The following is a 57671-nucleotide window of genomic DNA, read 5'->3' as shown; positions in this document are numbered from 1 at the left end:
TAGCGGGGCTGGCCGTTGGTCGCCGTCCAGTCCGGATTGGCGAAGGTCCGGTTTCCGTTGTACCAGGACCGGGGTACGCCATCGATCCCGTCGATCTGCGAATGTTCGACACTGAGCAGGATATGGCCGCGGCCGCCGGCGAACTTGGCGCCGGCGCCGAGCGAGACCGTGTAATTCTTCCTGTCGCCATAGGTGGTGACGCCGCCCTGCACCCTGCCCTTAACGCCGGTGAATTCCTTGTCGAGCACGAAGTTGACCACGCCGGCGTCGGCGTCCGAACCCCAGGCCGCGGAGGCACCGCCGGTCACGATGTCCACACGCTTGATGAAGGCGTTGGGAATGACGTTGATGTCGACGATCGATCCGTTGATGGTGGCGGCAGGCAGGCGGCGCCCTTCCAGCAGGACCAGGGTGCGGCTGGTGCCCAGGTTGCGCAGGTCGAGCGAATTGACGCCCGTGGCACCCGAAGCGGTGGTCCCTGTGTTCTGCGCCGGGGAGTTGCCGGGGGTCACCGCCGGCAGCAGGGTGACATAATCGGCGATATTTTCAGGCGCTCGCCGGGCGATTTCCTCCTCGCTCAGCACCGTCGTGGGCGTGGGCGCGTCATAGCCGTCGCGAACGATGCGCGTTCCGGTGACCTGGATATCGGTCGTGATGTCCCCCGCGTCGGACCGCTGGTCGGACATGCCGCCCAATATGGCGACCCCGCCGCCGAAGGACCGGACGGTCAGCCCCGTATCCGCCAGCAGCCGGTCGAGCGCCTCGCGCGTGTCGAGGGTGCCCTGCACCGCCTTGGTGGTCCGTCCGTCGGTGTCGCGGCCGGCGACGATGACGCGAATGCCCGCCTGGCGCGCGAACTCCCGGACCCCGCTCGACGCCGCCTGGGCGGGGATATCGAAACTGCGGGTTTGGGCCTGCGCCACGGCGGGCAGCACTATCGCCCCCGCAATGGCCGCCATGGAGGAAAGAGATGAACGATATTTGAAATTCATTGGGAAAGCCCCTCTGTTTGATGCTCTCAAACCTATTGACGGGCTGGATTTTTATTTCGGTCACCCCGAATAAATTAATCATTCAAGGCATTTTTACTTCTTTTTTATTACAATTATGCCGTTCCCATGCTCGACCTTGCCTCCCGACAGGACCGCGGCGGCCTGCGCGAACTGCTCGATGTCGCTGGCGCCGAACAGGCCGACGATCCTGGTGTCGCCGATCGCAGGATCGGCGATGATGATCTTGGTGCTGTTGACGCGGTTGAACCGGGCCACGGCCGATTTGATCGGCACATTGTCGAACGAGATCTGGGCCAGTTCGGGCGGCGGCAGGGACGGCACGCCCTTCGTTCCGGGCGCGGGCAATTGCACCGGCCCCAGATCGAGGGTCACGGCGTCCCCCGCATGGAGCAGGACCGCCTGTTCACGCTCATCGCGCGACCACACCAGCACGCTGCCCTCCGTCACCTTGACGGTCCCGCCGGTCAGGCCGACACGGCTGACCGAATAGACGGTCCCGGTCGCCTGCGCATAGACATCGCCGGATCGTACCACAAAGGGGCGCGACTTGTCCTTCGCGACCTTGAAACGCGCTTCCCCGTTCAGCAGGGTGATCCGGCGAAAATTGCCGGACAGCGTGACTTCCAGCTTCGCGCCATGGCGCAGGGTCGCGACCGATCCGTCCTTGAGTGTTACCACCTGTTCGCCGGCGCCATCCTGAACGGCCCGCCCGAACGGCAGGGGAACCGGCACGCCCACCATGACGGCCGCCGCGACCGACGCGGCGAGCGCTGCGCCGGCTGCAAAGCCCCTTGCCCCCCAGCGGAAAAATCCGCGCTGCAAAGGCCCGGGCACGTCCGCGTTTGCCCCATGCGCGGCATCATTGTCGTTGTCGCCATTCGACGAAGGAGAAGGCCCAGTCGCCTCATGGGCATCAACCACTGCCTCTTCCATGACATGCAGGGCGGCACGAACGCGCGCGAAGGCGCCGCGATGACGCGAATCCTCCGCGAGCCAGGCTTCCAGCTCGGCGTGGCTTTCCGGCGACAGCTCACCATAGGCTGCCTCTACCGCCCAATGGGCAGCCTGGTCGTCGATGCTGTTAGAGGAACCGGGGGGTGCCAATGGCTTCCGCCTTCTGTTCTACGGTCTCTTGCCCGTCGCCATGTGCCTGCGCGTCCTGGGCCGCGATTGCCTTCAGCACCTTTTGCACGCCGCGCACCAGATGATTTCGTATGACATCCTCGCTCACTCCCAGGCGCTGGGCCGCCTCTCTTTGTGACACGCCTTCTATCCGTCGCAGCTCGATGGCCTGGCGGCAGGTGTCGGACAATTCGGCGAGCAGCCCGTTTACGCGCTTCAGATCTTGGTCCGCCGCCACCGCCCGATCTGCCAATGGCTCCCTGTCCATGACGTTCAGCCATTCGTTTTCGGTCATGGACGTGAAACTAATTATGCCCGAGCGACGCATGATGTCGGTCGCGACCGCATGGGCGGTGCGATGGAAATAAGCTGCGGGATTGCGGATATGATCGACGGAGGCCAGGCTGGCGATGCGGCAATAGGCTTCCTGGATCACGTCGTTGGGATCGACCACATTGCGCCAGCGACGCGAAAGCCAGCTGCGCACGGCGCCTTCATGGGGCAGAACTTCCCTGCCGATCCATGCGGAAATGATGTCGTGCCCATCCCCCATGCGCCGTCAGCCGTTCGCGATCCTCTGGATTTGCCGCCAGCCGAATCGGCGCAGGCAAGGATGGCTCCCAAAAGACCCTGCACGTGAAAGATTGATGACAATTTCCGCAACCGGCCGTTCCTAGCGTTCAGCCCCGGGCGCCTGGATCGGCGTTAGCTGCTACTATTGGTCCATCCGTTCGATCGATTATACCCGAGTCGAGCGAGCAGCGCGTCCGCAATCGTTGCGAGGTTTGCGACGCTCATCGCAGACCGTCAGCAGGAAAGAGAGGCAATTGAGCCATCGGCTCGACAATTCGCAGGCCATTTGAAACAATCTCAAGATGCGGCGCTAAGCTGACGATCAGTGCAGGTCCGCGGCCGACAAATTCGACATCGTTAAGCCGTTCGAGGCTGCAAAGCCCTGCCGCCATAACGAGCCAGCGATCCCGCGCATGGAAGGCATGGCTCCGCAGTTGCTCTTGCAATGAAGAGAAGGCCGCTCGATGGCCCTCGAGCTCGACATGCAAATGCGAGCGGATCGCTCCAGCGAGCCTGAGCAGAAGCAGAGTTCGCCATGAAAAACGAGCCTGCGTTCCCTTTCCGCACGCCGGAACATCAGGTTGAATGAGGCCCTGACGACCAGTCCACTCGCGGATCTGGTCAGCCGAAAGATCGGTGAGCGTCTGCGCCTCTCTCGATCCTACCAGACGCATGGCCCTAACCCCACTGATTGGGCGCCCGCCCGACTGCTCCACGGAATGGGTGTCACACCCATCCAGGCGCGTAAGGTTCGAGACACTATCAAGGCGACCGGCGACGCCCCAGAATGTGCCGATCCGTCTAGACCCGAGTTTACCAGCGCCAGCACATAGACGCGATCATAGGCGGAAGAGAGGGTCTCGGCATAGCCGTGGTCCCAGGTCTTGTGGACGGAGAGGTCGATTGTCTGCACGCGGTCGTCGCGATCCCAACGGATGGTGGCGATCGGCCCGTCGAGCTTCTCGACGGTTCCACGCTCGGCATTCTTCAGGTGCAGGTCCTTGTTGACGAGCCGCCATTGGATGCGGTCGCCCTGCGCAAGATCGCGCTCCTCGCGATTGAAGACGTTGATCTGGCGGGGACGGCCAAGACGCGGGTCCCACCGGATGATCCGACCGTTCTCATCGCTCACCGAGCCGAGCGTTTCCAGCGTCATTTGGCGGCGCGATATCGCCCACTCATCATTCTGCTCCAGCATCAGCGCGCCGACGAGGCGGATCACGGCGGCATCGTTGGGGAAGAGGCCGAGGGCATCGCGTGAATCCCGCGGGACACGACCCGGGCTGACGTTGAGGAATGCTGTATCGCAGTCCGTCGAATGCGAGAAATTAACACCCCCACTTTGTGATGATCCATCATTCCAAGCCTGCATAGCCACCCTCTAAAAGGTGGCAGCAAAAATAAGGGAGGGGAAATTGCGTTACCGATTGCTCATCGCCATTTGCGGGATATGCGTGTCGCACGTTGCACTGGCTCAGGCCGACATATCACCGACCCAGCCAGCCGGTGAACCGGCCGCCAGAACAGGGAGACCCTCGCAAGACCTGTCTTCGCAAGACCTCGGCGAAATCATCGTTACGGCGTCGCGCCGGAGCGACACCGTTCGGAAAACGCCCATCGCCGTGTCCGCCTATGCCGGGCAGAAGCTCGAGGCCGCCCAGACGAAGAGCCTCAACGACCTAGTCGGGCCAAGCCCCAACATCCAGATCGGCAACAGCTACAATTCGTCGAACATCACAATCCGCGGCATCGGCAACCAGCAGATCAACGCAGGCCAGGATTCGGGCGTCGCGATCCATTCCGACGGGGTCTATATCGGCCAGCCGTCACTGACCCTCGCGACCTTCCTCGATCTGGCGCGCGTGGAAATTCTTCGCGGGCCGCAGGGCACGCTGTTCGGACGTAACGCCACCGGTGGCGTCATCAACGTGGTTCCGAACGAGCCGACCGCTGAGACCCATTATGGCTTTGACCTGACAGCGGGCGTCGATCCAGCCCTGTTCCAGATCTCAGGCTTCATCAACGGCGCGCTCAACGATTCAGGGACGCTGAGCGGCCGCGTCGCGGCGCAGCAGACTTATAATCGCGGCTTCACGCGCAATCTCCTCCCCAACGGCCCCAACCGCCTGGACGACGCGAAGAACCAGTCGATCCGCGGCCAGATCAAGTGGGAGCCATCGGACTCTTTCAATGCGCGGGTTCTGGTTGAATATGCCAACGACGATTCCAACGGACCGGCGACTTTCCTGGAGGGAACCCCCGATCCGACCATTCCGCTGCCGTCGATCCTAGTCGGACAGTCGCGCGGCGATGTCGGCGATCGGGAAGTGTTCGCGAACATCAACTATCGCAAGGTTCATGCCTTCAACGCGAACCTGACCCTAACAGCGCGGTGACGAAGTCGGTTTTCAGCCGGGTCTGTCAGCGCCTTCAGGGGTAAAAACGATGAGGAGCATGGCCCTTTCTCCGTCGAACTCGGCGACGAGGGCGATGACGAGCGCAACATCGGTCTGAACTACGAACAAGAATGCCTTGGATGCGCCCCTGGCGCCCCTCGGAGTGCCGCAACCGAACAGGGCGCGCATGAGAATGCCAAGATTGAACCCGGCGACGTGGATCAAATAACGCTTGTGAACATTCTCGCGCCCGCGCAGCCACGCGCGGCGCATGCCGCCGCGATCCAGGACGTGGGCAAAGCTACGCTCGACCATCTCACCACGCTTGCGCATCGCCTTGCGTCCGACGGCGGATTTCAGGCGAGACCGATTGGCGTAGACGGCCTTCTGGGCAGCCTCGTCGCCGTGCCAGCGCAGATATCCATTCGGCGGTGCCGGCTCGGCGATGCGCGTCTTCCAGATGTCGCCGTCGAGACCCTTGAGGAGCTCGCGCGAATGATAGCCTTTATCGGTCACAAGATCGCAGGGATCCCCGGACGTCGGCGCCAGGCCAATGTCGGCGAGGTTGCGTGCTGCCGTCTCCAGCGTGGCGTCGAGCGTTGTCGTGTCGCCCTTGTCGGCCGGGTGGATCGGCGCTGCCACGATAACACCCGTGTCGAGATCGACCGCGTGTTCGGGCTTGTAGGCCAGACGCGTCGAGCCGTTCTTCATCCGCGCGACCTTCGCGTCGGGATCGGTCTTGCTCGCCCAGTCCGCATTCGACAGCTTCTTGCCCTTGCGTTTGCGATCGAGCCGGACAAGGTCGTCGATCGTCGGCGTGTCGATGCCGCTCTCTTGCGCCATGCGCACCAGCATCTCGCGGTAGGTCTCGCCATTGTCACGCCGCACGATGGTACGCAGCGCGGCGTTCGCCTCCATGGTCGAGCCATCGACGCCGATCCGCTCGCCTTTCACCAGATCGTGCCCGGCGACGAGGGCCAGTACCCAGCCGAAGATCTGGTCATGTACCTCGTGCGGCAGGCGGCTCCGCGTCTTCGACAACCAGCTATGATCAGGGACCTTGTCGCGGCTCGACAGTCGCAGGAACTCCCGCAGCGACAGCGAATCCGAACAGCGCCAGACAATCCCGCGTTCGCTGTCGATGCCCTCGAAATAGCCGATCAGCAGCATGCGGAAATAGCGGCCCGGCGGCAGCGACGGGGCTCCCATCCGCGGCGCATAATAGGGCTTGCACGTCTTCTCGACAAAGCCATCGAAGCCCGCCTCGGCCAGCAGCTTCTGGAGCTTGTCGTAGAAAACATGCCCCGGTGAACGCGGTATCTCCGCCCACGTCACGATCAAATCGGACTGGACCTCGCTATCACGCCCCATCGCCATCGCCGCTAACCCGCCAGACAATCCCACTGCCGCACTGAATCAGCCACCGCCGACTTCGTCAACGGCCTGCTAAACTGGGCGCTCGGCGGCGGGAATCTGAAGGCGCTCCTTTCCTATGCCGACTCCAAGCTGCTCAACGTATCGGATGGCGACGGGACGGCGGCGGAGGACACCTATGCGTCCTTCAAGAATACGGCGCGCCAGACCTACAACGAACTCATCTACACCTCCGACAACTCCAAGCCGTTCACCTATCTGTTGGGTGTCAATTACTTCCGCGAGCATCTGGAACAGGCGATCGAGGTGCCCATTGCCGAAGCGCCTCTGGGCGGGGGCGTCACGCTCTACAACATCACCGTATTCGGCGGCGCGGTTCCGCTCATCACCACATCCTATGCTGCGTTCGGGCGCGCCCAATATGCGTTCACGCGCGATTTCAAGCTGTTTGCCGGCCTGCGCTACACCCGCGACAAGAAGTCGATCGTTCAGTATAACAACTTCATCAATGGCGGCGCGCTTCAGTCGTCCACTTCGAAATGGGATCGGCTGACCTACGAACTGGGCGCGTCCTATGCATTCAGCCCCACGCTCGACGGCTATCTCAAATATTCGACCGGCTTCAAGGGCGGCGGCTATTCAGCGGGCACGCTGGCGCCTTCCTTCCGTCCGGAGACCAACGCCAACTATGAGGCGGGGTTGAAGGGCAATTTCTTCAACCGTGCGCTGCAGGCCAATCTTGCCACCTTCTACATGAAATATGACGACCTGCAGGTGAACCAGATCGTCGGCGTCTCCTCCTCCGTCACCAACGCGGCCAAGGCGACGGTCTATGGCGTCGAACTGGAAACCTCCCTGCGCCTCGCCGATGCGCTGCGCATCGAATGGTCGGGCGCCTATCTGAATACGTCGTTCGACCGGTTCCAGACGGCAGACTCTTCCCGCCCCACGACGTGCGATCCGGGCACCGGGGTAGGCAATGTCCCCTGTTCGATCGACCTGTCGGGCAATGCTTTGCCGCAATCGCCCAAATATACGAGCAGCCTGGGCGGCTATTATGACATTCCGACCTCAACGGGGAAGGTCACGCTGGGCGCCCGCTACGACTGGAAATCGCGCGTATATTTCACCGAGTTCAACCTGCCCATTTCCTCGCAGAAATCGGTAGGCAAGCTCAACCTGTTCCTGAATTATGAAAGCGACAACGGCCGCCTGACGGGCAGCCTCTTCGTCAAGAATGTGACCAACGAACAGGTGAAGGGCAACGTGATCGTCGTGTCTTCCATCATCGGCTCGCTTGCGCTCGGCCAGTATCAGCCGGGCCGCCAGGTGGGCATGTCGGTGGGCTATCATTTCTAATCGGACCCGCAAGTCCGATCAGAATGAACAACGGGAAATTCTGGTCGGCGAAGTGCGCTTTGCCGGCCGGAATGCCTCCGCTGGAGGCGATGACGCGAAAGCGGCCGATCCGGTGCCGGGGCGGATCGACCGGACAATGAACAACTTTCTGGAGTTCTCCTGTTTATGCCGTCCTCTGACCAGGCTGCCGTTCCGCAGGACGTGGTGATCCATTATGACGTTCCCTGCACGCTGAGCGACGGGACAGTGCTCCGCGCCGATGTGGCGCGGCCGGCGGGGGAAGGACGATGGCCGGTCATTCTCGCACGCACGCCTTATGGCAAAGCCGTGGCGCCGGGGTTCACGACCGACCTGACGCACGGCGCCCGGCACGGGTATGTCACCATCATCCAGGACGTGCGGGGTCGCGGGACATCGGATGGCAAGGCCGATTTCCAACCATGGGTCGACGAGGGACGGGACGGCGCGGAGGTGGTGGAATGGGCGGCCGCCCTCCCCTATTCCAACGGCAGGGTCTATATGAGCGGCCCTTCCTATCTGGGGTTCGTGCAATGGGCGGCAGCGGCCGAGCAGCCGCCCTCCCTGCAGGCGATCAACCCCATCGTGCCGGTGGGCCACTTCAACCGCTCCTTCATCTATTGCAGCGGCGTCTTCGAGCTGGAGCTGAACGGCTACTGGTGGACCATGCTGGGCGTCGAAGAGCTCATGCGCCGCGACTGGGACTCCCCCGAGGCCCGGACCGAGGCCATCGCGCGCGCGGGCGCGTTGCTCGAAGCCCTGGCGCGGGACGGCGGCTACAACCATCTCCCGCTCAACCGTTTCGAGCCGGTGAAGCACAGCGCGCAGGGCGCGCAGCTTTTCGCGCTGCTAAAGAATGGCATCGACGATCCGTCCATGAAGGCCAGCGCCCGGGCGAACGAGTACGAGAATATCACCGTTCCCGCGCTGATCGTGGCCGGATGGTATGACATCTTCATCCGCGGTTCGATCGACCAGTTCGTCGGCCTCCGTTCAAGGGCGCGCAGCGACGGCGCGCGGACGAAAAGCCGGTTGATCGTCGGCCCCTGGGCGCATCATCCGCAGAGCAAGATGACGGGCGAACAGATATTGCCCGGTTCCGCCGCGATCCAAGCGCTTAACCCGGCTTATTCATCGGGCTCAGTCAGCAGGGTTGGCGGGAGTGGTGTAAGCGATTGCTTTGATGTAGGAAAATGGGTGTCTAGACCAGTCCTGCAGCGAGGCAATTTATGCCACGGGCCACACCCGCCGGGAGCGATGATAGCGCGCCGGGATTTTCGTTTCCAGCGATCGGGCGCAAGAAGATCACAGCCGCGTTCGACGGAGGTCGGCTCACCTCGGATGGCGGTGTTCTGCTGCTGGCACAGGCCGAGCGCGCGATGGGGCTTTGCCGGCGGCTTGCGGCTTGCATTGCCGATCCGCGGGACCCTGTGCGGGTGATCCATCGCCTTGATGACATCCTGCGTGCCCGGGTGTTCGCGATCGCCTGCGGCTATGAAGACGCCGATGATCTCGACGCTCTGCGCGACGATCCGGGCTTCCGTCTGGCGCTGGGCAAGCTGCCGGGATCGGGCGCGGGGCTGGCCAGCCAACCGACGATGAGCCGGTGGGAAAATGCGCCGACCACACGCGAACTGGCCAGGATGATGGCCGCGATGATCGACATCTACTGCACCAGCTACCCCGCCGCGCCGGCGGCGGTGACGCTGGATATCGATGACACCTGTGACGTTGTTCATGGCTATCAGCAGCTCTCCTTCTGGAACGGGCATCATGGCGAGCGCTGCTTCCTGCCGATCCATGTCTACGACACTGCCACCGGCCGACCGGTGGCGATGCTGCTGCGCACCGGCAAGACACCGTCGGGCGCCGAAGCTGCCGGCCACATCCGGCGCCTGGTGCGCCATCTGCGCCGGCACTGGCCCGAAACGCACATCACCATCCGCGGCGACGGGCACTATGGCCGGCCCGAGGTCATGGCCTTCTGCGAGGCGGCCGGCGTCGACTACGTGTTCGGCCTGCCGACCAACGCCGCGCTGCGTGCTGATCCCGAAATCGTCGCTGCCGCCGATGCCTGCGCGGTTAAGCGGGCTCAGCGCCAATATCCGGTCCTGCGCAACTATGCCGAGACCCGCTACGGCGCGAAGAGCTGGAAGTGCCAGCGCCGCGTCGTCGCCCGGATCGAGGCCAGCACGCTGGGCATGGACATCCGCTATGTCGTCACCTCGCTGGCCGAAGGTTCGGCTGAGCATATCTACGACACCCTCTACTGCGCGCGCGGCAACGCCGAGAACCTGATCAAGCGCCACAAGACCCAGCTTGCCAGCGATCGTACCTCGTGCCGCTCAGCCAATGCCAACCAGATGCGCCTCATCCTGCACACCGCCGCCTACTGGCTCGTGTGGCGCATCCAGCAGGAAATCCCGAAGGCTGCCGCGCTCGCCACCGCCGAGTTCGCAACGCTGCGCCTGCGGTTGCTCAAGGTCGCCGCCCGCGTCATCGAAACCGCTACGCGCATCCGCGTCGCCTTCGCGTCAGCCTGTCCCGATGCCAGCCTGTTCAGAACCATTGCCACCGGCCTCCGGCCGGCACCCACATAACCAGCGCGGCAGTGCCGCCCAAAGCCCGAGCCCTCGTCCTTCAACCTCGAAAAGCCCATCGATCCTGACGCGGTGAAAAAAACCGCCGGAGGAGCTTGCTCTGATCACCCGACGACCGACAAACCATGCTCGCACGAACCCGGAGCGGAGGCCTCATGAATAGTGCGGGTTAATCCCTTCGGCCATATGGGCCTTGCCGCCCGCTATTTTTCCGCGCTGGACGAAGGCGAGGAGGCAGCGCCGGTCAAGATCTGGATCATGGGCGCGAACAGGTGGCGCGACGAACAGGAATGGCCGATAGCGCGCACCGTCGTCACGCCTTGGTATCTGTCGAGCGGCGGCCAGGCCAATACGAGCGAGGGCGATGGCGTCCTGTCACCGCAACAGGGCAGTGGCGGACCACCCGACGCCTTCGTCTACGACCCGGCAAATCCCGTGCCCACGCGCGGCGGCGCGGTGTTCGGCGTAAGCTGCGTTCCGGGCGGCAGCGACCAGAATCTGATAGAGAAGCGCGATGACATATTGGTCTATACATCCGATATTCTGGAAGAGGAGATCGAAGTCACCGGAACGCCCTTTGTCGAACTGTGGGTGAAGACCGATGTGGTCGACACCGATTTCGTCGCCCGACTGGTGGACGTGCATCCGGACGGCACGGCGCGCCTCATCACCGACGGCATCATCCGCGCCCGCTATCGCGACGATCCCGACGACCTCACCCGGCAGGCGGAACCGCTGGAACCCGGCAAGCCCTATCTGCTGCGCATCGAACTTCTGCCGACGAGCAACCTGTTCAAGGCGGGGCATCAGCTGCAACTGGACGTCACCAGCAGTTGCTTCCCTCGCTGGGCGAGAAACCTCAACATCTGGGATGAATGGGGCGGCACATTGGCGGACGCGAAGGTCGCGCATCAGCAGGTGCTTCATGACGAAGCACATCCGTCCCGAATCCTGCTGCCGATCATCCCGGCGGCAAGCTGAGCGGCACGCCCGCCTGACCCTGCCTTCAGGCGGCGCTCGCGATGCGGATCAGAAGAGAGACGCCAGCCGCTCCTTCGTGATCGATTTCGCCTCCGCGACGATGCGGTCGATGAGTTCCCTGACGGTCGGGACGTCGTCGATCAGCCCGGCGACCATGCCGCAACTCCAGGCTCCCGCATCGACATCCCCGTCGACCATGATCCGGTAGTAGACGCCGGCGACCTGCTCGGCGATATCCTCGAATCGGATGCGGTCGCCCAGCGCCCGTTCCGTGTCGATAATTTGATCCACCGCCGGGTTGCGCAGCACGCGTTCGGTGTTCCTGAGCGGCCGCATGATGAGGCGCGTGTCGCGTTCTCCCGCCGCGACGATCGCCTGCTTCACGCGCTCATGCACCGGGGCCTCCTGCGTCGCCACGAAACGCGTGCCCAGATTGATGCCGTCCGCGCCCAGTGCGAGGGCCGCGACGAGCGACTTGCCGTCCGCCATCCCGCCGGACGCGATGAAGGGGACGGAAAGCGCCTTCGCCGCCAGCGGCAGCAGAATGAGGCCCGGCACGTCATCCTCGCCGGGATGCCCACCGCATTCGAAGCCGTCGACGCTGACCGCGTCGCACCCGATGTCCTGGGCTTTCAGCGCATGGCGGATCGAGGTGCATTTGTGGATGACCTTGACGCCCGCCGCCTTGAGCGCCGGCAGATGCTCAACGGGATTGTTTCCTGCGGTTTCGACGACCGGGATGCCCTTCTCGCAGATCACCCGCAGATAGCCCGGATAGTCCGGCGCGTTCACAACTGGCAGGAAGGTGAGGTTAACGCCAAATGGCTTGTCGGTCATGGCGCGGCACCGGTCGATTTCCGCCGCCAGATCGGCCGGCGTCCGCTGCGTCAGCGCCGTCAATATGCCAAGGCCGCCAGCTTCCGAAACAGCCGCCGCCAATTCGGCCTTGCCGACAAAATGCATGCCGCCCTGAACGATGGGAAATTGAATGCCGAATAATTGCGTGATGCGTGTCTGCATGGGGATTCCCTGAAAACGTCTTGACGGGTGATAATCAGGCCTGTGTCGAGCCGCCATGACCCTAACGCGCAACCGTCCGGTCGCAATTTGGGCAGGAGAGGGCGAGAGGCGGACGCCTGCATCGTCCGCTCATTCCACGGCATTACCCCGCTCGGCCGCCACGGCTCGCCGATAGGCCGGGCGCGCTTCGAGCCGGCGGAAATATTCAGTCGCGGCCGGAGGGAGATCATCGCCAAGGCCCAGCGCCTCCGCGAACTTGATGGCATAGCCGACCGATATATCGGCTGCGGTGAAACGACCACCGCACGCATGGTCCCGCCCGCGCATCATGCCCATCGCCGCTTCCAGACGCTTGAGGAACCAGCGCCGATAATCCTCAGCCACTTGGGGGTTGCGGCGCTCCGGCGGCTCGAGCATTGTATATCGGAAATATCGCGTCTGTGGAAAGGTGAGCGTCGCCTCCCCCATGTGCAGGAAGTTGAGATAGTCGGCATAGGCAAGGTCGGATGGCGCGACCGACAGCCCGGCTTCCCAATGCGTGTCGGCCAGATATTGCGCGATGGCGGAGGATTCGCTCATCGCCGCGCCATTCACGATCATGTATGGGATAGTGCCCAGCGGATTGATCTCCAGATAATCGGGCGCGCGAAACCGGGGCGGGAATGGCAGCATGTGCAACCTATATTCCGCGCCCAGTTCTTCCAGCATCCAGAGCGCACGAAACGACCGTGCCCCCTCGCAATGATAGAGTTGGATCACGGCCCCTCCCCTGCTCAGAGCAATACGTCGGCCGCCGCCAGAGCGTCCAGCCGATCCTCTCCATAACCCAATATTCCGCGCAGCACGCGGTCATTGTTCCGGCCATAGGGCGGCGCGCAAACATCATAGTGCGCCGGCGTTCGGGATAGCCGGAACGGCGCCGCCTCGATCATCGCCACGCCGGACAAGGGATGGGCGATGCGGACCAGATGCTCCCGCCCCCGCATCTGTGGAACGGCATCCATCCCATAAATGGACTGGACCCGATGGGCAGGAATACCGCACTGGCGCAGGCTCTCCTCCAGCCATTGTACATCCCGGCTCGCCGTCCACTCCTCGACAATCGCCTCCACCTCCTCGAGATGCTCTCGACGCGCTTGCACGGTGGCAAAGCGCTGGTCCCGCTCCAGACCCTCGCCGCCCATCAATCCAGCGAGATCGCGCCATTGCCCGTCATTCTCGACGGCCAGCGCGATCCATTGATCGTCTCCGGCCGCCCGGAATACGCCATGGGGCGCCATCAGCGCGTCGCGATTGCCCACCGCCCCCTGTATCTCTCCCGTCACCGAAAAGGCCGCGATCTGCGGCGCGAGAAACTGCACGCCCGCTTCGACCTGGGAAACCTCCAGATAGCACCCCTTCCCCGTGCGCCGCCGATAGTCGAGCGCCGCAAGCAGCACCGCCAGGCCGAAGCGGGGGGCCACGAAGTCGGTATAGGGTCCATAGGGGCCGACGAGTGGCCCGTCCGGCGCGCCCACGATATACTGGAACCCGGAAAGGGCGGCGCCATGGTTGCCATAGCCCGAGTAGCGGGCGTTGGGCCCATCCTGACCCGACAGCGAGGTGCTCACCATCACCAGTCCGGGGTTGATGGCGCGTAATTCTTCATAGGACAGGTTCCATTTCGCCATCTGCCCGGGGGTGAAGGACTCCACCAGGACATCCGCCCACCGGACGAGATCGCGAACCACATCCCGCGCTGCGTCCTTCGACAGATCGAGCGACAGCCCGAGCTTGCCGGCATTGCATGTCTCGAACAGCGCGGACTGCTGCACATCATATCGGCCGCCCGGAAACGGCCCCATGACGCGCGCCGTTTCAACCCGACGCGACGATTCGACCCGCACCACCGTCGCGCCAAAGTCCGCCAGCGTGCGCCCGATCAAGGGACCGGCCACCACCCAGGCAAGGTCGAGCACCTTGAGTTTCCCCAGCGGTCGCCCGATCGCATCGCCAGCCTCGGCGGAAGAAGGCGGCGACCGGCTCCCCGCCAGCCATTCGTCCCGGACCTCCGCATCATGTTCGCCCAGCCGGGGAGCGGGACGAGGCCACACAAATCCTTCAGGACAGCCACGGGCAAAGGCGCCCGGCATTCTGTAAGAGCCGAAAGGACCGTCAATCGTCTCGATGAAGCCTCGCGCTGCAAATTGGGCGCTCTCGGCCAGATCGGCCACCGTCAGGATAGGCGCGATGCGGACCCCGCGCTCGATCGCCACGCCCACCAACTCATCCTTGTGCCGCGCGGTGAGAAAGGATTGCACCCAGGCCCGAACCGCGTCGAGATCGGCCTCGCTCACCTCCCTGGAGATGATCTTCTCGTGAAGCCTGCTCCAGTCCCAGTCGCTGAATATGGGGTGGAACCAACCCTCGTCGCGCATCCACGTCATCAGCTTGTTGGACGCGGGACCGGCCGCCGGCCCGATGCCCAGATGCATCTCCGCCAGACCGTCCGACACCATCCACTTGGACTTGCGCGTGATCGATCCGCTGCCGCTCAAGTCCACGACATGCTCGTCCCCCGCCTTCCTGCGCGGCACGAAATCGGCATGCCCCACCCCTTCGGCGAGCACCGCGCCAAGCGTGCACTGCGGCAGCGTCTGGACAACCGCCAGATCGAGATGCTGCCCACGTCCTGTGCGGCTGCGATCGGTCAGGGCGATCAGCGCCGCGCTGACGGCGGTCGCCCCGGCATGGAGATAGGCTTGGGGAACACTGATGCGTAACGGCCGGTCGTCATGGCCGCGCGTCAGCCACAGCGGACCGCCCGCCGCCCAGAGGGTGATTTCACTATCCTGCCAATCATGCTTGGGACCTTCCAGCCCGAAGGGCGTGATCGAAACATGGACGAGATGCGGATGCCGTTCGGCCAGCGCCCCCGGATCGAGCCAGAAAGGCCGCCCTTCACGGGGCGTATAGGATTCGATCAAGATATCGGCCGATCGCAGCAGACGTTCCCATAACGCCCCATCCCCCTCGGGATCGGCGACGATGGAGCGCTTGCCCGCCGTATAGGTGGCCCAGAATAAGGATTGCTCGCCTTCCGGCCAGTCGGGCGCGAACGGCGGAAGCTGCCGGGCGATGTTCCCCCCTTCGGGTTCCACCTGCACCACGTCCGCGCCCATCTGCGCCAGCATATGCCCTGCAAGAAGCCCCCGATGATCGGTCAGGTCTATCACCCTGTAGGGCTTCAGAAAGCCCTCGCCATATCCTATCATATCCGGCAACGGTTTCTATCGGGCGAGTTCCTGAAGCCCGGCGACTTCCCTGCGGTGCTGTTCCGGGCCGGACGCAGGCACATGCTCGCCCGTCCGGTCGCCGATCCTGTCCATCTGCGACAGCAGCGCCGCCGCCATGTCCTCTTCCCCGATCAGATAAGCGCCGCTGGTCATCGTGATATGCGCCCGCGCGAAGCGCCCCGCACCCGCTAGAACGATGGCCCGGCTCGGCGCTTCTTCGGCTGAAAGCGCCACGACTGCGGGGGCGACCATGTCGCTGCCCAGCCGGGCAAGGTCGCCACTGTCATAGAGGCCGCTGGTCATACCGGTCGCCGCGCTGGGTGCGAGGCAATTCACATGGATACCGTATCGCTCCCCCTCGATCGCGAGCGTCTGCATCAGGCCGACCAGCGCCATCTTGGCCGCGCTGTAATTCGCCTGGCCGAAATTGCCGTACAGGCCCGACGAGGATGTGGTGAAGACGATCCGGCCATAGCCCCGTTCGCGCATCAAGTTCCAGACCGCGTGGGTACAATGGACCGATCCCATCAGGTTCACGTCGATCACCGCCCGGAAGTCCGCAATGGTCGATTTGGCAAAAGTGCGGTCGCGCAGGATGCCGGCATTGTTGACGAGGATGTCGACCTGCCCCCACTGCGCCACGATCGCGTCGACCATCGCGGTCACGCTGTCGGAATCAGCGACATTGGCCGGGCAGGCGATGGCCTGTCCGCCGGCGGCGACGATGTCCTGCGCCACCGCTTCCGCATCCTTTTGGGACAGGTCGTTCACCGCGACCATGGCACCGTGCCGGGCCAGCGCGAGCGCATGGGCGCGGCCCAGCCCCTGACCGGCGCCGGTCACCAGAGCGACATGGCCGGAAAGCGAGATGAGGGGGGCTGTCATGGGGTCATCCTTTCGATGGCTGCCTCCGCTGCCGGCGGAAGGCGAAGGGGCCACGCCGGTCAAGGCCGCGCGCCTTCGGTGTTGAGACGAATGAGCGGCTTCCCCGAGAAGCCGCCGGTGAAAAGATCCTGAATGGCCTGCGGAACGCTCTCCAGCCCGTCCCTGACTTCCTGCCAGGGACGAACGGTGCCGTTCGCGATCCAGGCGGACATCCGCTCGCGAAACCCGCCCAGCAGGTCGGCGCGATCGGAATAGGGCAGATAGCCCTGGACGTGGATACGCTGCGTCACGATGCGGTTGAGGTGGTGCATCATGTCGGACGCGCGCTCCTGATTATAGCTGCCGATCATCCCGCTGATCGCGAACCGCGCGTTGGGGTTCGCGTTGGCCAGCGCGGCGTCGAGATGCTCGCCCCCCACATTGTCGAGATAGATGTCGATGCCCTGCGGCGCCACCGCAGCCAGCTTTTCCTCTAGCGAGCCTGGAGTTTTATAATCGATCACGGCATCCGCGCCGATCTCTTTCAACCGCTCGCCCTTGGCGCTGCCGCCGGCGGAACCGATGACTGTGAGGCCGATGGCCTTGCCGATCTGCACCGCCGTGCTCCCGACCGCACCCGCCGCCGCCGACACGAACAGCGTCTCTCCGGCCTTGGCTTTGGCTATCTCAAACAGCCCATAATAGGCCACGAAGCCTGTGGAACCCATGGCGTTGAGATAATGTTCGGGCGCGCCGGACGAAGGCAGTTTTTCAAAGGCGGTCGCCGGTCCCTGCCCATAGTCGCGCATACCGAACTGGTGAAGAACCCGGGCGCCCGGTGCGAAATCGGCGGAGCGCGACGCGATCACTTCGCCCACGGCCCAGCCCGGAATGGGATCGCCCAAACCATAGGGTGCCAGATAGCCGCGCGTCTGCGCCGACATCCGCACCCGCATGGCCGGCCCGACCGTCAGCCAGTCGTTCCGCACCCGGACCTCCCCTTCGGCAAGCGGCGCATCGTCGAAATCGCGCAGTTCGAAAAGGTCGCTGCCGGGCAGGCCTTTGGCCCGCCGCACGAGCGTCCACGCCCGATATGTGCTTGTCATGGCAAGGGGTTCTCCAGAACTTTAGGGACCGAACGCGATCCGCGCTCGGCATGAAGGCTCAATCCGGTCGCCATGCAGAAGCAGACGACCGAGCCATAGAAGGGCAGGTCCGAAGACGACAGCAGCAGACCCGCGGCGATGATCGGCCCGGTGGCGAGGCCGGCAAAACCCTGACCGGTCGGGGCGCGGGCATGCCGATGGTCGCTTCGCCGCTCATCACGCGCCGATCGTCACGATGACTTTGCCGACCGCCGACCGGCTCGCCAGCCGGGCGATCGCCTCGCCGCCGCGTTCGAGGGGGAAGATCTGGTCGATCTTCGGCGTGATCCGACCCGCCGTCCACCAGTCGATCAGTTGCAGGATGTTGCGCCGGTTATGGTCGGGCGCGCGCCTGGCGAAGCCGCCCCAGAAGATGCCGCGAATATCGCAGGATTTGAGCAGCGGCAGGTTGAGCGGGATCTTCGGTATCCCCGCCGGAAAGCCCACGACCAGATAACGCCCTTCCCAGGCAATGCAGCGCAGGGCCGGCTCGGCATAGTCGCCTCCCACGGGATCATAGATGACGTGCGCGCCCTCCGGTCCCACCCGTTCCTTGAACGCCAGCCCCAGCGCGCGCGCCTGCTCCTTGTCGAAGGGCGCACGGTCATAGACCATGACGTCGTCGGCCCCGGCGGTAAGGACCACCTCGGCCTTTTCCTCGCTGGATACGGCGGCCACAACCCGCGCGCCCATGACCTTGCCGATCTCGATCGCCGCCAGACCGACGCCGCCCGCTGCCCCGAGCACCAGCAGCGTCTCGCCCGCGGTCAGATTTCCGCGGTCGGCCAGAGCATGGATCGTGGTGGCATAGGTGAGCAGAAGCCCGGCAGCCGCGATGGGGTCCTGCCCTTCGGGTATCTTGAACGCGTCGGCCGCATCGAACACCGCATATTCGACCAGCCCGCCATTCGATTGCGCCAGGGTCGCTATCAGGCTGTCGCCCTTTCGCCAGCCGGTCACGCCCTCGCCCACCGCATCGACGACGCCCGAAACCTCAACCCCCGGCGCGAAAGGCCGCGGCGGCTTGAACTGATATTTGTCCTCGATCACCAGAACGTCGGGATAGTTGATGCCGCAGGCCAGCACGCGCACCCGCAACTGGCCCGGGCCGGGGTCCGGAACCGGAATGTCGGACAGCCTCAGGGACTCCGGGCCGCCCGGATCGACGGAAAGCAGGGCTTTCATCACAGGACCTCGAACAGGCCGGCGGCGCCCATACCGCCCCCGACGCACATCGTCACCACGACATAGCGCGCGCCGCGCTTCCTACCCTCGATCAGCGCGTGCGCGACCAGCCGAGCGCCCGACATGCCATAGGGATGGCCGATGGAGATCGCGCCACCGTTCACGTTCAGCCGGTCTTCCGGAATACCCAGCCTGTCCTGGCAATAGATCACCTGCACGGCGAAGGCTTCGTTGAGTTCCCAAAGGCCGATATCGTCCATGGTAAGGCCGAAGCGCTGGATCAGCTTGGGGATGGCGAACACCGGGCCGATGCCCATCTCGTCCGGCTCGGTGCCCGCAACCGCCATGCCGACATAGCGGCCCAGCGGGCGTAGCCCGCGCTCGGCGGCGAGGCTCGCATCCATGACGACGACAGCCGCCGCGCCATCGGATAGCTGGCTCGCATTGCCTGCGGTGACGGTGCCGCCCTCGACCACGGTCTTTAGCGCGGCCAGTCCTTCAGCCGTCGTTTCGGGACGAGCGCCCTCATCCTTGGTCAGCGTGATGCGCTGCGACGATACCACGCCGGTGGCCTTGTCACGCACCGTCATGGTCGCCTCGACGGGCACGATCTCGTCATCGAACGCGCCATTCTGCTGCGCGGCCGCCGTGCGCTGCTGCGACCGCAGGGCGTAGGCGTCCTGCCGCTCACGCCCGATGCCGTAACGCCGCGCGACGGTTTCGGCGGTTTGCAGCATGGGCATGAACATGTCCGGCACCATCGCCACCAGTTCGAGATCCTCATCGATCCTGAGCGCCTCGGTCTGCACCAGCGAAATGGATTCGACCCCGCCTGCGACGATCACCTTCATCCGGTCGACCATGATCTGCTTGGCCGCCGTGGCGATCGTCATCAGGCCCGAAGCGCATTGCCGGTCGAGCGACATGCCCGCGACCGTGACTGGCAGTCCGGCGCGCATCGCCGCGGTTCGTCCGATGGTCGACTGATAGCCCTGCTGCAACGACGCGCCCAGCAGCACATCGTCGATTTCGGCCGGATCGATTCCGGCGCGCGACACCGCCGCCCGGATCGCGTGGGCGGCCAGCGTCGGCGACGGTGTCGCGTTGAACGCTCCGCGATAGGCGCGCCCGATGGGGGTGCGCGCGGCTGACACGATGACGGCGTCCTGCATGTTCAATCTCCTAGGCAGACCTTTGCGGTCACACGAAAAACTGGGTTACCCACGTCGCCACGACGGCGGGCTTGTCCTGCCCCTCGATTTCGACGCAGATGTCCTGCGTCTGTTCGAAGTGGCGGGGATTCTTCTCTTTCACGCTTCTGAGCGTCGAAACCGAACGGATGCGGCTGCCGGCCTTCACGGGCGAAACGAACCGGACGCGGTCGAAGCCGTAATTCACGCCGATCTTGATGTCCGGTAACCGCGCAGCCGTGGTCTTTTCCTCCAGATGGGACAGCAACGACAGGACCAGAAAGCCATGCGCGATCGTGCCGCCGAAACGGGTCTCTCGCGCGCGCTCCGGATCGACATGGATATGCTGCCAGTCCATCGTCGCGTCCGCGAACCGGTTGATCATCGCCTGATCGACGGTCAGCCAATCCGAATGGTGCGTGACCCCCTTGTCAGCCTGCAAACGCGCCAGCACGTCGCTCATCTGGCCTTGGCCTGGTCGAGCGACCGGCCATCGCGCGCCGCCTTCGCCAGAAGGGGGGATAGCGAAAAGTCATCGCCGAGCCGATCGGCATAGCGCTCCAGATCGGCGACGATCTTGGTGAGGCCGACCTGCTCCGCCCAGAACATCGGTCCGCCGGTATGGCGCGGCCAGCCATAGCCGTAGATCCAGACGACATCGATGTCCGAAGCCCGCTGCGCGATCCCTTCGCTCAGGATCTTGGCCCCTTCATTGACCATGACGTGCATGGTGCGGACCATGATTTCCTCGTCAGAAATCGCGCGCGGCGTCACCCCGGCCTTGGCGCGGTAATCATCGATGATCCCGGTCGCGGCCGGGGACGGAAGAGGACGGCGCTTCTCGTCATAGTCGTAGAAACCGCCACCGGCCTTCTGCCCCCATCGGCCCAGGGCATTCAGCGCGTCGCGTAGGCTTTCGATACGGGTCGGATCGCGATGCCAGCCAATGTCGACGCCGGCGAGGTCGATCATCTGCAACGGCCCCATCGGCATGCCGAAGCCGACCGAGACACGGTCGATCTGGTCGGGCGTCGCGCCCTCCAGCAGCATCTCCATCGCGCCTTCCAGCCGGGGATCGAGCATCCGGTTGCCGATGAAGCCGAAGCATACACCCGACACGACCGGCACCTTGCCGATCTTGCGCGCGATCGCCATGCCGGTCGCCAGCACGTCCGACGCGGTCTTGTCACCGCGCACCACCTCCACCAGCTTCATGATATTGGCGGGCGAGAAGAAGTGCAGGCCTACCACGTCCTGAGGCCGTTTCGTCACCTCCGCAATCTCATCGACCGAGAGGTAGGATGTGTTGGATGCGAGGATCGCGCCGGGCTTGGCGATGCCGTCGAGCCGCGCGAAAATCTCCTTCTTCACGTCCATATTCTCATAGACCGCCTCGATGATGAGATCGCAGTCCGACAGGGCGCTGAAATCCAGCGTCGGCGTCAGCAGCGCCAGCGCGCCCTCGACCTGCGCGCCGGTCATGCGCCCCTTGGCGGCGGTCGCCTCATAATTTTTCCGCATCAGGCCCGTGCCGCGGTCGAGCGCTTCCTCCGCCATCTCCACGATGGTGACGGGAATGCCGGCGGATAGGAAATTCATCGAAATCCCGCCGCCCATCGTGCCCGCGCCGATCACGCCGACCTTCGCGACGGATCGCAGCGCGACATCCTTGGGTAACCCGTCGATCTTGGCGGCGGCGCGCTCGGCGAAGAAGGCATGGCGCAACGCCTTCGACTGCGCGCCGTCCATCAACCGATGGAAAAGGCTCCGCTCCTTCTCCTGCCCGTCGGCGAGCGACAGCGTCGTTGCCGCGCGAACCGCCTCGATACAGGCCTGGGGTGCATCCAGCCCCTTGATCTTGCGCGCATTCTGTTCCGCGAAGCGATCGAATTCGCCCCCGTCGAAGGACACCGCGCGTTCGCCGGTCGGGCGCGGCCTGTCGAGCTTTGCAGCATAGGCGATTGCATCCTCGACCAGCCTTTGCTCCGGCACGACCTTGTCCACCAGATCGATGTCCAGCGCCTTCGCGCCCGAAATCGGGCTGCCCAAAACGATCATATCGAGCGCGGCGGGAATGCCGACGAGGCGGGGGAGCCGCTGGGTGCCGCCGGCGCCCGGCAGCAGGCCCAGGGCGACTTCGGGCAGCCCCAGCTTCGCGCTCGCGGTCGCGACGCGATAATGCGCACCCAGCGCGACCTCCAGCCCGCCGCCGAGCGCGGAGCCGTGGATGGCGGCGACGACAGGCTTGGCGCTGGCTTCGATGGCGTCGATTACCACCGCAAGGCCCGGCTCTGCGAGCGGCTTGCCGAACTCGGTGATGTCGGCGCCCGCGCTGAACATCCGCCCCGCCCCATGGATCACGATGGCTGAAATGCCGTCATCGCTCTGGGCGGCTTCTATCGCCTGATAGATGCCGCGCCGCACATCTTCCGACAGAGCGTTGACGGGCGGATTACCGATCTGAATTGCGAGGATGGTGCCGTGGCGATGTGTCTCGATCATATTCTCTCTCTCAAAAAATGGTTTCGCCCAGAGCGCTGGGTCGGGCGAAGGGGTGAGACGTCGAAAGTCCTGCATCCACGACGAGAGCATGCCCGTTGACGTAGCTGGCCTCGTCCGACGCAAGAAAGGCGATGGCCCGCGCGATTTCGGCCGGATGCCCGCCGCGCCGGAGCGGATTGAGCTTGCCGATCGATCCTTCCCGCCCCTTGGCGCGCGCCTTGTCATACAGCTCTCTGGTCATGCCGCTTTCGATCAGGCCGGGGCAGACCGCGTTGACGCGGATGCCCGATCCGGCGAGCTGCTGGGCCGCGATCTGGACGAGGTTCACGACGCCCGCCTTCGACGCCGAATAGGCCGGGCCGCCTGCCCCCGCGCGCAACGCCGCGACTGAAGCGGTGCAGACGATGGCGCCGGCCCTGCCGCTATCGACCATGGTCTTCGCGCCATGCCGGACAGCCAAAAACGGACCGATCAGGTTGATACGCAGCACCTGCTCCCAGCTTTCGACGCTCTGGTCGAACAGCCCCGCTTCGCCCCCCGTCACGCCCGCATTGGCGCAGATGATATCGACACCGCCGAAGCGGCTCGTCGCCAGCGCAAACATCGCCAGCACATCCTCTTCGCGCCCGGCGTCGCCCTGCATGGTGACGATCGCGGCTTCCCCAGCAAAGCTCTCCGCCAGTGTCTGGCTGGTATCGAACGCGACCACCTGCGCGCCTTCTTGTGCGAAGAGGCGCGTTGTCGCAGCGCCGATGCCAGAGGCCGCGCCAGTAATCGCCACAACCTTGTTCTTGAAGCGCGCCATGCTTTACGCCACCGGAGCGATGGTCATGCCGCCGTCCACCACGATGGCCTGGCCAGTCACATAGGAAGAGGCGTCGGATGCGAGGAAAAGCGCCGCTCCCGCCATTTCTCCCGGCTCGCCGATGCGGCGCAGCGGGATCTGCTGGCTGAACGCGGTCTCCTTTGCGGGATCTTCCCACAGCGCCTTGGCGAAGTCGGTCCGCGTCACACCGGGCGAGATGGCGTTGACCCGTACCTTGTGGGGTCCGAATTCGACAGCCAGATTGCGGACCATGGCGAGATCGGCGGCCTTCGACAGATGATAGGTGCCGATCGTGTCCGAACCGATGTAAGCGCCGATCGACGAAACGATGACGATCGACCCCGATTTGCGCTCGATCATGGACGGCGCGACCAATTGCGCCAGCCAGTGGTTCGACAGGATGTTGTTTTCCAGGATTTTGCGGAACTGGTCGTCATTGATCCCCAGCGTCGGCCCGTAATAGGGGTTGGATGCCGCGTTGCAGATCAGGATGTCGATGGGACCGATCCGCTCCTGGGTGTTTCTGACTAGCGCTTCCAGCGCCACCTTGTTGGAAATGCTGGCCTCGATGGGGGTCGCGCGCCCTTCGCCATGACGCGCGTTGATGGCGGCCGCGACATCCTCGCAGGACGCCTGCTTGCGGCTGGATATGACGACGCGAGCACCCGCGTCGGCCAGAGCCTCAGCGATGGCGCGGCCGATGCCACGTGACGATCCGGTCACGATGGCTGTCTTGCCGGAGAGGTCAAACAGGTTGCTCATGCTTCGTTCCTGACTCTGTTGAGTGCCTGCGACGTCAAAGCCTTGCCGGGCCTATCGCCATGCCGCCGTCGATGAGCAGCGACTGCCCCGTCATGAAGGCGCTCGCTTCAGCCGCCAGATAGACTGCTGCGCCGGCCATTTCGCCCGGCACGCCAATGCGGCACAGGGGCGTGCGCTTCGTAACCTGCTCGGCGCCCGCCGGGTCTTCCCATAGCCGCTTCGCGAAATCCGTCTTCGTGATGCCAGGCGAGATGGCATTGACCCTGATGCTGTGCTTGCCGAGTTCCACGGCAAGGTTGCGAACCATCTGGAGGTCGGCGGCCTTCGACACATGATAGGTGCCAATCATGCCGGACCCAAGATAGGCGCCGAGCGATGCGACGATGATGATCGACCCCGCCTGCCGCTCGATCATGCCGGGCGCGACGAGCTGGACGAGCCACTGGTTGGACAGGATGTTGCCGTTGATAATCTTGTGGAATTCATCGTCCGGAATTTCGAGCGTCGGCCCATAATGCGAACTGACCGCCGCGTTGCAGACCAGAATATCGACCGGACCACACTGCGCTTCCGCTTCCGTGACCAGCGCCCGCAGATCGTCCTTCACCGAAATGTCCGCCGCGATCGCGGTGGCGCGCGTTTCGCCCATTTGCGCGTTTATCGCGGCGGCGGCCTCCTCGCACGCATCGAGATTGCGGCTGGATATGACCACCTGCGCCCCGGCGTCCGCCAGCGCCTCCGCGATAGCACGGCCGATGCCACGCGACGACCCGGTAACGATGGCGACCTTGCCGCTCAGGTCAAACAGCTTGTTCACATTTCTCTCCAGTCTTCATGGTTCGAGGGCGCCGGCCAGCCGGGCCTGTTCCCAGCCGAGCCGCGCCATCGGCACTAGCTTGGCAGCGGCCTTTTCCGCCTCAAGGCTTGAAGCGGTGCCGTCGATGATGCGTTTGCGGATGCCCTGCACAATCCCGACGATGCGGAAGAGATTGAAGGCGAAATACCAGTGCGGGCTGGCGATGCGCGGCCGGCCGCTCATTTCGCAGTAGAGGTCGGTAATCTCGTCCAGCGAGGGAATGCCCGCCGCCTCCAGATCGACATTGCCCAGCGCCGCAAGGCCGTCCGCCGGCATCAGCCAGTGCACCGCGAAATAGCTGAAATCCGCCAGCGGATCGCCGATCGTGCTCAATTCCCAGTCGATGACGGCCAGCACCTTGGGCTCGGACGGATCGAAGATCAGGTTGTCCAGCCGATAGTCGCCATGAATGATCGTCGATGCCGACTGCTCGGGCACGGTCCGGCCCAGCCACTCCATCAGCTTTTCGACTTCCGGCACGTCCTCGGTCTGCGAGGCGCGATATTGACGGCTCCAGCGCGCGACCTGCCGCTCGAAATAATTGCCCGGCCGCCCGTAATTCGCCAGCCCGACCTGCGCCGGATCGAACCGGTGCAGCCGCGCAAGCGTTTCCACCATCTCGACATAGATCGCCCGGCGCGCCCCCGGCGTTTCATCGGGCAGCGCGCCGTCCCACAGCGTCCGCCCCTTGATCCGCTCCATGACGTAAAAGGCCGATCCGATCACCGCATCGTCCTCGCACAGGGCGATGGGACGCGGCACGGGAAAGCCCTCGGGATGGAGCGCGCTCAGCAGCCGATATTCGCGGTCGACGGCGTGGGCGGAGGCCAGCAACGCGCCCGCAGGCTTGCGACGCAGCACATAATGCCGTGTCGCCGTGTCGAGCGCGAAGGTCGGGTTCGATTGGCCGCCCGCAAACTTGTCGAAGCTGATCGGCCCTTCGAAATCCGGGACATGAGCCTCCATCCAAGCCGTCAATTTGCCGACGTCGAAGCCACTATCGACAACCGCAGCCTCAACCATCGCGGTAATTCCCATCTGCCTTGGCGCAAAGAAAGGCGACCCCCGGCATCAGCGCGTCGCTCCGACATCGCCGCTCGACAGGCTGTCGCCGGCCACATCCCGATATTTCTTGAACTCCGCCCGCGCGATGGCACGCGCATGCACTTCGTCGGGGCCGTCCGCCAGCCGCAGCGTCCGGGTGTTGGCCCAGTCGAAGGCGAGGTCGAAATCGTCGCACACCCCCGCGCCGCCATGCGCCTGAATGGCATCGTCGAGGATCTGGCATGCCATCATGGGCGCCTGAACCTTCAGCATCGCGATCTCGACCTGCGCGCTCTTGTTGCCGGCCTGATCCATCATGTCCGCCGCCTTGAGGCAGAGCAGCCGCGTCATCTCGATGTCGATGCGCGCGCGCGCGATGCGTTGCTCCCACACCGATTGGCTCGCGATCGGCTTGCCGAAAGCCTGCCGCGACAGCAGGCGGCCCGCCATCGCCTCCAGCGCGTTCTCGGCGACGCCGATGGTACGCATGCAGTGATGGATGCGCCCCGGCCCGAGCCGCCCCTGCGCGATCTCGAAACCGCGCCCCTCGCCCAGCAGCATGTTGCTCGCCGGAACCCGCACATTGTCCAGCACCACTTCGCCATGCCCGTGCGGCGCATGGTCATAGCCATAGACGTTCAGCATGCGTTTGATCGTCACGCCCGGCGTATCCATCGGCACCAGGATCATGCTCTGCTGGCGATATTTGTCGGCGTCGGGATCGGTCTTGCCCATGACGACCGCCACCTTGCAGCGCGGATCACCGGTACCGGTCGACCACCATTTGCGCCCGTTGATGACATATTCGTCGCCCTCACGCCGGATCGACGTCTGGATATTGGTGGCGTCCGAGCTGGCGACGTCTGGTTCGGTCATCAGGAAGGCGGACCGGATTTCACCGTTCATCAGCGGGCGCAGCCATTGTTCCTTCTGCTCCAGCGTGCCGTAGCGGTGGAGTACTTCCATATTGCCGGTATCCGGTGCCGAGCAGTTGAACACCTCCGAACCCCAGAAGACGCGGCCCATCTCTTCGGCGCACAGCGCATATTCAAGGTTGGTGAGTTGCTCGCCCTCAAACACGAAGCTGTTGTCGACATGCTCCTGGCCCGAATGCGGGGGCATGAAGAGGTTCCACAGGCCCTGCTCGCGCGCCAGCGGCTTCAGATCCTCGATGACCTGCATCACCTTCCAGCGGGGTTCCGCCGCCACTTCAGCTTCAAAGTCGCCCAAGCGGGACCTGACGTTGGTCTGGATGAACGCGCGCACGCGATCGCGAAAGGAAGTCTGGCGGGCGGTAAGTGTGAAATCCATCGTTCATTCCTCAAATAAAATTATCTCGCACCAGAACCTCAGTCCTGCATCGCGTCGGAGAGAAGCAACGCCCGCACGTCATTTTTCATGACCTTGCCATTGGCGTTGCGCGGCAAAGGTTCATGGTGAAAGCGGATCACCACCGGGATTTTGAACGCCGCCAGCCGCTCGCGAAGCCAGAGCTTCAGCGCATCTTCGCTGACCTCATGCCCCTCGGCGATCAGGCACATCGCACCGGGTTCCTCGCCCAGCCTGTCATGCGGCAGGGCGACCACCGCCGCGTCCGTGACCGCAGGATGGCTGAACAGCGCGTTTTCAACCTCAACGGCATAGATATTCTCGCCCCCGCGGATGATGACATCCTTGCTGCGGCCGACGATGGTGCAAAAGCCTTCCTCGTCCAGCCGCGCCAGATCACCGGTTCGCAGCCAGCCGTCGCCGAAAGTCGCTCCGGTGGCTTCGGGATTCTGCCAATATCCCATCACGACCTGCGGTCCCTGAACGCATAATTCCCCGATCTCGCCGATAGGAAGTGGCTCGCCCGCCTCGTTGACCACGCGCAGATCATCGACCGGCAGCGGCGGTCCGCAACTGTCGGGCCTGCTGAGATAATCTTCCGCGCTGTGCCCCGTGATCGTGCCCGACGTTTCCGTCATGCCCCAGCCATTATAGGGAACGGCCGACAGTTCGCGCTCAATTAGGAAAGGCAGGTCCGGCGCGGCCGGCGCCCCGCCATAGGGCACATAATTGAGCGAACTGAGATCGAACCGGCTCCTCTCCGGGGAATCGATCAACTGCCACGCGATGGTCGGGACGCCGCCCGCCGACGTGATCCGCTCCCGCTCGATCAGCCCCATCGCTTCGACCGCGTTCCACTTGTGCATCAGCACTACCTTACCCCCGCAGGCGAAGGCGGACATCAGCAGCGCGGCACAGCCGGTTACGTGGAACAGCGGGATCGTCATCAGCGTGACCGAAGGCGTCGGCTCGCTGACCGGCTCGCCACGCCGCAATGCGCCGCGCTGTGCGATGAAGTCGATCGCCACCAGACCCGAGAGCATGTTGCGGTGCGTACCCAGTGCGCCCTTGGGCCGCCCCGTCGTTCCGCTGGTATAGAAGATCGTCAGCGGATCGTCGGGCTTCATATCCACATCCGGCAGCGGCCGGTTGGGCAATCGGCCATAGTCCGCCACGACACCGATGACGGATTCGAGTGAAGCGATACCGGAGCGCGACGACCGCGAGACGATGATTTTCAGGCGATCGGCGAATTCCGGATCGCCGTTCATGACGCGTTCGAAGCGTTCATCGTCGCAGATAAGGACAGTGGAGCCGGACTGCTCCAGCGCGTAAGCGAGTTCCTCGCCCGTCCACCATGCATTGAGCGGCACGGCGATAGCCCCACACACCGTCGCCGCGAAGAGCGCCACCGGCCATTCGGGCACGTTCCGCATCGCGATCGCGACGCGATCCCCCTGCTTCACACCCTCGCGGACGAGATGATCCGCCAGTGTCGCAACCGCGCGGAACCAGCCCTCATAAGTGACGCGCTCGTCATTTAGGACAAGGAACTCCCGCGCGCCATGCTTGGCCCGCACCTGCTTCGCCAGTTCGGCAACATTGGCAGGAAGGCTTGCCCATGTCCGCAATTCTCGGCCGTTGATGACTTCCTTGCGGATTTCAAAGCGCGAGCCCGGAACACAGAGCTGTGCTTCCGCTTCCTTGAGCGACATGGCGGGCCAGGATTTAGTCATTCTGCGCTCCCACGCTTGCAAGTTTATCGGCCGGAACTGCCTCGACACCTTCCAGAAACGCGGCGATTTCATCCACTGCGCGACCCGCTGCCGACAGTTCCTGGGGAAAGAGGTGGAAGGCGTGCGGCAAATGCGGCCAGATGCTCAGATGAACCGTCACCCCCAGCCGCCACAGCGCGGCGGCGAAGGCGACGTCCTGATCGCGCAGATATTCGTCGGACGACGCCTGAATGATCGTCGGCGGAAATCGCTCAAGGACATCCGAATCGGCTGCGGCAGGCGAAACCAGGGGATTGTCCACTGTCGTAACGCCCTGAAGATATAGCTCTGCAATCCTTGTCTGCGTCGTTGGCTCGCATGTCGGGTCGTCGGAACCCGGCGGCATCTGGTCGGGCGGCCGGAAATCGACGACGCCGGACAATAGAGCCAGCGCATCGGGCAGCCGGGCGCTGCGCGAAATAATATCGATCACGAGCGCTGCGGAGAGGTTGCCGCCCGCGCTATCGCCCATCAGGGCGACGGAGGCGGCCGCCAACGGCCCGGCCCGCCCGTTGGAACATGCGTAGTCATAAGCGCGCGCGGCATCCTCAAGACCCGCCGGAAACGGATGTTCGGGTGCAAGGCGATAATTCGGCGCGAACACCGCGCGTCCGGTCCTTCGCGCGATGAGATCAATCAGATGGCGGTGCGTGTCCACCGACCCGGCGAACCAGCCGCCGCCATGGATATAGACGATGTGGTGGCCCGGCTCCGCCTGCGGCGGCACGAACCACTCGCCCGAACAGGTGCCGAGATCGACCGGCGTCGTGCCGCATCCGAATTCGCGCTCTGCACCTGTCAGGCAATAATTGTCCATAACGTAGCGCATCGCGACTTCAAGATCGTCCGTCTCATCCGAGCGCGCGATCAAGCCCGCTATATGGTCTTTGACTATTCGGGCCTGCGCCACGCTCGGATGTTCGGTCAGCATCGCTTTTCTGTCGTTTCTTTCTAGAAATGATATCCGAACGATGCGCCGATCTGCCGTGGCGGCTGATACTGGCTGAGCGCGAGCGACCCGATCAGCGCGGACACCACGATCACGTTCGATTTGACCTGTTCGTTGGTGACGTTCTTCGCGAACAGGCTCGCCGTGATCCGCCGGTCTTCGCTCTCATAGTTGAGCGACAGGTTGAGCTTGCCCACCGCCGCCTGCGACGAGACGGGGATGTTGAACTCGCTGAAATAGAGCCGCGACTTCCAGTCATATCGAGCGCCCAGCGTGACCTTGCCCGATGAGATCGGCACTTCATAATAGCCGCCGGCGCTGACGCTGTATCGGGGGGCCTGCGGCAGGGTGTTGCCATCCAGGTCGAACCGCCGCGTACCGTCAGGATCGACCGTCCCCAGATTGGGGCGCGCTGGATCGCCAGTGCGGAAACGGTCGAAGGTCGCGTGGAGATAGGCGCCCGACACCTCGAACCGCAGGGCCTCGACCGGCCGGATGACGGTTTCGGCTTCGATGCCGTAGATGGTCGCCTTCGCGGCGTTCACGACCTGCGTGGACGCGCCGTTAATCTGGTTCACCTGAAGATTGTCATATTTCATGTGGAACGCGGCGATATTCGCCTGCAATCCCCGGTCGAAGAACCAGCCTTTCAGGCCCGCCTCAAGATTGGTGTTCTTTTCCGGATCGAAGGCCGGGGCGAGACCGCCGGCGGAAAAGCCGCCGCCCTTATAGCCGGTGGCATATTTCAGATAGGCATCGAGGGTCGTGTTGAAGGCGTAGGACGCGCCGACTTCATAGGTGAGCTGACTGGAAGACGTGCTCTGCCTCGGCAGAACGCCGACATAGCTGTTATAATCGTCCAGATCGACCTTCTTGTCATGCGTGTACCGCAAGCCGGCGAAGATCTTTGCCTCCGGCGTCAGGGCATATTGGGCATGGCCGAAAAAGGCATAGGAGGTCGTGTTGATCTTCGCGCCCAGATCGACCGGCATCGGCAGCAGGCTGATCGGCACCGAAATATCCTGCTTCAGCTTCTCGTGGAAATAGTTGGTGCCGATGATGTAGGTGAACGGCTTCGACGCGTCGGACGAATAAAGCAGCTCCCCATAATATTGGTGGGTCTTGTTGTTGAAGTCGGAATAGGTGTGCAGCGCGTCTGTGCCGTCGCCGTCCTGGATGTTGTGGATCTTGGTATCAGCATAGGAACCGACCGCCTTGAGGTCGCCGCTCCCTAGCGCCCAGTTCAGCGTCAGGTTGACATTCTTGCCTTCGATCCGCCGCATCCCTTCGTTATTATAGACTTCGCGCTTGCGGACGCTTCCGGTCGACTGCCCGACAAGGATCGCGGGGAGAGGCTGGGCCGGATCGGGCGTGCCTTCCAGGAAGGTCGCCGGGCCATCGGAGTGATCGCGCTGATATTCGACCAGCAGTCGGGCGTTGAAACTGTCGGACGGCTCCCACTTGATCTGGCCGCGAACCGACTGATTGTTCGCGTCGTCCAGCCGGCTAGGCGCGTTGGTGGTGACCAGATTGTTCGAGTAGCCGGGCGCGTAGGTCTGGGGCCTCGACAGATTCTTCGTATAGCCGCGATTGTAGGTCTGCTGGGCGGAGAGACGGGCGGTCAGGGTGCCCGATGCATTGAGCGGCCCGCTGACATAGCCTGCCGTGTTGATCCGGCCGGGATCGATGCCCGCCGTGACGTCGAAGCCGTAATGCACGTCCGGCGTCGGCTCGTTCGGGATGATGTTGACGGCGCCACCGGTAGCGTTGCGTCCGAACAGCGTGCCTTGCGGACCGCGTAGAACCTCCACCCGCGCCACGTCGAGGAAGGTCGACAATGTCAGCAGCGGCTGCGCCATGTAGACGCCGTCCACCTGGATCGACACGCCCGAATCCGATCCGGCGTTGATCGACGACCCATTGCCGATGCCTCGGATCGCGACGTTGGCCGAATTATAGCTGTTGCCGATCTGGATGTTGGGATTGGGACCGACGAGATCGGTCAGCGCCACGGTCTGGGCGGCACGCAGCTTGTCGCCCGAATAGGCCGACACCGCGATGGGCGTCTTCAGGATCGTCTCGCTGCGGCGGGATGCGGTAACCACAATATCCTCTATCTGGTCCACGCCGGACGATTGACCGCCCTGCGCGGGCGCATCGGACGTCTGCGCATAGGCAGCCGGAACGGCTGCGGCTCCGCAGAGCAGCGCAAACACGCAATGGCCTTTCATCATGACAACCCCTCCATCAGTTTTGTCTTTTTGTGCCGATTCGCTTTTTATCGATTTCAGCTAGATGGAGAATGATGGTTGATCGCACCCGCGATGTCGCAATTTGCCGCAAGGCGGAAATCGCAATTCGATCGATCGTCTTACAGCCAGAACCGGCCGGAGGAGATCATCCCCAGATCATGGGCGAACTCCCGGCGTACATGGGCGAGATCCTCCGTCCGCGATCCGCTCGCCACCAGCCGGATCAGCTTTCCCGTGAACAGCGCCTGGGACAGCAGCGGATCAAGCGGGCGCAGCGACGAGGAGATCGGCGTCAAAAGGCGCCGCCAGGCGCTGTGCTGGTCCGCAATGTCGGCCCAGATCGCGGATTGCAGCGACGGCTGACGGCTGGCCTCGAGCCAGACCCGATAGATGGCGAGGCTTTCCAGCGCATATTCCGTCGCCTCGCGAAAGAAGATGACGCTCGTTCGATCGATCAGCCTTTCCAGGCTCTCTACTCCACGCTCCATCGACGCGACGATGCGGTAGCGATCCTTCGCATTTTCAAACAGGCGATGCTGGGCGGTTTCGATCAGGCTGGCGGTCGTGGGGAAGTGGTAAAAGGCCGCAGACGGGGAAAGTCCCGCCTTGCTCGCCATCGCCTTCAGCCCGATCGCCGTCTGGCCCTTGGAAACCAGTTCGTCGAGCGTCGCCCGCAATATCGCTTCGCGCGTCACCGCCGACTTGCCGCTCTGTCGGGCGGGTTTGGCGGGGGCAACCTTCTGCCCATGGCCCCACCGGTCGAGAGGGTCTTCACCGCCATCGAACACCGCCTTCAAATCCTCTTCGGTCGGGCGGAGAACGAGCACGAAAAGGAGAAGCCCGATCGTTACGTCACCATAAGATCGCGCGGTAAGATCGCTGTCGCCATCCCCTGAGGTGGCCGCCCATTCGCTCCAGACTTTGGTCGCGGCGGCGAACCAGCGGCGAGCCAGCGCGAGGGATTCCGGGTGGCGCGGCGCGTCCAGCATGATTTCGGTCCAGCACGCCCCACGCACGCGCTGCTCCCCGGCAACCTTGGCAAGAAAGGCGATAAGCCAGGATCGCGGGCATCCCGCCCCTGCCCCCTCGCTCGACCCGGCGGCATCATCGCTGGGAAGAAGAAGCGTGTCATGATCCAGCATTTCCTGGGATGCCGCCGCCAATATGTCGAACTTGCTGGCGAAATGGTAGGTCGTCGATGCAAGCGAAACGCCTGCGGTGCGGGCGATTTCCCGGTGAGTCATTCCCGCAATTCCGCGCTCCGCCAGCACCAGGATCGCCCCTTCGATGATCCGTTTGCGGGTTTCGACCGACCGCGCCTGCGCCGGCGCGCGCTTCGGCTCACGCGCCCGCGCGCGCTTATCCGGCATGGTCGAAAGGCGACGGGCGACGGCCAACGCGGAACTATCCTCTCCTAAGCCACAGGCGGCAGGCATTGCCTTGAACCATTTTTTGTCCTATAGTACAAATTATGTCAAGGACTGGCCTCGCAACGACGGGCCGACATGAGAGAGGCTGGATATGAAAGCGAACCTCTGCCGAGTTCAGGAATCGAGCGGCTATCCGTCAATGTTCGGCTCCCAGGCATGGCCCAGCGCGATGCCCGACAGGCACTCGGTCCTCTTTTCGACCGCAACGCGCAATTTCGGCGCCGAACAGCTCTCCAGACATTATGTCGAAACATTTTTCGGGCCGGAACGGGCGCGCGCGCTGATGGTGGGAGCCGGGCTGTGCGACGCTGCAGGTCAGTTGCCGGCGAGCATTTCCCGCGTCGATTTCTGGAATCTGTGCGTCGATGGCGTCTATAAATATGACGATGAGGGCCATGGCTGCACCCCCCGCCCCTTGCCCAAGGGCAGCTGGACGGTCATCTTCACCGCAGTGAACCATATGGATTCAGTCGGCGAAGGGTTGAAGCGCTTCTGCGAGTTCGTTCAGGTCATCCCATCCGGCATGACGATATCGGTCGGCTATGGCTCGGACGGCATCAACATCACCTATGCGATGAACGATCTTTCCGAACGCGGGGAAATCTATGCCGAACTCATCGCGATCGTGTTTCACTGCGTCCTGGTCTGGGGCACCGGCCAGTGGATCGAGCCGGTCCGCACGCGATTGTCGAGCCTGCTGGCCGATCGCAACGAGTCGCTGCTGACAGGACTGGCGACCAGTTGCTGGCGGCACGGCACCGGCGTCTCGATGGTTTATCCCAAGGGGATTCTCGACATGCCGCTCGGCGTGCGCCGGTACAAGAGCTTCTCCTTCCATGAATCGTCCGTCTTCATGGAAATCGCGCAACGGTCGCCGCGCTCGATGCATTCGGAGGCGTCCAGCTCGATCGTGGAGGAATTGCGGGTGCTGATGCAGGATGAAATTCCCAGTCAGCGTGTCGCGGCGCGCAAGCTCGGGATGAGCGCGGCAACCTTGCAGCGCAAGCTCACGCAGGAAGGAACGAGCTTCCGCGAGCTCTCGCGGGAAGTTCGGATGCGGAAACTTTGCACCCTGCTTGCAACGGACGCCAATCTGGACGACATCGCGTTCGATCTCGGCTTTTCGGATCGCCGCAGCCTCTGGCGCGCCTGCTTCGACTGGCTCGGCATGTCGCCGACGGCCTACCGCCTCCAACGCCGCCTGTGCGATAGCTAGCGCCTCACCTGCGCTTCAACTGCTGTCTTATCGATGACCGAGAAAACTTCTGCGATCTTGCCAGCTCGCAAAGTGTAAAAAGCATGTTCGTGAAACACGACGCGCCGTCCGTTGACTGGAACGCCAAGAAACTCTTGCGCAGGCGTGCAGTCGAAACGAAGCCGTGAGGCGACATGACTGGCATTCGCCACATCGATATCGGCGTTGAAATAAAGGTCCGGGATGTCTCGGACATTCTCTTCAAGCATGGCCCGATAGCCATAGACCCCGAGCGGGCGCTCATTGTGGACCACATCGGCAGCCACGAATTCGCCAAGCTCGTTCCAGGCACGGGCATTAAGGCAGGCGATATATTGCTTATACATGCTGACTGTCGCTATTTCTTGTGACGACCCATTCATTTTTAGACGCTGACGTGAGCCCCTGATTGTTACCATTCAGAGGTAGAGTCTCGCTCCTTCATGATGGTTGGTTGAGGTGATGGCAACCTGTCTGGGGGCATGCCCCCAGACAGGTTGGCCGGCGATCTCAGCAGGGGTCTTCCCGCCCAGTTTCGAGTGCGGCCTGACGTGGTTGTAGTCGTGCTGCCAAGCGTCGAGCACAAAGCGGGCATGCGCCAGTGAGGTGAACAGCGTCTCATTGAGGCACTCGTCGCGCAGCCGGCCGTTGAAGCTCTCGACGAAGCCGTTCTGCATCGGCTTGCCCGGCGCGATGTAATGCCACTCGACCCGACGCTCTTGCGACCAGCGCAGGATGGCCGACGAGGTCAGTTCGGTGCCGTTGTCGCTGACCACCGTATGCGGCTTGCCGCGCAGTCCGATCAGCCGCGTCAGCTCCCGCGCGACCCGCACGCCCGACAGCGACGTGTCGGCCACCAGCGCGAGGCATTCCCGCGTGTAATCATCGACCACGCACAGGATGCGAAAGCGACGGCTGCACGTCAGCGTGTCGGAGACGAAGTCCAGCGACCAGCGCTGGTTCGGCCCGTCCGGCAACAGCATCGGCGCTCGCGTGCCCAAGGCCCGCTTACGGCCACCACGACGGCGCACGCGCAGGTTCTCCTCGCGGTAGATGCGCCGCAGCTTCTTGTGGTTGGGCGTCATACCCTCTCGCGCCAGAAGATAGCCCAGGCGACGGTAGCCGAACCGGCGGCGTTCCGCCGCCAGCTCACGCAACCGCGCCCGCAAGGGCGCATCATCAACCCTTGTCGGTTGATACCGGATCACCCTGCGGCTCACGCCAACCAGACTGCACGCCCGACGCTCGCTCAGCCCGTGATGTTCACGAGCATGGGCGACCGCTTCCCGCTTCGCGCCGGGCGTCACCATTTTTTTGACGCCAGATCCTTCAATACGACATTGTCGAGCATCGCCTCGGCCAGTAGCTTCTTCAGCCGGGAGTTCTCCTCCTCCAGCGTCCGCAGGCGCCGGGCCTCCGACACCTCTAGCCCGCCATATTTCGACTTCCATTTGTAGAACGTCGCAGAGCTGATCCCGTGACGCCGGCACACATCTGCCGTCGCCATGCCAGCCTCCTGCTCCTTCAAGATCGCGATGATCTGCTCTTCGCTGAACCTGCTGCGCTTCATTCCGTCCGACTCCTTTCGTCGGACTCTACCTAAAATCGGTCACATTTCAGGGGCTCACGTCACAGCTCCTGTCTTCAATCCCGTCTACGGTTCACGCGTGCGGCGGCGAAACACGACCACCATCGCCTTCTCCGCTTACACCATTTCGCCACCGTCTTGGGGTTGATCCGCGGCGCCCGGCGCAGCGTCGCGACCAAAGCCTGCGGGTGCGTCCTTCCATTCCGACGAAGGGATCGCACCATCAAACCGTGGGGTCAAACATCCGAGACGCGGACGCCTTCGTCATGCGGGGCTGTCCGCGCCTTGCCTGATATGGTTCAGCAACAAGCTCGACACGGAGTCGGGGCATTGATCGACGATGAAATGCCCCGCCCCTTCGACAATCTCGAACCGGAAGGGTCCGGTCACATAGTCGGACGTCAGTTCCGCCGCATAGCGCCCGACCGTCGCGTCTTGCGTGCCCCAGATATAGAGGGTGGGCAGGTCGATAGCCGGCGTCTGCGCGCCCGTGAAACCGCTGGCGCGATACCAGTTGATCGCGCCTTCCACCCCGCCCGGCTCGGCGAGCTTGGCGATGTGAACGGCTGCGATCTCCGGCGGCACATATTGGGTTTCCAGCGCTTCCCGCAAGGGTCGAAGTCCGTCCACCCGCATCCGGTCATAGGCGTCCGCATCCTTCAGGAAGCGGTGGTGACGCGAACGCTCCGGCTGTTCCGGGTCTTCCGCCATCGCCCGCGCAAACGCCGCCGGATGCGGTCGCGACAAGACGCTCAGCGTGCGGATCCGCTCCGGATGAGCTGCTGCAAGCAACCATGCGATCTGCCCGCCCCAGTCATGTCCCACCAGATGGAAGTTCGGGATGTCCAGCGCCTCCATCAGGTCGACCGCATCCTGAACGATGAACTCCACCCGGTAGGAATCCTGGTCGGCTGGGCGCGCGCCCGTGGAATAGCCGCGCTGGTCGGGCGCGATGACCCGAAAGCCCGCCGCCGACAGCGCCTCGACCTGGGCATGCCACATATAGCGCGATTCCGGGAAGCCATGGAGCAGCAGAACGGTCTGCTCATGCTCGTGACCCGCGATGTCGACGGTGAATTCAAGGTCGTTCAGGCTGACGCAGCGCGTTTCGATCATGTCTGTCTGCTATCGGCCGATTATTCTGCGGTCGGGCTTTTGTAGAAGGAATAGCGCATCGTCGAAAACAGCCGGTGGACCATCGGCTCGAACGCTTCGAGCGGCATGCTTTCATAATTGGCATCGAACGCGGACTGATCGTAGAGGTGGCAGAAATCCGCCGTGTACTCGAAATGCGGGTGGCCCCTGAACTTCTCCCGCATATGCTGGTCTTCGCCGATATGGTGGAAGAAATAGTAGCCTTGGAAGATGGCGTGCTTCTCCACCATCCAATGGTTCTTTTCAGAGACATAGGGCTTCAGGATCGCGGCCGCGAGATCGGCATGATTGCCCGAACCCAGCGTATCGCCAATGTCGTGCAGCAGGGCGCACACGACATATTCCTCGTCCATCCCCGCCCGATAGGCGCGCGTGGCAGACTGGACGCTATGTTCCAGCCGATCGACCGGATAGCCACCGAAGTCGCCGTCCAGCAACTTCAGATGCGTCAATATCCGGTTGGACAAGCCCGCGTGGAAGGGCTTGTAATGGCTGTCGATGATCGCCCAGTCCTCTCTGGTGGAATCCGCCATTTGCGTGAAATGGGTCGTGGCGCCTTCGATTTCCTTGGTGTCGGACATGGTCGGACTTTCTTGCATGAGCATCAATATAGTCAGGCGTCGAAGCCCGGCAGTTGACGATGCAGGCGGCGCAGGCAGCCCGGCCAGATCAGTTCATAGGCGGACTGGCCGCCCTCCAGCCGGAGCGGGCCACGCGCCGCCATTTGACGGGCAACGGTATCCTGCGCTTCTTCCGGCGCGATCAACACGCCGTCGCGTCCTGCGGTCAGCGCCATGACCTGAATCTTGCAGGCCCGCTCCAATATGAACATGGTCCGCCAGCAATCCCCCGCATCCAGCCCGACCGCCAGCGTCCCGTGATTGCGGAGCAGCATCGCCGCGTTGTTGCCGAGGTCAGCGACCAGCCGCTCGCGCTCATCCAGATCGAGCGCGATGCCTTCATAGTCATGATAGGCAAGCTCGGGCAGGATCGCGAGCGCGGTCTGGCTGAGCGGCAGCAACCCCTCCTTCTGCGCCGACACGGCGATGCCCTGATCGGTATGAAGATGCATCACGAACTTCACATCCTCCCGCGCGCCATGGATCGCCGAGTGGATGGTGAAACCCGCCGCATTGACCTTGTAGGGCGTATCCTGAACGATATTGCCCTCCATATCGATCTTCACCAGCGACGACGCCGTCATTTCCTCGAAGAAGATGCCGTAGGGGTTGATGAGAAAATGCTCTTCCGGCCCCGGCACCCGTGCGGAGATATGGGTATAGACCATATCGTCCCAACCATGCAGAGCCACGAGCCGATACAGCGCGGCGAGATCGACCCGCATCCGCCATTCCGCTTCGCTCACCTGACTTTTCAATGAAGGTGTCGGCGACCAAGAACCGTCAGCCATTGCAATCTCCTTTAGCAATTCCGTCGAAAGGCGAGCCAGCGACATCGGCAGAGGGCGGAGCCATCCTCACTTGCCGGTCCGCGCGAGATAGGCGATGTCGTTGGCGGTGTTGGCGCTGATATCGGGCGCGCATCGCGGCAAAATCTCGACCGCATGCACCGTCCCGATCAAGGAGCGGCACCGCGCGGGCACGCCCGCCGCCAGCAGCTTGCGATAGAAAGCGACGCCTTCGTCATGAAGGGGATCGCACTCATTCACACTGATGACGGTTTGCGGCAGCCCTTTTAGATCGTCTTCAGACGCGAAGATGGGCCAAGCCAGCGGGTCTTTCCGCTCGAACGCCTCGATACCATAGGCCAGCGTCAGGCGATTGTTGCCGATGCTGATGAAGATGCCTTCATTATTGTGCGATGACGGATGATCAGGGTGCGGCCACTGCCCTGCGATGAAGGGGCACAGCGAATAGACGCCGTTGATAAGGCCGATGTCGCCGTCACGATTAAGCTTCAGCGCGGTCGCCAGCGCCAGATTGCCGCCGCCGCTCTCGCCGGCAAGCGTGATCCGGTCAGGATCGATCTGCAACTCCTCCGCATGCGCGTGGACCCATTTCAGCCCGGAAACACAGTCGTTGAGGCCGGCGGGAAAGGGCGCGATTTCAGGCGCGGAAGACGGCAGCAGGCTGTTGCGGAAATCGACCATGGCGACCGCTACGCCCTGCGCTGCGATGATGCTGCCCCATCCCCGATAATTGGGGTCGAAGGCGGACAAGGTCGCCATCCCGCCGCCATGCATATAGTAGACGCAGGGCAGGACGCCCGCGCCTTCGGGGCGGATATACTGGATCTTGATCTCATTCCCGTCGGGCTGCGAAATGAAGGTCTTGGTTTCATAGATGATGCCGGAGGACGGCGCAGACGCTTCGCACACGGCTTCCGCAAAAAATTGCGCGTCGGCCGCTACGGCCGCCTGCGCTTCGGGCGTGTGCATGAATTCGATCAGCTCTTCGCGCGTAAGCAGATCGGACGCGGCCGGCGCGCCATATTCGCCGAAAACAGCCTTGATCCGTGGATCGATCCGATGGTCATTCAAGAGCTTAGTCATTCTATGCCTCTCCGTCTTTTTCGCATTTCGCCCGCCGCGCGCACCGCTCTACCCATGTGCAGAAGGACAGGAAGCGATGGAATCATGTTGGGACCGGACCGCTTTTTCAGCGCGAAATGCTGCCCCGATCATGCCATCGGCACGCGGCGGGGCAATGACCAGCCCTCGCAACCCTCTGGTCGCGATTTGCGGCAAAGCCTCATGACGGCCCGGAGAAAGCAAGCAGGATGTCGGCAAAGCGCTCCGGTTGCTCCTGCTGCACCCAGTGCCCCGCCCTCTCGATGAAATGGAGGGCAACCGGCTGCGTCGCCAATCCGTCCCGCATCGATTCCAACAATCCTGGCGACTGATAGGGCCCCCAGTCGGCCTTGCCGGCAATGAATGCCACCGGCATGGCAAGACGCCGACCGTAGAAGGGTGCCAAATCCCGGCCTGTCATCCCCTCGGCCAGTGCGCTGCGATACCAGTTAAGCGCGGGCTGGAACCCGGTCCGCGCGAATTCGGCGGCGGCGACCGCCAGATCGGCATCGCTCAGCCATGGGCAGCCGGCCACCTGCCGCGCATCGGGCATGATCGCGGTGGCAACCTCCTCCATTCCACTCTGCGCGGGCATGCAGTAATAATGCGGCAGTCTGGCGATTTCCTCACCCGTCCATCCCTTGAGCGGACCAGGCCTGTTGCCATCCCAATCGGCGCTTTTCTGATGGTAATAGCCCCGCAGAAACGGGTGCATCCCCTGCGGCGGATGCCTCATGTCGGCATTCGCGTCCGGACCGCAATAATAGGCTTGGTAATGTTTGCGCGGCCGAGACAGGCGGGCCAGTTCCTCATGGATCGGATGGTCGAGGAAGGGCGCGCCAGGCGCGGCCCCCTGGGGCGGGAGAGCGCCGAAGGGCGACGCGGAAAGCACCAACCGGCGCACCCTGTCGGGCCGCGCGAACGCGCAGAATCCCGCCACGATCGAACCCGCGTCATGGCCGATCAGCATGTCCACGGACGACAGGCCCAGCGCGCCCATCAGGTTGAAGATGTCCGCCGCCAGATTGCCGGTGGCATAAGGCTCCAGATCGGCGAGATAGGCATTCGGCTGCGGGCTGGTCCGTCCAAATCCCCGCTGGTCCGGCGCGATCACATGATAGCCCGCAGCAGCGAGCAGCGGCATCACCCTGCGCCAGCACCACGCCAGTTCGGGAAAGCCGTGGAGAAGAAGGATGGCGGGCCGCCCCCTCCCCTCATATCCGGCTTCCAGAATATGCATGTCGAGATCGCCGACACCGCCGACGATGCGGGACCGGATGCCCTTGGGCAGGATGGAGTCGGGAATCGACCCCGGACCGCCGGGCTCGCTGCCCACCTCAACGCGCGCTGAATACAGGCGCGCGCTTCTCCGCGAAAGCCCTGACGCCCTCCAGATGGTCCGCCGTTTGCGAACAGTCGATATGACAGCGCACTTCATGGTCCATATAAGCGCCGAACTCGGCGGACAGCGCGCTGTTGAGATGCGCCTTCATATAGGCCAGCGCCTGCGGCGGCCCGGCAGCGAGACGCTTGGCGATCAGCGCCGCCTGCGCCTCCAGTTCCTCGGCTTCGCATACCCAGTTGGTCAGCCCCAGATCGAGCGCGCGCTCGCTCGGCACGCGCTCCGGCAGGAACATCATCTCTTTCGCCCGCGCCATGCCGACAAGCCGGGCGAGCAGATATCCGACGCCGAAATCACCCGAAAGCGCGACATTCGCGAACGCCGTCAGCAGAAACGCCGGGCGCGCCATGATCCGCAGGTCGCACGCCAGCGCCAGCGCAAGGCCCGCGCCCGCAGCGGGACCGTTGATGACCGCCAAGCTCGGCTTGCCCATTGCGACCAGCCTGCCCGATGTCGCGCGCTGGATGGCGCGCTGATATTCAACCCGGTCGTCCAGCGCGGAGGGCGTGAGCGGACTTTCCCCCATCGCCTTCACGTCGCCGCCCGCGCAGAAGGCGCGGCCATTTCCCTGAAGAACCACGCACCGCACCTCGCTGCTGCTTTCGGCAAATGCGAGTTCCCGGTCCATCGCCTCCAGCATCGGATCGCTCATCGCATTGCGCGCCTCCGGCCGGTTGAGCGTCAGCGTCAAAACGCCCTCGTCCATTGCCGACAGCAGATCGGGCGTCCCTGTATTCCGGTGTCCCAAGCCATCCTCCTTTTGATTATCGCGCATGTCTGCCGAGACTTGGATCGTCAGGCGACCCTAAGCTGCTCGGGAGTGGTAGCAAGGCAGGTATCGTCCAGCGTCTTCACCAGCCCCAAGTCGATCTGCGCGCGCGGCAACTGGTAGCGGAAGAAATAGTCGCAGGCGGCGCGCTTGGCTTCGTAAAACGCTTTGCTGGCAGCGCCGCCTTCTTCCATGCGGACAGCGACGATCGCCTGCCACAGCCAGAGCCAGCCGATCACCACCGTCCCCGTCGCGTCGAGGTAGAGCGTCGCATTGGCAAGGCTGCGCTCCAGATCGGGTTCGGCCAGCGCGGCGCTGGTCGCCTCCTTGACCCAGCCGACCGCTTCGGCCAGCCAGGCCGCGTGGCTCGACAGCGCGGGAATATGCGCCGCTTCCGCGATCGTCGCGTCGATCCGTTCAAGCAGCAGGTCGAGACCCCGCCCCTCCGCCAGCCGGACTTTCCGTCCCAGAAGATCGATGCCCTGAATGCCATAAGTGCCTTCGTAAATATGGTTCAGGCGATTGTCGCGATACAGGCGCTCCAGCGGATGATCGCTGGTATATCCCGCCCCGCCCAATATCTGCATCGCCCATTTGTTCGCTTCAAGGCAGTGTTCGGAGGGCCATGATTTGACGATCGGCGTCAGCACCTCCAGCAACAGGGCAAGGTCGGCCTGATCCGCCTCCTCCGCCCTCTTCTGCTCATCGACCAGCAGCGCGCAATAGGTGCAGAGCGCAAGCGCTCCTTCGACCGCCGCCTTCTGCGCCAGCAGCATCCGCCTGATGTCGACATGCTCGATCAGCGGTATCTGGGGCGATGCGGGATCTTTCTGGCCGATGCGGCGGCCCTGAAGCCGTTGGGTCGCATATTGAAGCGAATAGAGATACCCCACCAGCCCCGACATGGTCGCGACATGCCCCACGCCTATGCGCGCCTCGTTCATCATGTGGAACATGGCGTGCAGCCCCTGGTTGGGCTTGCCGACCAGATAACCGACCGAGGGACCATCCTCCCCGAAATTGAGCTGGCAATTGGTCGTTCCGCGCTGTCCCATTTTGTGCGCCAGGCCGATCAGCGTGACATTATTGTCCTCCCCCGGTTCGCCCGCTTCATTCAGGCGCTTTTGCGGGACGAGAAACAGGGAGATGCCCTTGACGCCCGCGGGTGCATCGGGAAGCCGGGCAAGCACGAGATGAACGATATTCTCGCTCATGCTGTGGCCGCCGCTCGAAATCCAGATCTTCGTTCCGCGCAGATGATAGGCGTCGTCGCCCGCAGGATCGGCCCGTGTCGTGATGTCGGCGAGCGACGATCCGGCCTGCGGCTCGGACAGGCACATCGTGCCCATCCAGCGTCCCGCGATCATGTGCGAAGCGTAACGAGACTTCTGCTCCTCCGTCCCGAACGCCAGCAAAAGGCGTGCCGCCGCAGCGGTCAGCAGGAAATAGTTGGCGATGGCGATATTGGCGGCGCTGAACATGCCGTTCACGGTCATGCTGACCGTGTGCGATATGCCCAGCCCGCCAAATTCCACCGGAAAGCTCTGCGCCGACAGGCCCGCGTCGCTATAGGCCTTCAGCGCACGGCCGACATAGGCCGGCATCACCGCCTTGCCATTCTCGAATGTCGGCGGAACGGCGTCGAGCGAAGCGGCGGTCGGCAGATATTCGGCCTCGGCGATGCGCTGCGCCGTATCCAGAAGCTGGGAAATCAGCTCCCGGTCCTGCCCCTCGAAGGGACCGGACGCATGCGCCTTTTCCAGATCGAACATGTCGAACAACAGAAAGTCGAGATTGTGACGATCGACGATGGTGCTCACGGTAACTCCTGAGGGCCAAGCGGTGCGCTAACGCGCGCGATTGTGCCTTGGGAGCTTTCCGGCGTGGCGGCTAGGACGGTTTGATGCAGCCCAAACGTCGCAATCACGCTCAACCCACCAGCGCCTGCACGCGCGGCCAGGACGGCTTAAGCGCAGGAGAGAGTAGGGAATATTTGTCTGCCCGCCGCCACGCGCGGGCGTGAGCACATATGTCACCCGCTTCATGAGGCGATTGGTCATGGCCCCGCACAGATCGGTAGCATATTGCGACGCATAACATTGGGTATTCGCCCGATCGGCTCCTCTCCACATGCTAAAGGAAACTGATTTGTCTGGGAATCTTGGCACCGCGATCGTTACCGGGGCTTCTTCGGGTATCGGCAAGCTGTTCGCCGATCGTCTCGCCGCGCGCGGCTACGACCTCGTGCTCGTCGCGCGGCGTGAAGACCGGCTTCGCGCCATCGAGGCCGATCTGGAAAGCCGCTTTTCGGCGCGCGCCGACGTTCTGGTCGCCGACCTTTCCGATCCCGCTGGCGTCGCCGCCGTCTCGGAGCGTATTTCCGGCGACCCTTCGGTGTCGTTCCTGGTGAACAATGCCGGCTTTTCGACGATCAAGACGCTGGTCGAAACGCCCGACGATGTCATCGCCAACATGATCGCCCTCAACGTCACGGCGCTAACGACCCTGTCCAAAGCCGCGCTGGTGCGCTTTACGGATCGGGGTGCCGGCACGCTCATCAACATCGGCTCGGGCGCGGGCTTCGCGCCCTTCCCCGGCATCGGCATTCCGGTTTATGCCTCCACCAAGGCTTACGTCTATCTCCTGACCAAATATCTCCAGAATGAAGTCGAAGGCACGGGCGTCAATGTCCGGCTGGTCCTACCCGGCGCCGTGGTTTCCGAAGGATGGGACGTGGCCGGGGGCGCCGAACTGGACCCGCTGCCCGATGCCATCGTCATGACAACCGAAGATTGCGTCGATGCCGTCATGGCGGGCCTGGAGCAGGGCGAACCCGTGATCGCGCCGTCGCTGGCGGACACGTCTCTCCTCGAAGCCTATGACAGCGCAAGCGGAACGCTGCTGCAATCGATGTTCAACGCAGAACCCGCCGCGCGCTATGGCCTGCGGAAGTAAGTCCGCTCCCCCCCGCCCGAGGCATCCCAAGCCGGCCGATGCGTTTGCGCGTCCCGACGATCTAGCCGTCATCGCCCCTGGAAGCGCAGCCGATACTCGCCAGGGGTCAGCCCGACGATGCGGGTGTACAGCTTTCGGAACCAAGACGTGTCTGCATAGCCCTCCTCCCACGCAATCCGGTCGATCGGCAGCACGCTCGACCGCAGCAATTCCTGCGCGTTCGCCACGCGCAGCCGCTGGCAATAGTCGGTGGTGGGAAGGCCCGTCGCCTTTAGAAAACGGCGCAACAAAGTCCGTTTCTCAAGTCCACCTATGGCGGCCATACTCGACAGGCGGGCGTCGGTCGCGCCGGACGCCTGGAGCCAGTGCTGAACCTTCAGCACCGCCCCATCGCCATGATCCAGCCTGGGCGCGAAATCGCTGTAATAGCGCTGCTCGCGTCCGAGCGAAGGCCCCAGCCTTCCCCCGCCTTCAATGCATCTTGTAGAGAGCGGTTCGCGTTTGTTTGAGAGCACCAATCCAAGTCATCCACATGCTAGTCATGGTCCTCTGGCCTCACTAGGCGGGTTCGATAAGATGTCCATGAGTTAGTTGGATGCGGAATTCCGCTCTTCCGGAAACCGTCGTGATAGGATTTGACTTCGTTAGCTGTCAGTTTCCCCATGGGATACCTCGTTAGGGTTGGTTCCACCACACCCCCCTCATTCCACCACAGTTTCACCCACATTTTATCGCGTTTTCAGGTGGACGACAACGAACATCGGCGACCCATTACGCCACAGTTTTCCGCAGAAGTCTGCGGCTCTTGGCGGTTATGGGCGAATGTCGGTGAACAGGTAAATGGCGGAGAGGGTGGGATTCGAACCCACGTTACGTTGCCGTAAACCGCATTTCGAGTGCGGCGCATTCGACCACTCTGCCACCTCTCCGCAGAAGGCCTGAAGCAGTGCAGCGGCCGGTCGAGCGGCGGCCATTAGCGGATGAAGGAAGCCTTGCCAAGCAGGTGCGGCTATTTTTCTTGTAAGGCCGCGCAGGTCGCCTAAATTGGCAACATGGCACAAACGATTCAGCTCTTCGGCGAAGGCATCACGGCTCCTCCCATCGCGCATGCGCGCTTCAGCATCGGCGATATCGTCAAGCATCGCCTGTTTGGGTTCCGCGGCGTGGTGTTCGACATTGATCCGGTCTTCGCCAACAGCGAGGAATGGTATGAGGCCATTCCGGAGGACCGCCGGCCTGACAAGCACCAGCCCTTCTATCATCTGCTCGCCGAAAATGGCGAGTCCAGCTATGTCGCCTATGTCAGCCAGCAGAACCTGATCACCGATGACAGCGGCGAACCCGTCGACCACCCCGCCATCACCGGCATGTTCGGAGCCTATGCGGACGGCAAGTATCAGCTGCGGCCGCTCCACCGGCACTGAGCGCCTCCAGGCGCGCAGGGCAGCCCACGGCGCGCTCGCGGCCGCGCTGCTGGGCCTTGCGCTCGCCACGCCGACGCTGGCGGCGCAGGACGCGCCGCCGCGTATCAATGCCGATCCCGTCTTCCCCTTCTCCAACGAGATCGAGGCCTTCGCCAAGGCCAATGAGTCCGGGGAGCCGCTCCGCGACGCTACGCTGTTCCTGGGCAGCTCCAGCATCCGCCTGTGGAACATCCATGGCAGCTTCCCCGACATCGGCACGGTGAACCGGGGGTTCGGCGGTGCCACGACCCCGGACGTGCTGCATTACTATTCCCGCCTGCTGCCCCGCGCGAAGCCGCGCTCGGTCGTCGTCTATGTGGGGGAAAACGACCTTGCTGAGGGCGACACGCCCGAGAAAGTGGCGAACGGCGTCCTCACCCTGCTGCGCAAGCTGCGCGCGGATTATCCCAAGGCGCATATCGCCTATCTCTCGCTGAAGCCCAGCCCGCTGCGCTGGCAGCTCTGGCCGCGCATGGCCGCGGTCAACATGACCGTCGCAGCGCGGGCCCGGGCGATGAAGTTCGACTATCTCGATGTAGGCAGGCTGCTCCTCGCGCCCGATGGCCTGCCCGACGCTTCGCTGTTCCGGCAGGACGGGCTGCATATGAACGCCAGGGGCTATGCGCTCTGGACGAAGGAAGTGGATCGCTATCTGGACAGGGCCGTGCTGGCCGACGCGGGGACGAACGGAGCCTCCTGATCCCGCCACTAGCGGCAGTTTCCGATTGATCCAAATCCAAGCAACATTATTACCAGCACATGACACAGAATCCGAAGGGGGGACGCAGGTGACGACGGACAAGGCCACGCCGATGGCGGAACTGACGATCAGGGGCGTCATCCTGGGCGGGCTCATCACGCTCGTCTTCACCGCCGCGAACGTCTATCTCGGCCTCAGGATCGGTCTCACCTTCGCCACCTCCATCCCGGCCGCCGTGATCTCGATGGCGGTGCTGCGGCTCTTCGCGACCGGCACGATCCTGGAAAACAACATCGTCCAGACCATCGCCTCGGCCGCGGGCACGCTGTCGGCGATCATCTTCGTGCTGCCGGGCCTGGTCATCATCGGCTGGTGGCAGGGCTTCCCCTACTGGCTCAGCGCCTTCACCATCGCGCTGGGCGGCATATTGGGCGTCATGTATTCGGTGCCGCTGCGCCGCGCGCTCGTCACCGGCTCCGACCTGCCCTATCCCGAAGGCGTCGCGGCGGCCGAGGTGCTGAAGGTCGGCGCCGGATCGCGCGAGGGGCTGGAGGAGAACAAGCGCGGCCTTGCCGCCATCCTCATGAGCTCGCTGGCCGCCGCCGCCTTCTCGATCATCGCGAAGACCCGCATCCTGGCGGAGGAGGCCGCCACCTTCTTCAAGTTCGGTGCGGGTGCCACCTCCCTCTCCACCAGCTTCTCCATGGCCCTGATCGGCGTCGGCCATCTTGTCGGCCTGTCGGTCGGCGTGGCGATGTTCTTCGGCCTTTTGATCAGCTGGATCGGACTGGTCCCCTGGCTCACCGCGCCCCTGCCCGCGGGCGCCGATCTGTCGGAAATCGTCGGCACCGCCTTTCGCATGAAGGCGCGCTTCATCGGCGCGGGTACGATCGGCATCGCGGCGATCTGGACCCTGCTCAAGATCCTGGGGCCAATCGTCAGCGGCATCCGCTCCGCCATGGCGGCGGCAAAGCGGCGCAAGGGGGGCGATGGCAGCCTGCTGGAACTGACCGAGCGCGACCTGCCCATCGGCATCGTCGGGGGCACCATCCTCGCTTCGCTGCTCCCGATCGGCGTGCTGCTGTGGGTCTTCGCGCAGGGCGGGCCGATCGCCGCCAATCCCGTCCCGATCATCGCGCTGACGCTGGCCTACATCCTGGTCGCGGGCGTCGTCATCGCCTCGGTCTGCGGCTATATGGCCGGCCTGATCGGCGCGTCGAACAGCCCGATCTCGGGCGTCGGCATCCTCGCGGTGCTGGGCGCATCGCTCATCCTCGCGGCGATCTACGGGTCGGGCGGCGATCCGGCGCAGAGCCAGGCGCTGATCGCCTATGCGCTGTTCACCACCGCGATTGTCTTCGGCGTCGCCACCATCTCCAACGACAATCTTCAGGATCTGAAGACCGGCCAGCTCGTCGGCGCGACGCCATGGAAGCAGCAGCTGGCGCTGGTGCTGGGTGTGCTGTTCGGCGCGCTGGTCATCCCGCCGGTGCTGGATCTGCTCAACAGCGCCTTCGGCTTCGCCGGCGCGCCGGGCGCCAAGGCGACCGCCCTGCCCGCGCCGCAGGCCGCGCTGATCTCTGCCTTGGCGAAGGGCGTGCTGGGTGGCGATCTCGACTGGAATCTCATCGGCTTCGGCGCGCTGATCGGCGCGGTCGTGATCGCGATTGACGAGATGCTGGGCAAGGCCGGCAAGCTGCGCCTGCCGCCGCTTGCGGTCGGCATGGGCATCTATCTGCCGATGGCGCTGACTCTGCTGATCCCGGTCGGCGCGGTGGTCGGCCATTTCTACAACCGCTGGGCGATGCGGCAGGCGAACCCCGATTTCGCCGAGCGCATGGGCGTGCTGATGGCGACCGGCTTCATCGTCGGCGAAAGCCTGTTCGGCGTGGCCTTCGCCGGCATCGTGGCGGCGACCAACAGCGACGCCCCACTGGCGCTGGTGGACGAGAATCCCTGGAGCGTGCCGCTGGCGGTGATCGTCTTCGCTGGCGTGATCGCGGCGCTTTATCTGCGGCTCAGGCGCCAGGCCTCGAACCCGCTCTGATCTGTGGCCGGAATGCAACGTCACATAAGAGACATGCATTGGTCATCCGACGGTAATGGACAAGGCATCATCCTGTAAACAAACAGCGGCAGTCGCCCCTGCGAACGACGGCGGGCGGCATTTTCCGGCGCTCCCCGTCGAGCCGATCCAGGGGAGTTCCACCGATGACCAGCCTTTTCCGCGGCGCCAGCCGTGCAGCCATGATTCTTGCGCTTGCCGCTCCGGCCGCCGCCTTCGCCGGCACCATCAGCGGCACCGTGACCGACGGCACCGGCACCCGCGCCCTGCAATCGACGCAGCTCCGGATCATCGAACTGGGCCGGGTGGCCGAGGCTGGCAAGGACGGTTCCTATCGTTTTCCGGAGGTTCCGGCCGGTACCTACACCATCGAAGCCCGCTATGTCGGCGCTGATGTCGTGCAGCGCAGCGTGACCGTTCCCGAAAGCGGCGATGTCGATGCCGACATCCGGATCGGTTCCAACATCGACGCGTCCATCATCGTCATCGGTCAGGTCGCGAACATGACCAGCGCCCTGTCCCGCCAGCGCGCGGCGGACGGCGTGGAAAGCGTGCTGACCCGCGACGCGGTCGGCCAGTTCCCCGACCAGAACGTCGCCGAATCGCTGCGCCGCCTGCCCGGCATCAACGTCCTGAACGACCAGGGCGAGGGGCGCTTCGTTTCCGTCCGCGGCCTCGATCCGGAGCTAAACTCGACCGCGGTCAACGGCGTCCGCCTGCCCGCGCCGGAAAGCGACGTCCGCTCGGTCGCGCTCGACGTCATCTCCAGCGACAGCATCGAATCCATCGAGGTCAAGAAGTCGCTGACGCCGGACATGGACGCCGATACCATCGGCGCCTCGATCGAGATCAACACGACCAGCGCCTTCGAACGCAGCAAGAACCTGCTGACCCTGAAGGGCGAGGGCAGCTACAACAATTATTCGGAATTCCTGACGCCCAAGGGCAGCGTCGACTTCTCGCAGCGGGTATCCGACAATTTCGGCATATCCGGCGGCATTTCCTACTATCAGCGCCGCTTCGAGACCGACAATGTCGAGGCCGACGGGTGGGACGAGGATGACGGCCTCATCACGACGGAAGAATTGAACTATCGCGACTATGACGTCGAACGGCGCCGCACCTCCGCCAACCTCAACCTCGACTTTCGCGCCGGTGCCTCGACCAAGCTCTATGCGCGCGGCATCTATAGCCAGTTCGACGATCATGAATATCGTCGCGAGACGAGCCTGAAGCTGGAGGATGCGGGAGAGATTTCGGGCAGCGGCGCCGATATCGATTATAGCGACGAGGACGGCGAGCTGTCGGTCCAGCGCTCCATCAAGGACCGCTTCGAGCGCCAGCGGATCCGCAGCCTGGTGCTGGGCGGCACGACAGACACCGACGGCTGGCATGCCAAATATTCGGTCAGCTACGCCAAGTCATCCGAGCGGGAGAACGGATCGATCGACCCGGGCAATTTCGAACGGACGTTCGAGGATGGCGGCCTGACGATCGGCCTCGACTTCGCTGACCCGCGCAAGCCGCTCTATTCGGTCGGCGGTCGCCCCGGCGCGATCGCGGATTTCTCCGATCCCTCGGAATATGAGCTCGACAGCGTGCAACTGACTACGCTTTCCGACTCCCGCGACCGGGAATGGGCCGCCAAGTTCGACTTGGGCCACGAATTCGCGATGGACGGTGGCACCTTCACCGTTCAGGCCGGCGCCAAGGCGCGGTGGCGCGACAAGAGCTACAATCTGGAGACCGAATATTGGGAAAATGACGATCTGACCCTCGCCGACGTCCTCGGCCGGCAGACCTATCGCATCACCGATATCTCGCCCGTAGTCGGCAAGCATGCGGTCCGCAGCTTCTTCGACGCGAACCGGAGCGCCTTCGAACTCAACGAGTTCGACACGCTGCTCGACTCCACGCTCGACGATTATTCGGTCAGCGAGGACATCACCGCTGGCTATCTGCTTGGCCGCTGGGACAGCGCCACGCTTCGGGTCATCGGCGGCGTGCGCTACGAGCACACCAAGAACGACATCCGCGCCAGCACCGTCACGACCATCGAGGAAGACGGCACCCTGCCCGACGGCACGACCGCTGACGAAGACATCATCCTCATCACTCCCAACCAGTTCAAGCGCAGCTATGGCGACTGGCTGCCGAGCCTGACGATCCGCTGGGAACCGCAGCACGACCTGGTGCTGCGCGCGGCCGGCTACAAGAGCCTCGTTCGCCCCAAGCTCTCCAAGCTCGCGCCGCACTTCACCATCGAACAGAATGACGATGACGAGCGCGAGGGCGAGTTCGGCAATCCGGATCTGAAACCCTATCAGGCATGGAATTTCGACGCAGGGATCGAATATTATCTGCCCGGCAACGGCGCCCTGTCGGCCGGCTTCTTCTACAAGAGCGTCAAGAACTTCATCGTCGATGTGAACCTGGACGAGCCGGGCGAATATCGCGGCATCGCCTATGACGAGGCGACCATTCCGGTCAACGGCGACACCGCCAAAATCTGGGGCCTCGAACTCAGCTACGCGCAGCCGCTTCGCTTCCTGCCGGCACCGCTCGACGGGCTGCTGGTGCAGACGAACTACACCTACACCGACGCGACGGGCAAGGTGCCGAACGACGGCGACGCCAGCGACCTGCGCAAGATCGACCTGCCGGCTGCATCGAAGCATACCTTCAACGTCGCCCTGGGCTACGAAAAGGGTCCGGTCTCGCTGCGCGTGGCAGGCACCTATCGCTCCAAATATCTGGACGAACTGGGCGACGTGGCGGCAGAAGACCGGATCGTGGACAACCACTTCCAGCTCGACCTCAGCGCGAAATATGATGTCACGAAGAATATCCAGGTCTTCTATGAGTGGGTGAACATCAACAACGCCAAATATTTCGCGTACAACACCGTTGGCGATCGCCGGAACCTGCTCCAGTTCGAGGAATATAGCTGGACGATGAAATTCGGCGCACGGGTCAAGTTCTGATGCGGGTTACCCGGCCTCTTGCCCTTCCCCTTCTCGCCCTGTCGGCCTGCGCCGCGGGCGAGAAGGACATCCCGGTCGCGGTCCGCATCGCCAATGCGACCCCGGCCGTGACCGTCACCGCGCGCGGCGAGACCGCGCCTGTCGGCACCGCCAACGCCGACGCCGCCGACGACCCGGCGATCTGGCGCAACGCGGCCGACCCTGCCGCCAGCCTGATCGTGGGCACCGACAAGAAGGCCGGGCTCTATGTCTATGGCCTCGACGGCAAGGTGCGCGACTTCCTCGACGCGGGCCGGGTCAACAATGTCGATCTGAAGGACGGTGTGAACTTCGGTGGCGCCACCGGCATCATCGTCGCCGCCAGCGACCGCAACGACGTCGCCCATGCGAAGGTCGCTCTGTTCCGCCTCGACCCCGCAAGCGCAAAGCTGACCGCGCTGGGCACTGTGGATGGCGGCAAGGGCGAAGCATATGGCATCTGTCTCGGTCGCGACGACACAGGGCTTTCCGCCTTCGTCGTGCTGAAGGACGGCACGATAAACCAGCTTCTGCTGGACACCTCCGCCGCCGTCCCCACCGCACGCATCGTCCGCACGATGAAGCTCGGCACCCAGTCGGAAGGCTGCGCCGTCGATGACCGCACGCATATCCTCTATGTCGCGGAAGAGGATGTCGGCCTCTGGCGCTTCGACGCGCGCGTCAGCGGCTCCATCACCCCGACGCAAATCGCAGCGGTCGACCGCAAGAACCTCGTCGATGATGCCGAGGGTGTCGCCATCGCCCCGATTGGCGAAAAGGACGGCTATGTGCTGGTTTCCAGTCAGGGTGACAATGCCTATGTCGTCTATCGCCTGACCGACGACAGCTATGTCGGCCGCTTCCGCATCGTCGACGGCCCTGTCGGCGGAGCGGAGGAGACCGACGGCATCGAACTGATGCTGGGCGATTTCGGTCCGACCTATCCCCATGGCCTCTTCGTTGCGCAGGACGGCCACAACGCCGCCGCTGCGCAGAACTTCAAGCTCGTCGCCTGGGACGACATCGCGAAAGCGCTGGGCTTGCCCGAATAGGCAACCTCGAAAAAAGGGCGGTGGATCCCTCCACCGCCCTTTTTCCCTTACTTGCCGGCGAACCAGGCCGTCAGCGCCGGCTTCAGCCGCGCCCGCGTCTCGATCCGCGTCTTGATCGCGGCGATGGCGCGATCCACGACCTTGCGTGACTCTGGCGTCAAATACTGGTTCGCATAGGCATCCAGCTTGGTCACCATCGCCGGGTCGGCCGATCCGCCGCCGAGCCGCGCCAGCGCCTGGCTGCGCGCGGACACATCGATCAGCGCCTCATATTGCTGCCGGTGCGCCAGCACATAGTCGACCGCCAGCATGGGATGCTCGGCGCCCACCTGTGCGATGATCGCGGCACTGGTCGTCTTGCCGGGCTCGTCGGTCAGGGCGAGGTCGAGCGCCTTGGCGGCAAGTCCTTCGTCCTTCGCCGCGCCGAGCAGGGCGAAAAGCGTGCTCTTCTCCAGGTCGGTCTTGGCCCCCTTCGCCATCGCCCGCAGCCTGTCCCAGGTCGCCTGGTCCGCATTGGCGGCAATGATCCGCAGCCAGACGTTGCGCAGAGGTCCGTCAAGCGCGGCAGGGTTGGAGGCGAGCGCGGCGAAGCGCTTGTTCGCCTCCGCCACCACCGCCTTGTCGCCCATGCCGCCCAGCGTCGCGATCAGGCTGGAGCGCAGCACCGGCACCTGCGGCCCCTCGCCAGCCTTCGCGTCATAGCCGATGCCGGCCAGCACCGGCGTCAGCTTGGCGGAGCCATAGGCGGCCACGCGCGCCTGCGCCGCCTTGTCGCTTTCCAGCATGGTGTAAACGCTGTTCAGATAGCCCGGCACCTCCGCCATCACCGCCGGGCTCGCGGTCGCAGGCACCGCGTCCACCAGGTCCAGCGCCAGTCCCATCGGTTGATAGCCGCCCAGCCCCAGCTGGAAATTGTCCGCCAGCAACCCGTTCTGGTCGATGCTGGCCAGCTTCGTGAAGTCCTTCGCCAGCGCCTTGACGTTCGCCTCGGGATAGAGCGACCGGAAATAGCCCGTCTGCCCGGCATTGACGACATAGGCGCCGCAACCCGGCAGCGTGACCTGGCCGTTGCCCTGCAGGATCAGCCGCTGCGGTGCGCCACCCACGGTCTGCGCCATCACGGGGACGTTCCAGCGCAGCGGCGTCTTGTCCTTCCGGTCGCGGCTGAATTCGCCCTGCGACAGCGTGAGAACGGTGTTTCCGCCCTGGCACTGCGCGCTGTCCACCTTCACCAGCGGAATCCCCGGCTGGCTGGTAAAGTCGTGCGCGATCGACACCAGCCCCTTGGCGCCCGCGCCCTCCACCGCCTTCCACAGGTCGTCGGTGACGGTGTTGCCATAGGCGTGCGCCTTCATATAGGCGCGGATACCGCTCCTCCAGACGTCCTCGCCGGCATAGCCTTCCAGCATCGCGATCACCGCCTCGCCCTTTTCATAGGTGATGGCGTCGAAGGCCTGGTTCACCTGGTCGACGGTGGTGATCTTCTGCACGACCGGATGGGTGGTGGCGAGCGCATCCAGGCTCATCGCCGACTCGCGTCCGTCCACGCGGGACAGCAGCATCTCCCATTGCGGGTTCAGCTTGTCGGTGACCTTGGTCGCCATCCAGCTCGCGAAGCCCTCGTTCAGCCACAGGTCGTCCCACCAAGCCATGGTGACCAGGTCGCCGAACCACTGGTGCGCCATTTCATGCGCGACGATGCCGTAGATCGTGCGCCGCGTGCTTTCCGACGTGAAGCGCGGATCGACCAGCAGCGCGCGCTCGAAGGTGAAGATCGCGCCCCAATTCTCCATCGCGCTGAAGAACTGGCTCTGGCCAGGGCCGGCGACATTGTCGAGCTTGGGCAGCGGATAGGGCACGCCGAAATAGTCGTTGTACCAGGGCAGGATCGCGGCGGAAGCGTCCAGCGCCAGCTGCGCCTTGCCGGTGTTGCCCTTGCCGGTGATGACGCCGACCTCGGTGCTGCCCGCCATCTTGGTGGCGCGGTCCAGTTCGCCAAGGCCGAAGAACAGCAGGTAGGACGACATTTTGGGCGTGGTGCCGAACGTCACCAGCTTCTTGCCGCCCGCCGTGTTCGCGCTGCTCTTGACCGGCATGTTGCCCACCGCCAGCTGGTCGGCCGGCACCACGGCGCTGAGGTCGAAGGTCGCCTTGTAGCTCGGCTCGTCGAAGCTCGGCACGAAGCGGCGGGCATCGGGCGCCTCGAACTGGGTGAAGAGCGCGCGCTTGGATGCGCCCGCATTGTCGGTATAGTCGAGCGCGAACAGGCCGTTCGCCTGGGTGTTGATGATGCCGGCATAATCGATGTCGAGCGTATAGGCGCCGACCGCCAACGGTCCGCCGAAGTCGAATGTGACCGTCTGCGCATCGGCATCGACCTTCGCGGTGCCCTTGACCGGCTTGCCCTTTGCGGGAGTCAGCGTCACCGCGCCGAAGGTCAGGTCTGCGGCGTTCAGAACCAGCGTGGGCATCGGCCGTGCCACGGTCAGGTCGATCCGCACCTTGCCCATGAACTTGAGGTTCGCGGCGTCGGGCGTGACGGTGATCGCATAATGGCTGGGAGCGGCGCCGCGCGGCAGCTGGGTCGTTACATCGGCCGCGGGGCCCGAATGGGCGGGCTGGGCGAGCGCGGGCGTGGTGATCGCGAGCGGTGCGGCCGCGACCAGAAAGGGAAGAATTTTCGCAAGGGACATGAAACGGGGACTCCGACAAGCCTCAAGCGCCGGCGGAAACGCCGGCGCCGTGATGGCGTCGGGAATCGGCGCTTTCGCCTCACCGGTCAAGCGGGGCGTTCCGCCGCCAATGTCGTTCGTCGAACCCTGTCGCGCGTTGGTCAAACGCGCGGCTTCCTGCAGGCCGCTATGGCTCAGCCCCGCCCGCGATAGCCCGGCACGTCCTGCGGCGGCAGCCACAGACCCGCAGGCGGCTCGCCCGACTGCCAGAAGACGTCGATCGGGATGCCGCCGCGCGGATACCAGTAGCCGCCGATGCGCAGCCAGTGCGGCTGCATCTCGTCGAACAGCCGCTCACCTATGCCGACGGTGCAATCCTCGTGGAAGGCGGCATGGTTGCGGAAGGCACCCAGAAACAGCTTCAGCGACTTGGATTCAACGATCGTGGCCGCCGGCGCATAGTCGATGACCAGATGCGCGAAGTCGGGCTGGCCCGTCACGGGACAGAGCGAGGTGAATTCAGGCGCGGTGAAGCGCACCAGATAGGGCTTGCCCGGGCGGGGATTGGGGACATAGTCAAGGACGGCGTCCTCGGGCCGCTGCGGCAGGGCGCTGGCGCGGCCGAGGTGAAGAGGCTGGGGAATATCGGTCATGGCGGGCCATCTACGCCATTGCACGCATAAAGTCATCGCCGTGCTGCGTGCCAGCGCCGTTCACCGGGCGTTCAGCGGCGCCATTGCCTTGGCTTGGCCCATGGGGATCCGTCCTGCCCTTCTTCTGGCCGCGCTGGCGTTGTCGCCCTCGGCCCCCGCCCTTGCGCAGCAGCAAGACCAACCGCAGCAGCCTGTCTTCACCCTGCCCCGCGATCAGGCCCAGCCCTCCGGCCCGTCGCAACGCCAGGGACCCGAGCTGGACGTATATCGCGATCCTGTTCCCGGAACCGCGCAGCGGCCCGCTGTCGCGCCTACGGTGCAGGTGCCCCCGCCGGTTATCCTGCCACCCGCTGCCGAAGCGCCGCAGCAACGCCAGGCCCCCGCCCCCCGGCAGGCGGCGCCGCGACGTCCGGCGCCCGAACCCGCTCCCCCACAGGCCCAGGAGCCGGCGGGCGAGAACGGCACGCAGGGCCGGGCAGCACCTTCCATCCAGCCGGACGCGCCCGTCGCGTCCGACCCGCAGCCCATTCCGGCCGATACCGCTCCCCCGCCCGCCCCGGCGGAGGAAACACGGCTCGCACCCGGCACCCC

Annotated in this window: 46 protein-coding genes, 1 tRNA gene and 4 pseudogenes (1 of these 51 running past the window's edge); 13 read left to right on the top strand and 38 right to left on the bottom strand. The window is 63.9% G+C overall.

The features are described 5' to 3' along the window. The 6 genes and pseudogenes from M529_RS46840 to M529_RS49565 all read right to left on the bottom strand — a co-directional run. A protein-coding gene (locus M529_RS46840) for a TonB-dependent receptor (RefSeq protein WP_021320074.1) crosses the window boundary here: on the bottom strand, nucleotides 1-992 show its beginning. Its footprint begins 2032 nt before the window's first position; the window shows 992 of its 3024 coding nt (coding positions 1-992); the start codon lies at nucleotides 990-992; its stop codon lies off the left edge, out of view. Between the two features lie 93 nt (nucleotides 993-1085). Next, entirely contained in the window at nucleotides 1086-2117 is a 1032-nt protein-coding gene (locus tag M529_RS46835) for a FecR family protein (protein WP_021320073.1), read from the bottom strand. Continuing rightward, complete coding sequence (locus M529_RS46830; RefSeq protein ID WP_021320072.1) at nucleotides 2095-2688, bottom strand: RNA polymerase sigma factor; 594 nt, start codon at nucleotides 2686-2688, stop codon at nucleotides 2095-2097. Before M529_RS46830 ends, M529_RS46835 begins: the two co-directional genes overlap by 23 nt. A 241-nt stretch (nucleotides 2689-2929) precedes the next feature. Then, nucleotides 2930-3382, bottom strand: a complete 453-nt coding sequence (locus M529_RS49570) for a hypothetical protein (RefSeq protein WP_152522684.1) — start codon at nucleotides 3380-3382, stop codon at nucleotides 2930-2932. A gap of 128 nt (nucleotides 3383-3510) precedes the next feature. Further along, nucleotides 3511-3834, bottom strand: a pseudogene (locus tag M529_RS48860) (MobF family relaxase); the annotation flags it as partial. After that, nucleotides 3835-3963: pseudogene (locus M529_RS49565) on the bottom strand (transposase); the annotation flags it as partial. Between the two features lie 133 nt (nucleotides 3964-4096). Between M529_RS49565 and M529_RS46820 the strand changes: the two are divergent. After that, nucleotides 4097-5104 (top strand): TonB-dependent receptor, encoded by a 1008-nt coding sequence (locus M529_RS46820; RefSeq protein WP_084491361.1) that lies wholly within the window; start codon nucleotides 4097-4099, stop codon nucleotides 5102-5104. A gap of 12 nt (nucleotides 5105-5116) precedes the next feature. Here M529_RS46820 and M529_RS46815 read toward each other — a convergent pair whose 3' ends face one another. Continuing rightward, nucleotides 5117-6481, bottom strand: coding sequence for a transposase (locus tag M529_RS46815; protein ID WP_013039168.1), 1365 nt, complete (start codon nucleotides 6479-6481; stop codon nucleotides 5117-5119). A 66-nt stretch (nucleotides 6482-6547) separates the two neighbouring features. Here M529_RS46815 and M529_RS46810 point away from each other — a divergent pair, with 66 nt between their 5' ends. The 4 genes and pseudogenes from M529_RS46810 (at nucleotide 6548) to M529_RS46800 (ending at nucleotide 11436) form a co-directional block, all read left to right on the top strand. Next, nucleotides 6548-7837: a TonB-dependent receptor gene (locus tag M529_RS46810; RefSeq protein WP_084491359.1), complete on the top strand. Its 1290-nt coding sequence runs from the start codon at nucleotides 6548-6550 to the stop codon at nucleotides 7835-7837. A 165-nt stretch (nucleotides 7838-8002) separates the two neighbouring features. Continuing rightward, nucleotides 8003-8947: pseudogene (locus M529_RS50475) on the top strand (CocE/NonD family hydrolase); the annotation flags it as partial. Nucleotides 8948-9084: 137 nt separating this feature from the next. Then, the gene (locus M529_RS46805; protein WP_020817822.1) at nucleotides 9085-10455 is read left to right on the top strand and encodes an IS1380 family transposase; all 1371 of its coding nucleotides are present in this window, start codon (nucleotides 9085-9087) and stop codon (nucleotides 10453-10455) included. 162 nt (nucleotides 10456-10617) lie between these two features. Then, nucleotides 10618-11436, top strand: coding sequence for a CocE/NonD family hydrolase (locus M529_RS46800; RefSeq protein ID WP_152522683.1), 819 nt, complete (start codon nucleotides 10618-10620; stop codon nucleotides 11434-11436). A 48-nt stretch (nucleotides 11437-11484) separates the two neighbouring features. On the opposite strand, the gene M529_RS46795 is transcribed toward M529_RS46800, so the two are convergent. The 18 genes from M529_RS46795 to M529_RS49875 form a co-directional block, all read right to left on the bottom strand. Next, a complete protein-coding gene (locus tag M529_RS46795; RefSeq protein ID WP_021320066.1) occupies nucleotides 11485-12456 on the bottom strand; it encodes an NAD(P)H-dependent flavin oxidoreductase in 972 nt (323 codons plus the stop codon). 129 nt (nucleotides 12457-12585) lie between these two features. After that, entirely contained in the window at nucleotides 12586-13215 is a 630-nt protein-coding gene (locus M529_RS46790; RefSeq protein WP_021320065.1) for a glutathione S-transferase family protein, read from the bottom strand. 14 nt (nucleotides 13216-13229) lie between these two features. Then, complete coding sequence (locus tag M529_RS50150; RefSeq protein WP_021320064.1) at nucleotides 13230-15710, bottom strand: CaiB/BaiF CoA-transferase family protein; 2481 nt, start codon at nucleotides 15708-15710, stop codon at nucleotides 13230-13232. Between the two features lie 15 nt (nucleotides 15711-15725). Further along, nucleotides 15726-16616 (bottom strand): SDR family NAD(P)-dependent oxidoreductase, encoded by an 891-nt coding sequence (locus M529_RS46785; RefSeq protein WP_021320063.1) that lies wholly within the window; start codon nucleotides 16614-16616, stop codon nucleotides 15726-15728. A 59-nt stretch (nucleotides 16617-16675) separates the two neighbouring features. Then, entirely contained in the window at nucleotides 16676-17701 is a 1026-nt protein-coding gene (locus tag M529_RS46780) for an NADP-dependent oxidoreductase (RefSeq protein ID WP_021320062.1), read from the bottom strand. Nucleotides 17702-17917: 216 nt separating this feature from the next. Beyond that, nucleotides 17918-18925 (bottom strand): NADPH:quinone oxidoreductase family protein, encoded by a 1008-nt coding sequence (locus M529_RS46775; RefSeq protein WP_021320061.1) that lies wholly within the window; start codon nucleotides 18923-18925, stop codon nucleotides 17918-17920. Beyond that, nucleotides 18925-20097, bottom strand: coding sequence for an acetyl-CoA C-acyltransferase (locus tag M529_RS46770; protein ID WP_021320060.1), 1173 nt, complete (start codon nucleotides 20095-20097; stop codon nucleotides 18925-18927). The genes M529_RS46775 and M529_RS46770 overlap by 1 nt, the downstream gene beginning before the upstream one ends. Before the next feature lie 28 nt (nucleotides 20098-20125). Continuing rightward, the gene (locus M529_RS46765) at nucleotides 20126-20578 is read right to left on the bottom strand and encodes a MaoC family dehydratase (RefSeq protein ID WP_021320059.1); all 453 of its coding nucleotides are present in this window, start codon (nucleotides 20576-20578) and stop codon (nucleotides 20126-20128) included. Further along, a complete protein-coding gene (locus tag M529_RS46760; protein ID WP_021320058.1) occupies nucleotides 20575-22617 on the bottom strand; it encodes a 3-hydroxyacyl-CoA dehydrogenase NAD-binding domain-containing protein in 2043 nt (680 codons plus the stop codon). The genes M529_RS46765 and M529_RS46760 overlap by 4 nt, the downstream gene beginning before the upstream one ends. A gap of 10 nt (nucleotides 22618-22627) precedes the next feature. Then, the gene (locus tag M529_RS46755; protein ID WP_021320057.1) at nucleotides 22628-23422 is read right to left on the bottom strand and encodes an SDR family NAD(P)-dependent oxidoreductase; all 795 of its coding nucleotides are present in this window, start codon (nucleotides 23420-23422) and stop codon (nucleotides 22628-22630) included. Nucleotides 23423-23425: 3 nt separating this feature from the next. Beyond that, entirely contained in the window at nucleotides 23426-24205 is a 780-nt protein-coding gene (locus M529_RS46750) for an SDR family NAD(P)-dependent oxidoreductase (RefSeq protein WP_021320056.1), read from the bottom strand. 34 nt (nucleotides 24206-24239) lie between these two features. Beyond that, on the bottom strand, nucleotides 24240-25022 hold the full coding sequence (locus M529_RS46745; protein ID WP_021320055.1) for an SDR family NAD(P)-dependent oxidoreductase: 783 nt from the start codon (nucleotides 25020-25022) through the stop codon (nucleotides 24240-24242). Between the two features lie 15 nt (nucleotides 25023-25037). Further along, nucleotides 25038-26084, bottom strand: coding sequence for a phosphotransferase family protein (locus M529_RS46740; RefSeq protein WP_031295789.1), 1047 nt, complete (start codon nucleotides 26082-26084; stop codon nucleotides 25038-25040). Nucleotides 26085-26132: 48 nt separating this feature from the next. Continuing rightward, nucleotides 26133-27416, bottom strand: coding sequence for an acyl-CoA dehydrogenase family protein (locus M529_RS46735; protein WP_021320053.1), 1284 nt, complete (start codon nucleotides 27414-27416; stop codon nucleotides 26133-26135). A gap of 38 nt (nucleotides 27417-27454) precedes the next feature. After that, nucleotides 27455-29170 carry a class I adenylate-forming enzyme family protein gene (locus M529_RS46730; RefSeq protein WP_031295788.1) on the bottom strand — a complete coding sequence of 572 codons (1716 nt, stop codon included), beginning with the start codon at nucleotides 29168-29170 and terminating at the stop codon, nucleotides 27455-27457. Next, nucleotides 29163-30140: an alpha/beta hydrolase gene (locus tag M529_RS46725; protein ID WP_021320051.1), complete on the bottom strand. Its 978-nt coding sequence runs from the start codon at nucleotides 30138-30140 to the stop codon at nucleotides 29163-29165. Before M529_RS46725 ends, M529_RS46730 begins: the two co-directional genes overlap by 8 nt. 20 nt (nucleotides 30141-30160) lie before the next feature. After that, nucleotides 30161-32392, bottom strand: a complete 2232-nt coding sequence (locus M529_RS46720; protein WP_021320050.1) for a TonB-dependent receptor — start codon at nucleotides 32390-32392, stop codon at nucleotides 30161-30163. 137 nt (nucleotides 32393-32529) lie between these two features. Continuing rightward, entirely contained in the window at nucleotides 32530-33807 is a 1278-nt protein-coding gene (locus M529_RS49875; protein ID WP_021320049.1) for a TetR family transcriptional regulator, read from the bottom strand. 202 nt (nucleotides 33808-34009) lie between these two features. On the opposite strand from M529_RS49875, the gene M529_RS46710 reads away from it, so the two are divergent. Then, nucleotides 34010-35056, top strand: a complete 1047-nt coding sequence (locus M529_RS46710) for an AraC family transcriptional regulator (RefSeq protein ID WP_161626388.1) — start codon at nucleotides 34010-34012, stop codon at nucleotides 35054-35056. On the opposite strand, the gene M529_RS46705 is transcribed toward M529_RS46710, so the two are convergent. The 9 genes from M529_RS46705 to M529_RS46660 form a co-directional block, all read right to left on the bottom strand. After that, the gene (locus M529_RS46705; protein ID WP_021320047.1) at nucleotides 35053-35421 is read right to left on the bottom strand and encodes an ester cyclase; all 369 of its coding nucleotides are present in this window, start codon (nucleotides 35419-35421) and stop codon (nucleotides 35053-35055) included. The genes M529_RS46710 and M529_RS46705 overlap by 4 nt on opposite strands. Nucleotides 35422-35493: 72 nt before the next feature. After that, nucleotides 35494-36644, bottom strand: a protein-coding gene (locus tag M529_RS46700; protein ID WP_152522519.1) for an IS3 family transposase whose coding sequence is annotated in 2 segments (ribosomal slippage) — nucleotides 35494-36392 and nucleotides 36392-36644 — 1152 coding nt in all. Because the reading frame shifts where the segments join, the coding sequence is not laid out codon by codon here. Nucleotides 36645-36926: 282 nt separating this feature from the next. Next, entirely contained in the window at nucleotides 36927-37778 is an 852-nt protein-coding gene (locus tag M529_RS46690) for an alpha/beta fold hydrolase (protein WP_021320046.1), read from the bottom strand. 20 nt (nucleotides 37779-37798) lie between these two features. Further along, nucleotides 37799-38398: an HD domain-containing protein gene (locus tag M529_RS46685; RefSeq protein WP_021320045.1), complete on the bottom strand. Its 600-nt coding sequence runs from the start codon at nucleotides 38396-38398 to the stop codon at nucleotides 37799-37801. Nucleotides 38399-38430: 32 nt separating this feature from the next. Beyond that, nucleotides 38431-39228: a class II aldolase/adducin family protein gene (locus tag M529_RS46680; protein ID WP_031295781.1), complete on the bottom strand. Its 798-nt coding sequence runs from the start codon at nucleotides 39226-39228 to the stop codon at nucleotides 38431-38433. 66 nt (nucleotides 39229-39294) lie between these two features. Continuing rightward, nucleotides 39295-40329: an alpha/beta hydrolase gene (locus M529_RS46675; RefSeq protein ID WP_031295779.1), complete on the bottom strand. Its 1035-nt coding sequence runs from the start codon at nucleotides 40327-40329 to the stop codon at nucleotides 39295-39297. 199 nt (nucleotides 40330-40528) lie between these two features. Further along, complete coding sequence (locus M529_RS46670) at nucleotides 40529-41683, bottom strand: alpha/beta hydrolase (RefSeq protein ID WP_021320042.1); 1155 nt, start codon at nucleotides 41681-41683, stop codon at nucleotides 40529-40531. Nucleotide 41684: 1 nt separating this feature from the next. Continuing rightward, complete coding sequence (locus M529_RS46665; protein ID WP_021320041.1) at nucleotides 41685-42497, bottom strand: enoyl-CoA hydratase-related protein; 813 nt, start codon at nucleotides 42495-42497, stop codon at nucleotides 41685-41687. Nucleotides 42498-42544: 47 nt separating this feature from the next. After that, on the bottom strand, nucleotides 42545-44338 hold the full coding sequence (locus M529_RS46660; RefSeq protein ID WP_021320040.1) for an acyl-CoA dehydrogenase: 1794 nt from the start codon (nucleotides 44336-44338) through the stop codon (nucleotides 42545-42547). Nucleotides 44339-44666: 328 nt separating this feature from the next. Here M529_RS46660 and M529_RS46655 point away from each other — a divergent pair, with 328 nt between their 5' ends. Beyond that, nucleotides 44667-45473 (top strand): SDR family NAD(P)-dependent oxidoreductase, encoded by an 807-nt coding sequence (locus M529_RS46655; protein WP_021320039.1) that lies wholly within the window; start codon nucleotides 44667-44669, stop codon nucleotides 45471-45473. Nucleotides 45474-45541: 68 nt separating this feature from the next. On the opposite strand, the gene M529_RS46650 is transcribed toward M529_RS46655, so the two are convergent. Continuing rightward, a complete protein-coding gene (locus M529_RS46650; RefSeq protein ID WP_201766366.1) occupies nucleotides 45542-45988 on the bottom strand; it encodes a helix-turn-helix domain-containing protein in 447 nt (148 codons plus the stop codon). Nucleotides 45989-46314: 326 nt separating this feature from the next. Then, nucleotides 46315-46402 (bottom strand) — tRNA-Ser (locus M529_RS46645). A gap of 123 nt (nucleotides 46403-46525) precedes the next feature. Here M529_RS46645 and hspQ point away from each other — a divergent pair. The 5 genes from hspQ to M529_RS46620 all read left to right on the top strand — a co-directional run bounded on the left by hspQ (nucleotide 46526) and on the right by M529_RS46620 (nucleotide 53755). Beyond that, nucleotides 46526-46897, top strand: coding sequence for a heat shock protein HspQ (hspQ, locus tag M529_RS46640; RefSeq protein WP_021320037.1), 372 nt, complete (start codon nucleotides 46526-46528; stop codon nucleotides 46895-46897). Beyond that, nucleotides 46854-47636, top strand: coding sequence for a GDSL-type esterase/lipase family protein (locus M529_RS46635; RefSeq protein WP_021320036.1), 783 nt, complete (start codon nucleotides 46854-46856; stop codon nucleotides 47634-47636). Before hspQ ends, M529_RS46635 begins: the two co-directional genes overlap by 44 nt. An 88-nt stretch (nucleotides 47637-47724) precedes the next feature. Next, nucleotides 47725-49683, top strand: coding sequence for an OPT family oligopeptide transporter (locus tag M529_RS46630; protein WP_021320035.1), 1959 nt, complete (start codon nucleotides 47725-47727; stop codon nucleotides 49681-49683). A gap of 164 nt (nucleotides 49684-49847) precedes the next feature. Beyond that, entirely contained in the window at nucleotides 49848-52685 is a 2838-nt protein-coding gene (locus tag M529_RS46625) for a TonB-dependent receptor (protein WP_021320034.1), read from the top strand. Next, nucleotides 52685-53755: a phytase gene (locus M529_RS46620; protein WP_021320033.1), complete on the top strand. Its 1071-nt coding sequence runs from the start codon at nucleotides 52685-52687 to the stop codon at nucleotides 53753-53755. The genes M529_RS46625 and M529_RS46620 overlap by 1 nt, the downstream gene beginning before the upstream one ends. Nucleotides 53756-53802: 47 nt before the next feature. Here the strand turns inward: M529_RS46620 and M529_RS46615 are convergent, their stop codons facing one another. Further along, a complete protein-coding gene (locus M529_RS46615) occupies nucleotides 53803-56448 on the bottom strand; it encodes a M1 family metallopeptidase (RefSeq protein ID WP_031295774.1) in 2646 nt (881 codons plus the stop codon). Between the two features lie 173 nt (nucleotides 56449-56621). Continuing rightward, a complete protein-coding gene (gene queF, locus M529_RS46610; RefSeq protein ID WP_021320031.1) occupies nucleotides 56622-57080 on the bottom strand; it encodes a preQ(1) synthase in 459 nt (152 codons plus the stop codon). Here queF and M529_RS49555 point away from each other — a divergent pair. Continuing rightward, nucleotides 57079-57671 (top strand): annotated as a pseudogene (locus tag M529_RS49555) (hypothetical protein); the annotation flags it as partial. The gene queF and the pseudogene M529_RS49555 overlap by 2 nt on opposite strands.

It is taken from the genome of Sphingobium ummariense RL-3, assembly GCF_000447205.1.
GTDB classification, from domain to species: Bacteria; Pseudomonadota; Alphaproteobacteria; order Sphingomonadales; family Sphingomonadaceae; genus Sphingobium; species Sphingobium ummariense.
This window is presented reverse-complemented; position numbering and strand designations above follow the sequence as displayed.

Bases quoted from the DNA above. Each gene is read 5' to 3' on its own strand.
- M529_RS46830 (WP_021320072.1), bottom strand. From the start codon at position 2,688: ATGGGGGATGGGCACGACATCATTTCCGCATGGATCGGCAGGGAAGTT.
- M529_RS49570 (WP_152522684.1), bottom strand. From the start codon at position 3,382: ATGCGTCTGGTAGGATCGAGAGAGGCGCAGACGCTCACCGATCTTTCG.
- M529_RS46815 (WP_013039168.1), bottom strand. From the start codon at position 6,481: ATGGCGATGGGGCGTGATAGCGAGGTCCAGTCCGATTTGATCGTGACG.
- M529_RS46805 (WP_020817822.1), top strand. From the start codon at position 9,085: ATGCCACGGGCCACACCCGCCGGGAGCGATGATAGCGCGCCGGGATTT.
- M529_RS46795 (WP_021320066.1), bottom strand. From the start codon at position 12,456: ATGCAGACACGCATCACGCAATTATTCGGCATTCAATTTCCCATCGTT.
- M529_RS50150 (WP_021320064.1), bottom strand. From the start codon at position 15,710: ATGATAGGATATGGCGAGGGCTTTCTGAAGCCCTACAGGGTGATAGAC.
- M529_RS46785 (WP_021320063.1), bottom strand. From the start codon at position 16,616: ATGACAGCCCCCCTCATCTCGCTTTCCGGCCATGTCGCTCTGGTGACC.
- M529_RS46780 (WP_021320062.1), bottom strand. From the start codon at position 17,701: ATGACAAGCACATATCGGGCGTGGACGCTCGTGCGGCGGGCCAAAGGC.
- M529_RS46775 (WP_021320061.1), bottom strand. From the start codon at position 18,925: ATGAAAGCCCTGCTTTCCGTCGATCCGGGCGGCCCGGAGTCCCTGAGG.
- M529_RS46770 (WP_021320060.1), bottom strand. From the start codon at position 20,097: ATGCAGGACGCCGTCATCGTGTCAGCCGCGCGCACCCCCATCGGGCGC.
- M529_RS46765 (WP_021320059.1), bottom strand. From the start codon at position 20,578: ATGAGCGACGTGCTGGCGCGTTTGCAGGCTGACAAGGGGGTCACGCAC.
- M529_RS46760 (WP_021320058.1), bottom strand. From the start codon at position 22,617: ATGATCGAGACACATCGCCACGGCACCATCCTCGCAATTCAGATCGGT.
- M529_RS46755 (WP_021320057.1), bottom strand. From the start codon at position 23,422: ATGGCGCGCTTCAAGAACAAGGTTGTGGCGATTACTGGCGCGGCCTCT.
- M529_RS46750 (WP_021320056.1), bottom strand. From the start codon at position 24,205: ATGAGCAACCTGTTTGACCTCTCCGGCAAGACAGCCATCGTGACCGGA.
- M529_RS46740 (WP_031295789.1), bottom strand. From the start codon at position 26,084: ATGGTTGAGGCTGCGGTTGTCGATAGTGGCTTCGACGTCGGCAAATTG.
- M529_RS46735 (WP_021320053.1), bottom strand. From the start codon at position 27,416: ATGGATTTCACACTTACCGCCCGCCAGACTTCCTTTCGCGATCGCGTG.
- M529_RS46730 (WP_031295788.1), bottom strand. From the start codon at position 29,170: ATGACTAAATCCTGGCCCGCCATGTCGCTCAAGGAAGCGGAAGCACAG.
- M529_RS46725 (WP_021320051.1), bottom strand. From the start codon at position 30,140: ATGCTGACCGAACATCCGAGCGTGGCGCAGGCCCGAATAGTCAAAGAC.
- M529_RS46720 (WP_021320050.1), bottom strand. From the start codon at position 32,392: ATGATGAAAGGCCATTGCGTGTTTGCGCTGCTCTGCGGAGCCGCAGCC.
- M529_RS46710 (WP_161626388.1), top strand. From the start codon at position 34,010: ATGCCCGACAGGCACTCGGTCCTCTTTTCGACCGCAACGCGCAATTTC.
- M529_RS46705 (WP_021320047.1), bottom strand. From the start codon at position 35,421: ATGTATAAGCAATATATCGCCTGCCTTAATGCCCGTGCCTGGAACGAG.
- M529_RS46690 (WP_021320046.1), bottom strand. From the start codon at position 37,778: ATGATCGAAACGCGCTGCGTCAGCCTGAACGACCTTGAATTCACCGTC.
- M529_RS46685 (WP_021320045.1), bottom strand. From the start codon at position 38,398: ATGTCCGACACCAAGGAAATCGAAGGCGCCACGACCCATTTCACGCAA.
- M529_RS46680 (WP_031295781.1), bottom strand. From the start codon at position 39,228: ATGGCTGACGGTTCTTGGTCGCCGACACCTTCATTGAAAAGTCAGGTG.
- M529_RS46675 (WP_031295779.1), bottom strand. From the start codon at position 40,329: ATGACTAAGCTCTTGAATGACCATCGGATCGATCCACGGATCAAGGCT.
- hspQ (WP_021320037.1), top strand. From the start codon at position 46,526: ATGGCACAAACGATTCAGCTCTTCGGCGAAGGCATCACGGCTCCTCCC.
- M529_RS46635 (WP_021320036.1), top strand. From the start codon at position 46,854: ATGCGGACGGCAAGTATCAGCTGCGGCCGCTCCACCGGCACTGAGCGC.
- M529_RS46625 (WP_021320034.1), top strand. From the start codon at position 49,848: ATGACCAGCCTTTTCCGCGGCGCCAGCCGTGCAGCCATGATTCTTGCG.
- M529_RS46620 (WP_021320033.1), top strand. From the start codon at position 52,685: ATGCGGGTTACCCGGCCTCTTGCCCTTCCCCTTCTCGCCCTGTCGGCC.
- M529_RS46615 (WP_031295774.1), bottom strand. From the start codon at position 56,448: ATGTCCCTTGCGAAAATTCTTCCCTTTCTGGTCGCGGCCGCACCGCTC.
- queF (WP_021320031.1), bottom strand. From the start codon at position 57,080: ATGACCGATATTCCCCAGCCTCTTCACCTCGGCCGCGCCAGCGCCCTG.